The following is a 41379-nucleotide window of genomic DNA, read 5'->3' on the forward strand; positions in this document are numbered from 1 at the left end:
GGCACCATCCCGGTCTCCGGGTCCTCCTACTCGTATGCGTACGCAACGCTGGGGGAGCTGATCGCCTGGGTCTGCGGCTGGTGCCTGATCCTTGACTCCGGCCTTCGGCCTTCAGTAGCGGGGACAGGATTTGAACCTGCGACCTCTGGGTTATGAGCCCAGCGAGCTACCGAGCTGCTCCACCCCGCGTCGATGAATGCAACGTTACGTCACCACCCACGGCAGAAGCAAATCCCCCCACTCGAGCCCCTCGGCCACCGCTGGACCGCCCGGCCCCGTGCCCCGTGCCCGGGGCACGGGGCGGGCGCCGCGTCACGCACTCCCGGCCGGTTCCGTGGCCGCGCTCAGGCGGACAGTTCCTCACGCAACGCGTCCCTCAGCCGCGCCGCCCGCTCCGCCACCGCCGCCGGCCCCAGCGACACGGCCCGGTCGGCCCACCGCTGCCCCTCGTCCAGCTCTCCACGCCGCGCGTAGACGAGGGCCAGCCGGAGCGCCGCCCGTCCGTGCCCGGCGCCGGCGGCCCGGGTCCACCACATCGCCGCCTCCGGCTCGCTTCCCTCGCGGGCCAGCAGCAACCCGAGGTTGAACATCCCGTTCCGGGACCCCGCCTCGGCGGCGGCCCGGTACCACCGCGCCGCCTCGACGACGTCGCCCCGCGCGGCGGCGAGCATCCCCACCCGCACCTGCGCCCGCCGGTGACCCTGGGAGGCCGCCCGCTCGTACCACTCCTCGCACTCGGTCTTCGCCGGCACGGCCGGCTCACCGAGCTCGTGCGCGGGCGCCGGGGGCCGCCGCGCGTCGAGGACGGTCGCCAGCCGGTAGGCCGCCTCCGCGCTTCCCCCGCCGGCCGCGCACCGCAGGTGCCGCTCCGCCGCCGGCTCGTCCCCTTCGCGCAGCCGGGCCATGCCCACCTGCAGTGCCGCCTCGGTGTGTCCGGCGGCCGCCGCCCGCTCGTACCACCGCAGCGCCTCGCCCTCCTCGCCCCGCCCGGCGTAGAGGATCCCCAGGTTGAACGCGGCGTCGACGCTGCCGGCCTCGGCGGCCTTGGAGAACCAGGGCTCCGCCCCGGTCGTGTCCCCGACCTGCAGCAGCAGGATCGCCAGGGCGTTCGCCGCCTCCCGGTGCCCGGCGTAGGCGGCACGCCGGTACCACTGCTCGGCCTGCGCGTTGCGCCCCTGCTCGGCGCAGAGCAGGCCGAGGTTGTAGGCGCCGTTGATGTCGCCCGCGTCCATCGCGGCCCGGTACCAGCGCTCGGCGGTCTGCGTCTCCCCGCGCTCGGCGTGCAGCGCGCCCAGCGCGTTCGCCGCGTTGCCGTCCCCGTCCTGTGCGGCCCTCAGCCACCACACGGCGGCGCTGTCGGTGTCGCCGGCGTCGCGCAGCAGGAACCCCAGCGCGCAGGCGGCCCGGGGCTCGCCGTCCTTGGCGGAGGTCAGGTACCAGCGCCCCGCCTCCTTGAGGTCGCCCCGCTTCTCCAGGATCGCCCCCAGGTGCAGCGCGGCCCTGCGGTGACCGCGCGCGGCGGCCTGCCGGTACCACTGCTCGGCCTCCTCGGCGCCGTCATCGGTCTCGCAGCCGCCGGCGGCCCGCCGGTCCAGCAGCCGGGCCAGCCGGTACGCCGCCTCCCGGTGCCCGCGCTCGGCGGCGACCCGCAGCCACTTCTCGGCCGCGCCGTCGCCGCGGTGCTCCAGCAGGTCGGCGAGCGCGTAGGCACCCAGCACATGACCCTGTTCGGCGGACTGGCGCAGCCAGTACCCGGCGGCCGGCTCGTCGCCCCGCTCACGGTGGTGCCGGCCGAGCGCGTGCGCGGCGGCGGCCGACCCGGCGACCGCGGCGATGCGCCACCAGCCGGCGGCCTCGTCGGCGTATCCGCGCTGGTGCAGCAGGACACCCAGGTTGTTGGCGGCGGCCCGGTCACCGGCCGCGGTGGCGGCACGCAGATGGGGTTCGGCTCCGTCGAGATCGCCGCGGCGCAGCAGCATGGACCCGAGGACGCTCATCGCCTCGACGTCACCGGCCTCCGCAGCGAGCCGCTGACGCACTTCCTCGGCCGCCTCGTCGGCAGCCTCACCGGCCTCGTCGCCGGTCTCGCCCACGGTCCGCTCCGGATCGGAAGCCCGCACAAATCGCCCTGTCTCGAACAGAGTTGCCTTGTCCCCCATAACGTCCATCGTCGCACCACCTGCAACCCGGGTACACCTGGTATACCGCAGCCAGTGAGGTCACTTCAGCGTTTTGTCGACATGCCCACAGAGAGACAAGTCAAACACATATCGCCCAACTCCCCACAGCGGCGCGGCGTCCGGAACGTCAAGGACATGCGTTCGCATACCACGAAGGCCCGGTTCGGATTCCCTCCGGAATCCGAACCGGGCCTTCGTCACCGCTCGCAGCGGCCGGGCACCGCGGGGGTCAGCCGCTGCGGGGAGCGCGGCCGCCCTGCGCACTCGTGCCGGCGGCCGGACTCGGACTTGAGCCGGTACCGCCCTTGCCGGCGCCCTGGCCCGCGGCCCCGTCGCCGTTCTTGCCGCCGCCCTGATCGGCCTGGGACTGCGCCGTCGCGGCCCGCTTCAGCGCCTCCTGAAGGTCCTTCTGCGCCTGGCCGTACGCCTGCCAGTCGCCCTTCTTCAGGGCGGCCTGACCGTCGTCGAACGCCTTCTGGGCGTCCTTCAGCGCCTGCTGGACCGTCGGGTTGCCCTGCGGCGGCGGGTTGCCGGCGCCCGTACCCGGTGGCTCCGTGACCGAACCCTCCGCGCCGAACACCTTGTTGAGGGCCTCGCCGAGGGTGTTCTCGAACGCGGTGTTGCCGCCGTACGTCACCAGCACCTTGCGCAGCAGCGGGTACTTGAGCCCGCCGCCGCGGACGTAGACCGGCTCGACGTAGAGCAGTCCTCCGTCGAGCGGGACGGTGAGCAGGTTGCCGTACTCGATGTCCGAGTCGCCGCCCTTCAGCAGCCTGATGGACTCCGCGATGGCCGGTTCGGAGTTGAACTGGCTCTGCACCCGCTTCGGGCCGTCGATCGTCTTCCCGGTCGGCAGCTTCAGGATGGTGAGCCGGCCGTAGTCGGCCGTCCCCGCCTCGGCGTTGACCGACATGAACGCGCTCAGGTTGTCGCGGCCGTTCGGTGTCATCGTCGTGGTCAGCGAGAAGGCCTGGGCCGACTCACCGGGCATCTTGATGCTGAGGTAGTACGGCGGCACCGCGTTGCCCGACTTGTTGGTCGGGTCGTCCGGAATCTGCCACACCTCGCTGCCGCTGAGGAACGTCTGCGCGTCCTGCACGTGGTACCGGGTCAGCAGCTCGCGCTGCACCTTGAACAGGTCCTGCGGGTAGCGCAGATGGGCCATCAGCGCCGGCGAGATGGCCTTCTTCGACTTCACCGTGCCGGGGAAGGCCTTCATCCAGGTCTTCAGCACCGGGTCCCCGGTGTCCCACTGGTAGAGCCTGACCTCGCCGGTGTAGGCGTCGACCGTGGCCTTCACCGAGTTACGGATGTAGTTGACCTGGTTCTGCTGGGCCACCACCCGCTGGTTGTTGGCTGCGGTGAGCGAGTCGGTCGTCGTGTCGCCCAGGGTGGTGCGTGAGGCGTACGGGTAGCCGTTCGTCGTCGTGTAGGCGTCGACGATCCACTGGATCCGCCCGTCGACCACCGCCGGGTAGGGGACGCCGTCGATGGTGAGCCAGGGGGCCACCGCCTCGACGCGGTCCTTGGGCGTGCGGTTGTACAGGATCCGGGAACCCTCGCCGATCGCTCCGGAGTAGAGGATCTGCGGCTCTCCGAACGCCACCGCGTACGCGGCGCGGTTGACCGGGTCGGAGAGGTCCACTCCGCTCCTGCCCCGGTAGCTGGTGGTCTTCTCACCACTGTCGTCGGAGTAGTCGATCTCCTTCTGCGGACCGCCGACGATCGAGTACTGCGTGGTCTTCTCGCCGTAGTAGACCCGCTGCTGGTAGTCGCCGAGCTCGCCCTTGGAGGGCAGGTCGTACTCGGTGAAGACCGGTCGGCCGGCGGAGTCGGCCTCGGTGCCCTTGGCCGCGACCACGCCGAAGCCGTGGGTGTAGCGGAAGTGGTCGTTGATCCAGTTGTGCTTGGGGATCCCGCTGAGGTTCAGCTCGCGCAGGCCGATCACCGTGTCCTGGACCTTGCCGTCCTTGGTCCGGTAGCGGTCGACGGCGAGGTTGGAGGGGAACCCGTAGTAGTTGCGCACCTGCTGGAGCTGCTGGAACGTCGGCGAGACGACGTTGGGGTCCATCAGCCGGACACTGCCCACGTTCGTGGCGTCGTCGCGCAGCCTGGTCAGGTCCTTGGTGGTGCTGGCGCCCGGGTAGTCGGCCACCTTGGTGTCGTCGATGCCGTAGGCCTCACGCGTCGCCGTGATGTTCTTCTCGACGTACGGGGCTTCCTTGGCCTGCTCGTTGGGCTGCACCTGGAACTTCTGGACGATCGCCGGGTACAGGCCGCCGATGAGGATCGCCGAGAGCACCATGAGGCCGAAGCCGATGACCGGCAGCTGCCAGGTGCGCCGCCACAGGGTGGCGAAGAACAGCAGGGCGCAGATGACGGCGATGCAGAACAGGATCGTCTTGGCCGGCAGGTAGGCGTTGGCGTCGACGTACCTCAGGCCGGTCCAGTTGCCGGTCGCCTTGAAGTCGCTGGACTTCACCGCCAGCCCGTAGCGGTCGAGCCAGTAGGCGACGGCCTTCAGGGCGACGAAGACACCGATCAGCACCGACAGGTGCCCCGTCGCCGCGGCCGTGGCGCGCGCTCCGGGGCTGGTCACGCGCAGCCCGCCGTACAGGTAGTGCGTGAGCGCCGCGGCGATGACGGACAGGATCGTGGCGGCGAAGCCGAAGCCGAGCAGGAAGCGGTACCACGGCAGCTCGAACGCGTAGAAGGCCACGTCGAGGTGGAACTGCGGGTCCTTGTGGTGGAAGGGCACGCCGTTGACCCACATCAGCCAGGTCCGCCACTGGCTCGACGCCGAGGCGCCGGCGACCAGCCCCACCAGCGCGGTGATCCCGAGGAGCAGCCACTTCTTGTAGGGCGAGATGCCCATCCGGTAGCGGTCGAGGTTCTGCTGCTCCGCCGACATGGCGCTCAGCGGAGGCCGCAGCCGGTGCGCCAGCCAGATGTTGACGCCCACCGCGGCCGCCATCAGCAGACCGAAGACGAAGAAGAGCCCGATCTTGGTCCACAGCGTGGTGGTGAAGACGGACGAGTACCGCACCGACCGGTACCACAGCCAGTCCGTCCAGAAGCCCGCGAACATGGTGAACGCCATGCCGAGGACGGCCAGGACGCCCAGTGTCATCAGCAGGCTCCGGACCGTCCGGGACGGGCGGCCCGCTCTCATCCGCGGCCCCGTCGGGCCTCCGCCGCGGTCCGGCATCTGGAAAGCCAAGGTGCGCACCTCGAAGTTCGCTGTTGATCCGTCAGGCCCTCGGGTTCGCGGACCCTCCGTGCGCCCCCCTGTTCGTGGGCCCACACCTATGCAACTTACTCACCGTTTACTCGGTTCCCGATTCCGGGCGGGAACGAGGCAGGATTGTGACCATGTCCAACACTCCCATGGCAGCGAACCCGCTCACCCGGGCCGTACTCGAGATCGACGAGTACGCCTCCGGCCTCGGCTGGGACCAGCCCGCTCGCCTTTTCGCCCTCGTAGACACCGCGCGGCTGCGGGTCCAGGAACCCGCTCTCGCGCAACAGCTCGGCCTGGGCGACGCACCGGAGACCACCGGTCTCACCCCGATCGAGCAGGACGAGATCCCGGCGGAGCGGCCGCTCGACGAGTTCCTCGGCACGATCGCCTGGCCCGACGCCGTGGTCGGCTGCGCGCTGACCGTCGAGCGGCTGATGCTGCCGCCGTCGGCCGAGGCGCAGGTCCCGCAGGGGCTGGACGACCGCAGACTGGCCCAGTGGGTGGCGGAACACCCCGAGCGGCAGGAGGTCCGTATGACGGTGGCGGTCCTGCGGGACGGCGCGCGCGAGTCGGCCCTGCGGCTGCGCGAGAAGGACTCCGCGACGGAGGTCCTCACCGGCCCGGACCTGGTGCCGGGACTGGCGGAGGCCCTGGCGGCGACGTTCGAGGACTGAGCCCGGCGGCCGGTGTGCACGTCCGGGGGCGCTCCCGGCGGGGGGCGCCCCCGGTGCGGTCAGCACGCCGGCGCGCCCGTCGGCCGGTGCGGCGGGGACGCGCCCACGACCGTCACCGCGCCGAACGGCCGTGTCCGCACCCGTCACCGCGCCGCGGGGACGTGCCCGCGCCCGTCACCGGGTGCCGTGGCCGTCAGCCCTTCGCCGTGCAGGTGGGCAGGTCGGCGGTCTTCCCGGAGCGGATGTCCGCCAGCGCGCCGAGGGCGTCGTGGATGGTGCCCACCTTGACGAGCCGGAGACCCGCCGGGGTGTCCTCGGCGGCGGCCGCGCAGTTCTCGGCGGGCGTCAGGAAGTACTGGGCGCCCTTGTCGCGCGCGCCGACGGTCTTCATCTCGATGCCACCGATCGGGCCGACCTTGCCCTGGTCGTCGATGGTGCCGGTGCCGGCCACGAACTTCCCGCCGGTCAGACTGCCCGGGGTGAGCTTGTCGTAGATGCCGAGCGCGAACATCAGGCCCGCGCTCGGGCCGCCGACGTCGGCGAGCTTGATGTCGATGGTGAACGGGAACGTGTGGTCCGTCCCGGCGGAGATCCCGACGATGGCCCGCTTCTGCCCGCTGTCGCGGGACTGGGCCGTCGTGATGGTGACGTCCTTCCTGGCCGTCGCCGTCCGGTGGGCCTTCTCCGCGGCGGCCTGGTCCTTGGCGGGGACGATGGTGAAGACGACGTCCTGGCCGGGCTTGCGCCTGGTCACCAGCCTGGCGACGTCTCCGGGCTGCTTCACCGCCGTCCCGTCGACGGCCTTGACGACGTCACCGGCGTGCAGCCTGCCCTCGGCCGGCGTGTTCTTGATCACCGTGGAGACGATCACCCAGGACCGCACCGGGATGCCGAGCTCCTTCAGGGCCGCGACCTTGGCGCTCTCCTGGGACTGGCTGAACTCCTCGGCGTTCTCCTGGGTCGACTGCTCCTCCGTCTTGCCGTCGGGGTAGAGCGTGTCGTGCGGGACGACCTTGCTGTCGTGCGCCAGCCACCCGTAGACGGCCTCGACCAGGTTCATCCGGTAGTCGGCGCTGGTGACCCGGACCGTGGTCATGTTGAGGTGCCCGGTCGTGGGGTAGGTCCCGCGTCCGGAGATCTGCAGCACCGGTTCGCCGTCGTGCTCGCTGAGCGTGTTGACCGTCGGTCCGGGGGACATCTCCGCGTACGGCACGGGGAGGAACACCCCCGCGCACAGGAGTGCGATCAGCATCAGGGTCGAGGCGAGCATCGTCGCGGTGCGGCGTGGCATGAGTCGACAGTACGGGACGTGCCTGTCGGAACACCGTCAGGGCCGCGGCGTCAGGTGCCGGAGTGCGAGCGCTCCATGGCCTCGCAGAAGCGGGCGTAGCCGTCCAGTTCGGGGCCGTCGCCGCGCGCCCTGCGGGTGCGGTTCGCCCAGCTGCCCCACAGACCGGCACCTATCGCGGCGATAAGCGGAATCAGCAACCAGGCAAGCGCGGCCATGCCGACCTCCCGACCCCAAAGCAACTACCCCACTGGCTGATCAGCAGATTAACCATCCGCAGTGACAACGCTCACGCCGGGGGTGCGGTTACGCAACCCGAGGTGCCGCGCCCGGATCGGGGGAACGGGCCGGGCCCGGGGTCAGCAGGCGCCGACCCATTCCTCCGTGCCGTCGGAGAACCTCTGGTGCTTCCAGATGGGCACCTCGTGCTTGATGTCGTCGATCAGCCGGCGGCAGGCCTCGAAGGCCTCGCCCCGGTGCGGGCAGGACACCGCCACGACGACGGCGAGGTCCCCGACCCGGAGGTCCCCCACCCGGTGCAGCGCCGCCAGGGCCCGCACGGGGAAGTCCGCGACCACCTTCTCGGCGATGCGCCGCATCTCGGCCTCGGCGCTCGGATGGCACGAGTAGCCGAGCTCGTCGACTTCGGCACCGCCGTCGTGGTTCCGCACGGTGCCGACGAAGAGCGCGGTGCCACCGGCGGCGTCGTCACCGACGGCCCGGAAGACCTCGTCGAGGGACAGGGGCGTCTCCCGGATCCCGATCAGCTTGACGGGGTCCGGCGCGGCCTGCTCGCCCGGGTGGTCGTTGGTGGATGCCATGCCCCCATCGTGCCGCACGCCGCCGACAGCGTGGAACAGCCGGCCCGTCCCTCAGATGCGGCGCCGCGCCTTGCGTGCGCGCCGCACCACCGCGGCGGCGCCCAGGAGGGCCACCGTCGCCCCCGCGGCCCCGGCCGCCGTGGCGTCCTTGCGGCCGAGGCGCCGCCCGGCGACGGTGTGCCTGCCGGACACCTCCTCCAGCAGCTCGGCGAGGACCTCCTCGTTGGTCCACCGCGGACGCCAGCCCGCGTCGTGCAGCCGGCTCCCGCTCACCACCCAGGGGTACATCGTGTACGCCAGGTCCCCGGCCGGAGACGGCGTGAGCCCGATGCGGTGCAGCCGCGCCGCCGCCCCGAGGGCGACCGCCGAGGGCAGCTCCATGCGGCGGATGCCGCTGAGCTCCTCGACCTCCTCCTGCTCCAGCCACCCGTCGCAGCCGACCGCGAGCTCGCCGTCGACCTTCTCCAGCACGGCGTACTCCAGCGCGCTGCACAGGTCCTCCACGTGGCAGAACTGCCACGCCGGCCGCGACCCGGCCACGACCAGCAGCCGGGGCGACTCGAAGTACCGCGTCAGAGCCGTGTCGGTGCCGCCGACCAGCAGCGCCGGCCGGACCACCGTGACGTTCAGCCCGGGATGGGCCCGGGGGGCGCGCCGCGCCAGCCGTTCGACCTCCAGCAGGTCCCCGACACCCGTCGCCTCGGCGGTCGCCCTCAGCTCCGCGTCCTCCGCCAGCGGGAGCTCGTTGTCCGGCAGCGCCCCGTACACCATGGTCGAGGTGCACAGCACCACGCGGTGCACCCCGGCCGCCGCGGCGGCGGTCAGCACGGTCTGCGTCCCCCGGACGTTGTAGGCCGTCCGCGCGGCGGGGTCGGTCTCCAGATCCAGGTCGAGCGCCAGGTGGACCACCACGTCCGCGCCGCGCAGCCGGTCCGCGATCGCCGGGTCGCGCACGTCGAGGATGTGCCACTGCGCGGCGGCGCACTCCCCGCGCCGCTCGTCGATGGCGACGACCTGCCTGATCAAGTCCGACGCGGCCAGCCTCTCGGTGAGCAGCGCGCCCACTCCGGCCGCGGCACCGGTGACCGCGACGACGGGCCCGCGCACGGCGGGAGTACTTGTGTGGTTTCGCGCTGCGCGAACCTGCGGATCTGGGGAACTCACCGGGCGTCTCCAGCGGTTGTCTTCGGTACGAGCGCGAGTGAGGCGTACGTACCAGGTGGCATCCATCCTGCCGCAGGCGATCGGTCGGCGGAGCACCGAGGCCCTGACCGTCCGTGGTGTCTACGCTGGGTGGTGTTGTCGGGCAGCCGCGCCGCCGGAGAGAACCGGTGGCCTTACCAGCCGAGGAACCCCGTGAGTGACACCCCATTCGGATTCGGCCTTCCGCCGGAGGAGCCGGAGAACGGCGACGAAGGCAAGGAGAAGGACCAGCAGAGCGGCGGTGGGCAGGGACCGGCCAACCCGTTCGGCTTCGGGCTGCCCGGTGCCGGAGGCCTTGGCGGGCCCGGCGCCGACAATCCGCTCGCAGCCATGTTCGGGTCGCTGAACCCCACCGACCTGGGCGCCGCGTTCCAGCAGCTCGGGCAGATGCTCTCCTACGAGGGCGGCCCGGTGAACTGGGACATGGCCAAGCAGATCGCCCGCCAGACCGTCTCCCAGGGCACCCCGGACGGGACGAAGGACGCCAGCGTCGGTCCCGCAGAGCGCACCGCCGTCCAGGAGGCCGTCCGGCTGGCCGACCTGTGGCTGGACGACGTCACGCCCCTGCCGTCCGGCTCCGCCGCCGCGGTGGCGTGGAGCCGCGCGGAGTGGGTCGAGGCGACCCTGCCCGCGTGGCAGGAGCTCGTCGACCCGGTCGCCGAGCGCGTCGGCATGGCGATGGGCGACGTGCTGCCGGAGGAGATGCAGGCCATGGCCGGTCCGCTGATCGGCATGATGCGCTCCATGGGCGGCGCCATGTTCGGCACGCAGATCGGGCAGGCCGTCGGCGTGCTGGCGGGCGAGGTGGTCGGCTCGACCGACATCGGCCTGCCGCTGGGCCCGGCCGGCAAGGCCGCGCTGCTCCCGGCGAACGTCGAGGCGTTCGGCAGGGATCTCGGGGTGCCGCAGGAGGAGGTGCGGCTCTACCTCGCCCTGCGGGAGGCCGCCCACCAGCGCCTGTTCGCGCACGTCCCGTGGCTGCGCTCGCATCTGTTCGGCGCGGTCGACGGCTACGCCCGAGGGATCAAGGTCGACACGGCGAAGCTGGAGGACGTGGTCGGCCAGTTCGACCCGCAGAACCCGGAGCAGCTGCAGGACGCCCTTCAGCAGGGCATGTTCCAGCCGGAGGACACGCCGGAGCAGAAGGCCGCCCTGGCCCGCCTGGAGACCGCTCTGGCTCTCGTCGAGGGCTGGGTGGACGCGGTGGTGCACGCGGCCGCCAAGCCGCGCCTGTCGTCGGCCGACGCGCTGCGGGAGACCCTGCGCCGCCGCCGTGCCTCGGGCGGCCCGGCCGAGCAGACGTTCGCGACGCTGATCGGCCTGGAGCTGCGTCCGCGCCGGCTGCGTGACGCCTCCCGCCTGTGGGCCTCGCTCACGGACGCGCGCGGGATCGACGGGCGCGACGCCCTCTGGTCGCACCCGGACATGCTGCCGACGGCCACCGACCTGGACGACCCCGACGGCTTCGTGCACCGTGAGCACCTGGACTTCTCCGAGCTGGACAGGATGCTCGGCGAGGCGGCCGACGGCTCCGCCAAGCCGGACCTGCGGAAGAAGGACGACGGCGAGACCGGGGGCGACGGCGCCGAGTGAGCCTCCACGACGACGCGGTCCTCGTCCTGAAGGGGTATGAGGACCAGCAGGAGCTGCGCCAGGACTATCTGGAGCACCTGGAGAGCCATCCGGACGGTCTGTGGAAGTCCTGTGCGGCGGGTCACATCACGGCGAGCGCCATGGTGGTCGACCCGGAGCGCGGCCGGGTGCTGCTGACTCTGCACAGGAAGATCCGCATGTGGCTGCAGATGGGCGGCCACTGCGAGCCGGTCGACGCCACGCTGGCGGCGGCGGCCCTGCGGGAGGCGACCGAGGAGTCGGGCATCACGGGACTGTCCCTGCTGCCCGGCGGCCCGGTGCGCCTGGACCGCCATCACACGCCGTGCGCCTGGCACCTGGACGTGCAGTACGCGGCGCTGGCGCCGCGCGGAGCCGTCGAGGCGATCAGCGACGAGTCGCTGGACCTGCGCTGGTACCGGTACGAGGAGGTGGCCGGCGTGGCGGACGAGTCCGTCGTCCGGCTGCTGGAGGCCACCCGGGCACGGCTCTGACCCCCTGCCGGGGGGAGAGGCGACCGCGCTCGCCTCTCCCCCCTCGGCACGTTCGTTCGTTCTTCGGGGCGCCGCCGCGGGCGGTCAGCTCCAGACGTTCCCCTGGTTGTTCCCCCGTGCGCCCTGCTGCCCCATGCCGAACTGCGCGGCGAGGCCCTGCCCGATCTGCGCGTGCTGCGGCGGCAGCAGCTCGCTGGGCTGGACGAGCGCGAACCCGCTGCCCATGAAGCTGAGTTCCCAGCCCTCCCCGGTGCTGCCGCGGCGCCGCCACACCCCGGAGGCGTGCGTCTGCGCCTGCATCTGCACGCGCAGCCCGGTGGACCAGGCGACGATGGCGTCCGCGTCGCAGTTGACGTACCGGTCGGGCGTCACCTGCATCATCAGCGGCGCGCCCGAGGTCATCAGGGCGACCTTGCCGCGGCCGGTGATGTTGAGCTGGTACTTCCCCGAGCCGGAGATGCCGTACAGGCTGTCGACGGCGATGACCTCGTGGTGCAGGGAGGAGTCCATCGCGAGGACGTAACTGCTGTCGACCGTCAGGCCGTCCGGCTCGACGTCCATGACGTGGACGTGCTGGGCGAGGTTGGCGAGGTAGACCGTGCCCTGCCCGTGGCAGCGCATGAGGTCCAGGCCCTCACCGGTGTGCGCGCGGGCGCGTGCCTGGCCGTGGCTGCGGTACTCGGCGTCGAACTCGACGAGGCCCTGGTAGGCGACCATGGTGCCCTTGCGGGCGAGGACGTCGTCGTGGCCGTCCAGGACGACGCGCAGCATCTGCTCGTTCTGCAGGCTCCAGCGGTCCTGGGTCTGGATGTCGTTGAAGGCGAAAAGCGGGCTCTGCATGGTGGTGTGGCTCCCCCTCAGCCCCGGATCCGGAGGCGGTCGGTGCTGTCCTCGCTGGGCTGGACGACGACGATCCCCTGGCCGGAGAAGGCCATCTGGTACGCCTCGCCGCTGCCCCGGCCGATCAGCGACTGCGCCTTGAAGCTGCGCTTGCCCTTCACCTTGAGGTTCGGCGACCAGGCGACGAGCGCGTCGGGGTCGACATAGGTCTCGTCCTCGCCGCCGCCGCAGTCGACGACGATCGGCTTGCCCCGGGAGGTCAGCGCGACCCAGCCCTGCCCGGAGATCTTGGTGTTCCACAGGCCCTGCCCGGCGAACTTCGCGAGTCCCTTCACCCGCTCGACGCCCCACTGCAGGCTCGCGTCGAAGGCGAGCAGGTTGGTGGCGTTGACGGAGATCGCGTCTCCGGCCAGGTTGATGACGACGACGTCGGCGCCGTAGTCGGCGAGGTAGAGCAGGCCGTCGCCGGAGCACTTCATCAGGGGCGCGCCCTCGCCGGTGATCCAGTCACGCGCCACCTGGCGCACGGCCGGCGGGTTGGGCTCGTACTGGATGAAGCCCTCGTAGGCGACCATCGACCCCACGCGGGCGAGCAGGTCGTCGCCGGTCTGCATGGCCACCTTCAGCATGTGGCTGCCGTGGTTCTCCATGCGGGCGGTGACGGGTGCGGGGGCGTGGCCCGCGAGCGGCTGGTTCATGTCGGGCTCCCTCAGACCTCGTACGGCTGGACGACGACGAAATGGCCGGGCGCGGCCCGGAACTGGAGGTTCACGCCCTCCCCGGTGTGGCCCGGGTAGGCGTTGCGGCGCATGCGCACCTGGCTGGAGACGATGACCTGCGCGGCGGCGGACCAGGCGACGACGGCGTTGGAGTCGACGAACGTCGTCGGTGTCACGGGCAGCACCACGGGGGCTCCGTGCGTCTTGACGACGATCGTCCCCGTCCCCTGGAACTGCATGGTGAACAGGGCGCCTCCGGGGATGCCGTGTCCCTCGATCCGGCGGACCTCGTACTGGAGGCTCTCGTCGAAGGCGAGGACGTTGTCCGCGGACACGCAGATCGCGTCCCCCTGGAGCTCGACCGGGTGCAGGTGGGCGGAGTCCTCCGCGAAGAACACCTGTCCCTGGCCCGTGCAGCGCATCAGCTGCATCTCCTGGCCGGTGGCGTTGCCCACCACCCGGCCGGCGAACCCGGCGCCCTTGTAGCTGAAGTCGACCTTGCCCTGGTAGAGCACCATGCTGCCCTGGCGGGCCAGCACGGGCCGGCCGTCCGTGCCGAGGTCGGCGCGCACGAGTTTGCCGTTCTGCGGCGTCCAGCGCCGACCGGTGGGCGTCTCCTTGAAGTGCTGCAGCGCCGCGGCCACACCGGCGCCCTGGGGTGCGCCCTGCGGGGCGCCGTACGGCGCGGGATGGCCCGGGACCTGGCCGAACGGCGGCTGCCCGTGGCCCGGGAGCGCGGTGGGCCCGCCGTAGCCGGGCGGCGGAGTGGGCTGCCCGTAGCCGGGCGCCCCTGCCGGAGCCGGCGGCGCCGGGGGCTGGGCGTAGCCCGGCGGCGGGGGCGGGGTCTGGCCGTAGGGCGGCGGCGGGGGCGGGCCGGGGTGTCCGGGGGCCGGGGGCGGGACGGTGCCGCCCGGCGGGGTCATGGGCGCCACGATGGTCGGCGCGGCGTGGACCGGCTGCGCGGGCGCCGGGGGCGGAGGCGCGCCGGCCCCGGCGGGCGGCGCGAAGGTGTGCGCGGTGGGCTGGGGAGCGGGGGCCGGTACGGGGGCCGGCGGTCCGGACGGCACGCCGAACGCGGGCGGGGCGGCGTTCCGGGCGGGCGGGGCGAACTCAGGGGTGCCTTCGGGCTGCGGGTCCTGCCGCGGGGCGGGGCTCTCCTCCTCCAGCACCTCGCCGCCGAAGTGCTTCAGCAGTGCCTCGAGACCGCCGTCGAAGCCCTGCCCGACGGCGGCGAACCGCCAGACGTCCTTCAGGTAGAAGTCGCCCAGCATGACGGCCCGCTCGGTGGAGAACTCCGAGCCGCTGAACGAGTAGCGGGCCACCTCCTCGCCGCCGGCCACGACGCGCAGGTACCCGGGGCCGATCTGCGACATCTGCCCGGCGCCGTCGAGGGTCGCCGTGAACGACAGCTTCTGGATCTGCGCGGGGACGCGGTCCAGCGTGACCCGGAAGGACTCCGTGTCGCCCGCCTGCGGGCCCAACTGCTGGATGGCCTCCTCCGGGGACTTCGGCTGGTTGAAGAAGACGAAGTACCGGTCGTCCGAGAGCCGCTCCTCGGCGTCGAGACCAAAGCAGCTGATGTCGAAGGTCAGTCCGGGACCGGAGATCTGCACGCCTACGTACAGATCCGTGCCCGCGGTGAGGTCACTGATCCTGGCCTTGTGGCCGCGTTGGAATTCTCTGGGCATGCGCAACGACCGTCCCCCATCCCGAGTGCGAGTGCGTCGCGCCAGGCTAACGGCAAATTCCGACACCGGATGAAGTCGGTACAGACCCGGTACACACCGCCGGTCCGGCCGTGCCGAGGGCGCCGCCGGGACGCACGGTCACTCGTCGCGCCCGCCCGGCGGATGCGGCAGCCGCCCCGCGGCGGCCACGCCCTCGAGGTAGCCCCGGGCACGCTCGGTGCGCGGGTAGGCTTCCAGGAGACGCCAGAAGTCGGGGCCGTGGCCGGGCACGAGCAGGTGCGCCAGCTCGTGCAGGAGGACGTAGTCGACGACGTAATCGGGCATCCCCTGCAGGCGATGCGAGAGGCGGATGCTGCCCTCGGCCGGGGTGCACGACCCCCAGCGGGTGTTCTGGTTGGTGACCCAGCGGACCGAGGCGGGCCTGGCCCGGCCGTCGAAGTACTGGGCCGACAGCCGCTCGGCGCGCTCGGTCAGACCGGCGTCGCCCAGCGTCCGCCTGCTCTCCTGGGCGGCCAGCTTGTCGAGCATGACGCTCACCCAGCGCTGCTCCTCCGCCTTGGACATCCGGGCGGGGATGAGCACGACGGTGCGGTCGCCCTCGCGGTACGCGGAGACCGTCCTGCGGCGGCGGGTGCTCCTGCGCACCTCGATCGCGCTGGTCGCGGCGGAGCCGGGCGGCGGACTGGTCGTGCCGCGACGGGGCGTTCCGGCGCGGTGCAGTGGGTCGGCGGACACGCCCCGACGTTACCCGCTGCACCGGGCGGAAGTCCCGGCTCCGGGTGGGTTCCGTGCCGTTCCCCCACCTGGCGTCCGATTCGTAGGACGAACATCCCCCACCTGTGGACAACTTCCGGCACCGGCCGGCCGGACCGTGCATCCTGGCAGTCGCCGGCGGAGCGTGGACCGCTCCCCCGGCACGGGACGTGGCATACGCGACCGACTCATCCATCGGGGCTACGGGGGCCTGACATGCATCCGATCGTGAAACCCGCGCTCAGGCGCGGCTGGCGCGACCTCAACACCGTCCAGTTCGGGATGACCCCGGCGCACGCCATGACGCTGGGCCCGATGGACACGGCGACGGGCAGCTTCCTGGACCTGCTGAACGGCACCCGCGGGCTTCCCCTGCTCCGCGAGGAAGGCCACCGCATGGACCTGCCCGAGGGCCATGTCGACGCTCTCGTGGAACGGCTGGCCGGCGCCGGCCTCCTCGACGACGCGCGGGGAGGCGGGGCGGCTGCCGACACCCTGCGCGCAAGGGGCGAGGTGATGGACCGGCTGCGCCCCGACCTCGCCACGCTGTCCCTCACGGCACGCGCACCGGGCGAGGCGATCGGCAGACTGGCCGCCCGCGGGGGCCTGCGCGTGCAGGTCAGGGGCGCGGGCCGGGTGGGCGCGACGGTGGCCGCCGTTCTCTCCGGTGCCGGCGTCGGCGAGGTCGACGTGCGCGACGTCGGCTGCGTCGAGCCGTGGGACGTCGCGCCGGGTGGGCTCGTCCCGGACAGCGTGGGCGAGCGCCGGGACGAGGCCGCGCGCCGTGCCGTGCGCCGGGTGGCACCGGCCCGCCCGCGGCGTCACGCACCCCGGGCCGGCCGAGAGGGGGAGGAGGCGGGGTTCTCCCTGGTGGTCCTCGCCTCGCGGGACGACGTCGCCGTGCACGCCCCCGACCCGTCGGCCACGGAGGACCTGGTGGCGTCGGGCACACCTCACCTGCACGCCGGTGTGGTGGAGGGCACCGGAGTGGTGGGTCCCCTGGTCCTGCCCGGGGAGACGGGCTGCGCCGGCTGCCTCCACCGGCACCGCGCGGACCGGGACGCGGCCTGGCCGCGCCTGGTGGCCCAGTGGCGCTCCGGCAGGCCGCGCCCCGTACCGCCCTGCGACCTGGCCCTCGCCACGACCGTCGCCGGACTGGCGGCCGGACACGCGCTCGCCTTCCTCGACGGGGAATCGCCGTCCAGCGCGGGGGCCCGCTGGGAGACGTCCGTGCCCGGAATGAACTGGCGTGCCAGGCCGTTGTGGCCTCACCCCGGGTGTCCGTGCGGATCGGCCGCGAAAGCTGAGAGGGAACACACCTCAAAAGAGGGCGCCCCACACGAGACAATGGCCGGGCAACGGCCGTCGCCGGAGCCACGCCGTCGGACAGGGACGGCACGGCTTGCTGGTAATTGGAGGGCGCATGTCTGATCTTCCGCGGAAGGCGGTCACCCGTACCGCCAAGCTCGCCGCGCTCCCGCTGGGGTTCGCCGGGCGGGCGACCTGGGGACTCGGCAAACGCATCGTCGGCGAGTCCGCGGAGATCGTCGGCCGCGAACTGCAGCAGCGCACGGCCGAGCAGCTGTTCAAGGTCCTCGGTGAGCTCAAGGGCGGGGCGATGAAGTTCGGGCAGGCCCTGTCCGTCTTCGAGTCGGCGCTGCCGGAGGAGGTGGCCGGCCCCTACCGGGCCGCGCTGACCAAGCTCCAGGAGGCGGCGCCGCCGATGCCGACGCGCACCGTGCACGCCGTCCTCGAGGAACGCGTCGGAGCGGACTGGCGGGAGCTGTTCGAGGAGTTCGAGGACAAGCCGTCCGCGGCTGCCTCGATCGGCCAGGTGCACCGGGCGGTCTGGCACGACGGCCGCGAGGTCGCCGTGAAGGTGCAGTACCCGGGCGCCGGCGAGGCCCTGCTGTCCGACCTGAACCAGCTGAGCCGCTTCGCCCGCCTGCTGGGCCCGCTGATCCCCGGCATGGATGTCAAGCCCCTGATCACCGAGCTCAAGGACCGGGTGTCGGAGGAACTGGACTACAGCCTGGAGGCGCAGGCCCAGCAACTGCACGCGGAGGAGTTCGCCGGGGACCCGGACGTCGTCGTGCCGGCCGTGGTCCACCAGAGCGAGCAGGTCCTGGTCACCGAGTGGATCGACGGCATCCCGCTGTCGGAGGTGATCGCGGACGGCACCCCGCAGCAGCGGGACCGCGCCGGCCAGCTCCTGGCCCGTTTCCTGTTCTCCGGCCCGGCCCGCACCGGCCTCCTGCACGCCGACCCGCACCCGGGCAACTTCCGCCTCCTGCCCGGGGGACCCGGCGGTGCGGACGACTGGCGCCTGGGCGTGCTGGACTTCGGCACGGTCGACCGCCTGCCCGGCGGGCTGCCGGAGCCCATCGGCCAGTCACTGCGCAGGACGCTGGACGGCGAGGCCGAGGCCGTCTACGACATGCTGCGGGCGGAGGGGTTCGTGAAGGAGTCGGTCGTGCTCGACCCCGGCGCCGTGCTCGACTACCTGCTGCCGATCATCGAGCCCGCCCGGGCGGAGGAGTTCACCTTCACGCGCGGCTGGATGCGCAGCCAGGCGGCACGCATCGCCGACCCCCGGTCCCCCGCCTACCAGCTGGCCAGGCACCTGAACCTGCCGCCCGCGTACCTGCTCATCCACCGGGTGACGCTCAGCACGATCGGCGTCCTGTGCCAGCTGGGGTCGACCGTGCGGCTGCGGCAGGAGCTGGAGGACTGGCTGCCCGGCTTCGTCGCGGACGCGGACGAGCAGTCCGCCGCCGGGGCGTGAGCGGGCCCTACCACCAGGCCGAGTCGAGGCGGCCCTCGATGGACCTGAGGTTGTCGCGGGAGCAGCGGTCGCAGAAGTAGCGGCGCACGCCGTTCTCCACGGAACAGGTCCAGGTGACACGGGGCCCTTCCGACACGGTGCCGCAGCGTGCGCACGGCGTACGTGGGGGCGGGGCGGAGCCGCCGTGCTCGTCGCCTCCGGGAAGACTCGTCACCCGGTGACGATAACTCCGCGGCGGCCGGCCGGGCCGCGACGCACCGCGGGGGCCGGTCCGTTCGGCCGGACCGGCCCCCGTGTGAGGAACTGCTTGCCTTCCCGATCGGGCGGCCACCGCGCGGCGGTGCGCCCGGTTACTGCATCACCGCGATGGCGAGGGCCCGGCGGGCGCGCATCGAGGCACGCTCGGCACGGCGTTGCATCCGGCGGGCGACCGCCAGACGCACGGCCGGGCGTTCCCGCTCGGCCTCCTGCAGCCGGGCTTCCATATGCGCACGGGCCAGGGCTTCTGGAATGAGTTGCATCTCTCGGGTCCTGTTCTGACGCGACTCGTTCGCGCCGGTGGTGGTGACGTCTTCGGTCGCGGAGCCCGCGGGCTCGCTGGCGGACGGCTTCATCGGGGCCTGCTTCTGGGGGTCGTGCGTGAGGGGACGGTCGATCGTTCCTGTGGTGTTCATGCCGTGACCGGGTTCTTCCGCGGGCGGCCGCGCGGCCGCTTCCGGGCGACGACGACACCTTGGACGAACAGCTCGCCACCCCAGACGCCCCAGGGCTCACGCCGCTCCTTCGCGCCGGCGAGGCAGGCCTCCATCAGCGGGCAGGTGCGGCAGAGGGACTTGGCGTACTCGACGTCGGCCGGCGACTCGGCGAAGAAGACCTCCGGGTCGTAGGACCGGCACGGGACGGGTACACCGAGGTTCTCGATGGCGTCGTCGAGCGCGGTGAGCGCGGTGAGCGGGATCAAGGTGGAGTCCTCCGTGAGGCCGGGCGGGGGGATCGTTTCGGAAGGCGGTACGGACGGGGCGTGCGCTTCGAGTTGCACGGGTCGTCTTCCTCGTCTGGTCGGTCCGGCCGGTTGGCCGGGTGTCGGCTTGGTACCGGGTTCTTTTCTTGTCCCGAGGCCCCTTCGCGCCGTCGTCCCCGTTCGGGGAAAACAGAAGGGCCGCGGATCCCGGGTGGGGTTCCGCGGCCCTGAAGGCGCCGGCCTGATCGGCGATCAGGCTGGATCACTCCAGGGTTCTGGCCCACGGATGGCCCACATGAGGTGGTGCTGCGTCGTCTGCTTCCGGTTTGCGGCACCGGTCGCCGCAAAGGCATAGGCCTGCGCCTGTGCCTCTACTGCTTCCAGTGCCTCGGTCGGTCGCTCGTCGCGCTCGCGGACGGGAAGGCCCGCGGGAGACACGGAGGACGCCGGACGCACGGCACGAATGCCGGACAGACCGGTGCCCTGGAACGAGGCGCCGAGCATGCACAGGGAGACGGCCGGGCGATCGGTCATTTTGGCGGTGCTGAAGAAGCTGCTCTTGATGCTGATCATGGGGCTCGCCTCCTCTCGGCGTCTCACGGACCGGTGGTGAACCGGTCGTTCGGATGTGCAAGTACAGCACGGAATCAGGGCCTCAGGAAGGCCGCTGTCCCCGTGACCAAGAACCTATGGGGATTGCCGGGGCGTGCGCAAACTATTTTTTCGACGAGTTGGCGTCAGCCTTCGTCCTCTTCCTGTCCCGGGTCCCGGCCCGCGCAGATGGCGAGAACATCGGCTCCGTGGCGCCTGAGCTTGCGCATGCCCACCCCCGGGATGCTCGCCAGTTCCCGCTCGTCGTCGGGGGTGGCCTCGGCGATCGCCATCAGCGTCTTGTCGGTGAAGACGCAGAAGGCGGGCTGTCCGCTGCGCTGGGCCTGCACCGCCCGCCATGCGCGCAGCCGCTCGTAGAGGCCCTCGTCCATCTCGGAGGGACAGTCCTCGCAGCGCATCAGTTTCATGTCACCCGCGTCGGTGAGCGTGCGGCCGCAGACCCGGCAGCGCGCCGGGGTGCGCCGGCTGCGGCGCACCACCTGAGCCGTCCCTCCCGCCGCCGCCGGGAGGCCCCGCTCGATCCCTCCGGTGCCCCCGGGGCCGGTACGGCCGACCGTGGCGGTGGAACCCGGCCGCAGCCCGTCCAGGAAGCGGCTGGGGCGGCGGCTCGCACGGCCGCCCGGTGATCGGGCCAGCGCCCAGGACAGGTGGAGCCGTTCGCGCGCGCGGGTGACACCGACGTAGAGGAGGCGGCGCTCCTCCTCGATCTGCTCGTCGGTTCTGGCATAGGTGATCGGCATCATGCCCTCGGCGACACCGACCAGGAAGACCACGTCCCACTCCAGTCCCTTGGCGGAGTGGAGGGAGGCGAGGGTGACGCCCTGGACGGTCGGGGCGTGCTGGGCGTTCGCCCGCTCGTCCAGCTCGGCCACGAGGTCGCCGAGCGTGGCGCCGGGCCGGGCGGCGGCGAAGTCCTGTGCGAGGTTGACCAGGGCGGCGAGCGACTCCCAGCGCTCCCTGACGGCTCCCGATCCGGCCGGGGGCTGCGGCGTCCAGCCCTCGCCGGACAGCACGGCGCGCACCTGGGAGGGCAGGTCGACGACGTCGTCGAGCAGGGAGTCGTTGCCGCCGAAGCGGGCGGCGCCGCGCAGGGCGATGCCGGCCTTGCGGACTTCCGGACGGTCGAAGAATCGCTCGGCGCCGCGCAGCTGGTACGGCACGCCGGCGTCCGCGAGGGCCTGCTCGTAGGTCTCGGACTGGGAGTTGGTGCGGAACAGCACCGCGATCTCACTCGCGGGCACCCCGGAGGCGATGAGGTCACGGATGCGGCGGGCGGCGCCCTCGGCCTCGGCGGGCTCGTCCGTGTACTCGGTGTAGACGGGCTCGGGTCCGGAGGGCCGCTGCGAGACGAGTTCCAGCCGGTGGTCGGCGGCGCGGCCGCGGGCCTGGGCGAGCAGCCCGTTGGCGAGGTGGACGACCTGGGGGGTGGAGCGGTAGTCACGGACCAGCCTGATCACGGTGGCACCCGGGTGGCGGGTGCGGAAGTCGAGCAGGTGGTCGGGCGTGGCTCCGGTGAACGAGTAGATCGTCTGGCTGGCGTCACCGACGACGCACAGGCTGTCGCGGCCCCCGAGCCACAGTTCCAGCAGCCGCTGCTGGAGCGGGCTGACGTCCTGGTACTCGTCGACGACGAAGTGCTGGTACTGGGCGCGGACCTGCTCGGCGATGTCCTGGCGGTCCTGCAGGACGGCGACCGTCAGCAGCAGGACGTCCTCGAAGTCGATGACCCCGCGCTCGCGCTTGAGGTCTTCGTAGGCGGAGTAGAGGTGGGAGATCTCCGCCGGATCGCGCGGGGTCTCCCGGCCCGCCTTCGCGGCGGCGGGCGGATAGTCGGCGGGGACGGTCTGGGTGACCTTGCACCACTCGATCTCGGCGGTCACGTCCCGCAGCTCGCCACGGTCCAGCCGGACGCGGCAGGCGGCGGCCGCGTCCGCGACGAGCTGGATCTTGCGGTCGACGAGCCGGGGCATGCTGCCGCCGACCGCTTTCGGCCAGAAGTACTGCAGTTGCCGCAGGGCGGCCGAGTGGAACGTGCGGGCCTGGACGCCGTGCGCGCCGAGCTGCCGGAGCCTGCCGCGCATCTCGCCGGCGGCGCGGTTGGTGAAGGTGACGGCCAGCACGCTGGAGGGCTGGAGGATCCCGGCTCGCACTCCGTAGGCGATGCGATGGGTGATCGCCCGGGTCTTGCCCGTGCCCGCGCCCGCCAGGACGCACACCGGACCGCGCAGGGCGGTGGCGACCTCGCGCTGCTCGGGGTCGAGCCCGTCGAGCACCGCGTCGGCCGAGTCCGGTACGTGCGGGAAGAGCGTGGAGTGCGTTGCTGCTGTCACACAGCCATGCTGCCAGGTCGCCCGGGACGGGTGAGCGGCTTGTCCACAGGCGGGCCCGGGCGGTCGTACCAATACGGCTGGTGGCGGCGGGGAAGGGGTAACGGCACGGACGGCGTAGGGGCCGCCGGATGCGGCGAGGGTCACGCCGGACCGCATACCCCCCGCGGGAATGCGGTCCCCGTCCCGTATGTTCGCACCGTTACGACAGACATCGCCGAGCGTTGACGAGGAGCGCGAGAGACATGCCGGGCACTGTGACGATGTACAGCACCACGTGGTGCGGCTACTGCCGCCGGCTGAAGAGCCAGCTGGACCGCGAGGGCATCGCGTACGACGAGATCAACATCGAGCAGGACCCGGACTCCGCGGCGTTCGTCGAGAAGGCGAACGGCGGCAACCAGACGGTGCCGACGGTCCGGGTGATCGCCGCCCAGGGAGGCGCCGAGGTCGTCATGACGAACCCGAGCCTCGCCCAGGTGAAGCAGGCGCTCGGCGCCTGACCCCCGCCCCCGCACGCAACCCCCGACGGCCCCGCGGCCGATCGGGGGTTGCGTGCGTCCCGGGGTCGCACGGTGTCCCCGGGTCACACGCTCCGCGTCGGCAGTGGCTTGCCGTACCAGAGTTCGATCAGGCGGGCCGCGATCGAGATGCCGTACGGCGGCAGCACCTCACCGGAGTCGAACGCGGCGGCCAGGTCGTCCCGGGAGAACCAGCGGGCCTCGTGGATCTCGTCACCGTCGACGTCGATGTCGGTGGTGGTGGCGTGCGCCATGAAACCGAGCATGAGGCTGGAGGGGAACGGCCAGGGCTGGCTGGCGACGTACTCGACCTGGCCGACGGCGACGCCGACCTCCTCGTGGACCTCCCGGCGCACCGCCTGCTCGATGGACTCCCCCGGTTCGACGAAGCCGGCGAGCGTGGAGAATCGGCCCTCCGGCCAGTGGACCTGGCGGCCGAGGAGAATGCGGTCCTCGTCGTCGGTGACCGCCATGATCACGGCCGGGTCGGTGCGCGGGTAGTGCTCCGCGCCGCAGGCCGGGCAGCGCCGGATGTGGCCGGCCGCCGCGATCACGGTGCGCTCGCCGCAGCGGGAGCAGAAGCGGTGCAGGCGCTGCCAGTTCTCCAGCGCCACCGCGTGCACCATCAGGCCGGCGTCCCGGGGCGACAGCAGCAGGCCGGCCTCGCGCAGCCCCGCCGGACGGGCGGACTGGTCCATGCGGCCGGGCAGCGAGTCCTTCTGCAGGGCGAAGTAGCTCACGCCGTCCGCGTCCGTGCCCAGGAAGTAGCGGTGCGCCTCGGTCAGGGGGGCTTCGAAGGACGGCGTCATGACGAGTTCGGTGCGCCCGTCGGGCGTCTCGTCGAGGAGGACCTGACCGCCGGAGACCACGAAGCAGCGGGTCGTGGGGTGGCTCCACGCCGCGGCGAGCCAGGCCTCGTCGAGCCGGTGGTGGGCGGCGCGGTCGATGCCGCTCGGCGCGGTCAGCGAGACGGGTAGATCGGCGTTGTGGTCGGTCCAGGTGGTCACGAGTGCTTCCAACTCCCCCGGTGCAGCGGTGGTTTCGGCGGCGGTTCAGTGGGACGTACGGCGGGAGGCGACCACGTCCGGCGGGGTCCGGCGGTACGGGACGGCCTGTCCAGTGTGCCTCCCGCGGCACACCGGTCCGGACGGTGCCCGCACGTCACGGCGCATGGCGGCAGTGCTCCGCGAGGTCGCCCCACAGATAGGCGCTGGCCTCGGCGCCCTTGAGGAGGAGGGCGAGCTCCACCTTCTCGTCGGGGGCGTGCCAGCCGTCGGACGGGACGGAGATGCCCAGGAAGAGCACGGGGGCACCGAGGACTTCCTGCAGGTCGGCGGCGGGTCCGGAGCCGCCCTCGCGCGTGAAGCGGACCGGCTGCTCGAAGGCGCGGCCCATGGCGCGGACCACGGACTGCAGGGCCGGGTGGTCCAGCGGCGTCAGGCACGGGCGCGTCGCCGAGCCGAACACGATGTCGTGCCGGATGCCGGCGGGCAGCTGTTCGGCGGCCCAGGCGCGGACGGCCTTCTCGATGTGCTCCGGGTCCTGGCCGGCGACCAGGCGGAACGACAGCTTCACCATCGCGGTGGAGGGGACGACCGTCTTGCTGCCGGGACCCTGGTAGCCGCCGCCGATGCCGTTGACCTCGGCGGTGGGGCGGGCCCAGACGCGTTCCAGGGTGGTGTACCCGTTCTCGCCGTGGGTGGCGTGCGACCTGGCGGCGCGCAGCCACTGCTGTTCGTCGAAGGGCAGCTCGGCGAAGAGCTCGCGTTCGCGGTCGGTGAGTTCCACCACACCGTCGTAGAAGCCGGGGACCGCCACGCGCGCGTTCTCGTCGTGCAGGGCGGCGACGAGCCGGGCGGCGGCGGTCGCCGGGTTGGGCACGGCGCCGCCGAAGGAGCCGGAGTGGATGTCCTGGTCGGGGCCGTGCAGCCGGATCTCGCACTCGGCGAGGCCGCGCATCCCGGTGCACACCGTGGGGGTGTCCTCGGACCACATGCCGGTGTCGGAGACGATCACCGCGTCGGCGGCCAGGCGCTCCGCCCGGCTCTCGACGAGGGCGCGGAAGTGCGGTGAGCCGGATTCCTCCTCGCCTTCGATCAGCAGCTTCAGGTGCACGGCCGGGCAGGTGCGGCCGGTGGCGGCGAGGTGCGCGCGGACGCCGAGTGTGTGCAGGAACACCTGGCCCTTGTCGTCGGCCGCCCCCCGCGCGTACAGGCGCCCGTCGCGGACCACCGGCTCGAACGGCTCGGTGTGCCAGCCGTCCTCCCGGGCGGCGGGCTGCACGTCGTGGTGGCCGTAGACCAGGACCGTGGGGGCGTGCGGGTCGTCGGAGGGCCACTCGGCGAAGACCGCCGGGGCGCCCGGCGTCTGCCAGACCTCGGCGGTCGGGAAGCCGGTCTCCTTCAGTTCGGCCGCGAGCCAGTCGGCGCTGCGCCGTACGTCGTGCCCGTGGTCGGGCTGCGCCGACACCGAGGGGATGCGCAGCCACTCGGAGAGGTCGTCGAGGAAGGCGGCACGGTGCTGCTCGATGTACGCGCGGACGGCGCTGTCCGGGGTCTGGCTCATACTCCCGAGCCTATCGGCCCGTGCCGGTGCCCTCGTCGGGCGGTATGTCACACCACGGGGCACTTGACGGCTCCCCCAGGAGCAGCCGCTCCAGCGCGGCCCGGTCCGGAAGGCGCTGCGGCCGTACGACCTCGCCGGTGCGGACGTAGAGGAAGCCCGCCGTGACGCGCTCCAGGGGCACACCCTGCTGCTCGGCCCAGGCCAGCCGGTACACGGCGAGCTGGAGCGGGTCGGCGCTGCCGCCGCGCCCGGTCTTCCAGTCGACGATCTCGTACGTCACCCCGTCGCCTTCGCCCTCCTTGTAGACGGCGTCGATGCGGCCCCGGACCACGCGGCCGGCGAGGGCGAGCTGGAAGGAGGCCTCGACGCGGTGGGGGGTGCGGTGGGCGTACGGGGTGCGCTCGAAGGCGTCCTTGAGAGCTTCGAGGTCGCGCTCGTCGGCGATCTCCGCATCGCTGCCGGGCAGTTCCTCCGGCTCCAGCAGGGGCAGGGTCAGCTCGTCGAAGCGTGACTCGATCCAGGCGTGGAAGCGGGTGCCCCGGCGCGCGGCGGGCTGCGGGGGGCGCGGCATGGGGCGCGCGAGTTCCCTGGCGAACCCGTCCGGATCGGCGGCCAGGCGCAGCAGCTGCGTGGCGGTCAGCGTCACCGGCAGGGGCACGTCGGTGACGCCCTGCCGTGCGCGCCGGAGCTCCCCGGTGAGCGCTTCGAGGTCGCGGTCCCAGGAGGCCACGGTGCGGGCCTCCTCCGGGGTGAGCGGTGCGGGATCCGGTTCCACTGGGTGCGGGTGGGGGCGTGCGGGCGGCACGGCGGTGTGGTCGTCCGGGGCCGTCGCCTGGTGCGGGACCCTCGGGCGGCCGCCCGTCCGGGCGTCGCCCCGGCCGGTGGGGTGCTCCCGGGCCGGGCCGTCCCCGACAGGGGTGCCCGTGCCCGTGGTGCCGGCGTCCGCCGTGCCGTCGCGAGCGGGGGCGCCCTGCGCGGCGCCGCGTCCCTGGAAGTCCTCGGGAGCCTCCGCGCCGTACGGTTCGGCGGCGGCGTCGAAGGGGGCGTCCTGGCCACCGGCGAAGGGGTCGGCGTCGAGGAGATCGCCTTCGAACGGGTCCGCGTCGAAGGGGTCGGCGTCGAGCGGGTCGCCGTCGAAGGGGTCGGCGGCGAACGGGTCGTCCGGGTGGGGATCGCCCGCGAAGGGGCCGGTCGCGTCGTGGGGCGGTGCGTCGTCCTCCGGCGGCGGGGGCCAGTCGGGGTCGCCGTGGTCGGCCGGGTCGTGCGCGGCCGCCGGGTGGCCGTCCGTGGAACCGGCCAGGTCCTCCAGGTGGGCGAGGACCGTCGCGGCGGCCGCGCGACGGCGGGCGAGGGCGGCGTCGTCCAGGGGCAGGGGCCAGAGCCGGTCGGCGGCCTCCTGGTGCAGGGCCGGGTTCTCCTCGCCCTCCTCCGGCGCGTCCGCCCAGACCTCGATCTCGCCGTTCCCGGCCGCGCAGTGGTCGTACAGGACCGCGAGGAAGGCGGACGGGCCGCGGGGCTTCTTCTGGGTGGGGCCCCACCAGTGGCCGGAGCCGAGGAGCAGGGAGCGGGGGCGGGTGAACGTGACGTAGCCGAGCCGCAGCTCCTCCGTGTGCTGGTGCTCCTTCATGGCCTCGTGGAAGGACTTCATACCGCGGGCGTCCCATTCGGCGACGTCGGGCAGGGTGTCCGCGTCGCCGCGCAGGGCGTGCGGCAGGACCTTGCCCTGGGCGGTCCACTTCTCCCGGCCCTGGCCGCTGGGGAAGGTCCCGGTGACCAGGCCGGGGACCACGACGACGTCCCACTCCAGGCCCTTGGACTTGTGGGCGGTGAGCACCTTGACGGTGTTCTCGCCGCCCGGCAGCGCGTTGTCCAGGCCCTTCTCGTACTGGGCGGCGGTGCGCAGGAAGCCGAGGAAGGCCAGCAGCGTCGCCTCGCCGTCGTTGGCGGCGAAGGAGGCGGCCACGTCGAGGAAGTTCGACAGGGTCTCGCGGCGGCGGGCCGCCAGGGCGTGCGGCGACGCCGACAGCTCGACCTCCAGTCCGGTGACGGCGAGCACGCGGTGCAGGACGTCCATCAGCGGGTCCGCCAGTGAGCGGCGCAGGTCGCGCAGTTCGGCGGCCAGCCGGGCGAACCGCACGCGCGCGTCCGCGGAGAACGGCAGCCCGTCGTCGCCCCCGCCGTCCAGCGGCGTCTCCAGGAAGGTGTCGAGTGCGTCGGCGAGCGAGATCACCTCCGCCGGGTCGGTGCCCTCGACGGCCTGGGCGAGCCGCCGGTCGGCGTCGTCGCCGGCGTCCGGGCGCGCGCGGGCGACGATCAGTCTCGCCCGCCGGCCCAGGAGGGCGAGGTCGCGGGGGCCGATGCGCCAGCGCGGGCCGGTCAGCAGGCGGACCAGGGAGGCGTTGGCGCCGGGGTCCTGCAGGACCTCGCAGACGGCGACGAGGTCGGCGACCTCGGGCAGGTGCAGCAGCCCGGACAGCCCGACCACCTCGACGGGGACGTCACGGGCGACGAGCGCGCCCTGGATCTCGGCGAAGTCCGTGGCCGTGCGGCACAGCACGGCGATCTCGCCGGGCGCCTTCCCGGTCCGCACCAGGTGGGCGACGGAGTCGGCCAGCCAGGCGATCTCCTCGGCGTGGGTGCGCAGGAGCGCGCAGCGCACCGTGCCGTCGCGTTCGGCACCGGGGGCGGGACGCAGCGCCTCGACTCCCGCGTGCCGGGCGCGCAGCGGCTCGGCGAGGCCGTTGGCGAGGTCGAGGAGGCGGCCGCCGCTGCGGCGGTTCTCGCTCAGCGCCTGGCGGGTGGCGGGGCGGCCGTCGGCGTGCGCGAAGTGCTCGGGGAAGTCGTCGAGGTTGGCGACGGAGGCGCCGCGCCAGCCGTAGATGGCCTGGCAGGGGTCGCCGACGGCGGTCACCGGGTGGCCCGTGCCGCCGCCGAACAGGCCGGCCAGCAGGATGCGCTGCGCGACCGACGTGTCCTGGTACTCGTCCAGCAGGACCACGCGGAACTCCTCGCGCAGCACGCGGCCGACCTCGGGCAGCCGGGCGAGCCGCGCCGCGAGCGCGATCTGGTCGCCGAAGTCGAGCAGGTCACGCTCGCGTTTGGCGGCCCGGTAGCGGAGCACCAGCTCGGCCAGTTCCCGGCGGGCGGCGGCCGCCTCGGGGACCTTGCGCAGGTCGGCGTTGCTGAGCCTGGTGCCCTCCAGGGTGCCGAGCAGCCCGGCGTCCCAGGTGCGCAGGTCCTCCGGGCGCACGAGGTGCTCGGCGAGTTCGGCGTCGAGCGCGAGCAGGTCGCTGACCAGGTCCGGGAAGGAGCGGGTCAGCGCCGGGTAGGGTCCCGGGGCCTCGCGCAGCACGCGCGCGGCGAGCTGGTAGCGGGTGGCGTCGGCGAGCAGGCGGGCGGTGGGTTCGAGCCCGATGCGCAGACCGTGGTCGGTCAGGAGGCGGCCGGCGAAGGAGTGGTAGGTGGAGATCACCGGCTCGCCGGGCGGGTTGTCCGGGTCGATGGCCTCCGGATCGGTGACGCCCGCCCTGACCAGCGCCTTGCGGACGCGCTCGGCGAGTTCGCCGGCGGCCTTGTTGGTGAAGGTCAGGCCGAGGACCTGCTCGGGGGCGACCTGGCCGGTGCCGACCAGCCACACCACACGCGCCGCCATCACGGTCGTCTTGCCGGATCCGGCGCCGGCCACGATCACCTGCGGGGCGGGCGGCGCGGTGATGCACGCCGTCTGCTCCGGGGTGAACGGGATCCCGAGGAGCTCCTTGAGCTGCTCGGGATCGGTGATACGGGCTGGCACGTCCAAGAGGCTAGCCCCGGGCACTGACAGCGCGGCCCCCCGCGGGCCTCACGGCGGGAGGAAGCCCAGGTCGGGGCCTGTGGTGCGATGCGTCACCCCGGGGCCGGGCCCGCCCGCACCCCCGCCCGCTCCGCTCACTCCACCACGTGCCGCCCTTCCGGCCGCGCGCTGCAGGACGCCCGGAAGGAGCAGTGGGCGCAGTGCTGCCCGGCCGTCGGTGTGAACCGTTCGTCGAGCACCTTCCCGGCGGCGGTGGCCAGCAGCTCGCCGACCCACTCGCCCGACAGCGGCTCCTGCGCCTGCACCTTGGGCAGGACTTCCCCGCCGTCCCGTTTCGCGGCGCCCTGGCGCAGCTGGACCAGCTCGGCACCGCCCAGTCCGGGCCGGTCCCCGTCGAACAGCTCGTCGACGGCGCCCTCGCGGACGGCGAGCTGGTAGACGGCGAGCTGCGGGTGGCGGGCCACCTCGGCGGACGTGGGCGCCTGCTTGCCGGTCTTGAAGTCGACGACGTAGGCGCGGCCGTCGGCGTCGGCCTCCACCCGGTCCATGGAACCGCGGACGCGCACCTGGTACTCGCCCGCCGCCAGGGTGACGTCGAAGTCGTGCTCGCCGGCCACCGGGGTGCGGCCCGTGCGCTCCAGCACGTGCCACTTCAGGAAGCGCTCGAGGGCGACCCGGGCGCTCTCCTTCTCCTGCGCCGACTTCCACGGCGCGTCGAAGGCGAGCGCGTTCCAGACCGTCTCCAGGCGCTCCATGAGGACCGCGAGGTCGGCGGGGGTGCGTCCGGAGGCGACCTCGTCGGCGAGGACGTGCACCACGTTGCCGAAGCCCTGCGCGGCGCTCGCGGGGGCGTCGGCCTTCACCTCGCGGCCGAGGAACCACTGCAGGGAGCAGGTGTTCGCGAGCTGGTCGAGGGCGCTTCCGGACAGCACCACGGGCTGGTCGCGGTCGCGCAGCGGCACCTTGCTCTCGGTGGGCTCGACCAGGCCCCACCAACGGTAGGGGTGCGCGGCGGGCACCAGCGGACGGCCGTCGTCGTCGGCGAGCGCCGCGAGCCGGGCCAGCCGGTGGGCGGCGGCCTCCCGCAGGGTGTCCGACACGCGCGGGTCGACCGTCGTGGCGCGCAGTTCGGCCACCAGCGCCGCCACGGACAGGGGACGGCGCGGGCGGCCCGTGACGTCCCTGGGTTCGACGCCGAGTTCGGTGAGGAAGCGCGAGGGCTGGTCGCCGTCGTCCGCGGGCGCCTTCACCGCGGTGACGACGAGCCGTTCCCGCGCGCGGGTGGCGGCGACGTAGAACAGGCGGCGCTCCTCGGCCAGCAGCGCTCCGGGGGTGAGCGGCGCGGCGAGCCCGTCGTGGCCGATGCGGTCGGCCTCCAGCAGGGAGCCGCGGCGTCGCAGATCCGGCCACAGGCCCTCCTGGACGCCGGCCACGACCACCAGGCGCCACTCCAGGCCCTTGGCGCGGTGCGCGGTCATCAGGCGCACGGCGTCCGGGCGTATCGCACGCCGGGTGAGCGTGTCGGCTGCGATGTCCTCGGCCTCGACCTCCTCCAGGAAGTTCAGCGCGCCCCGGCCGCCGGTGCGTTCCTCGGCGCGGGCCGCGGTCGCGAACAGCGCGCACACGGCGTCCAGGTCGCGGTCCGCGTTGCGGCCGGCCGCGCCGCCGCGCCGGGCCGCCCGCTCCAGCCGGGCGGGCCACGGCGTGCCCTCCCACAGGTCCCACAGCGCCTCCTGCGCCGAGCCACCGCCCGCCAGGCGCTCCCTGGCCTTGCGGAGCAGCGCGCCGAGGCGCTGGGCGCCCCGCGCGTACACGGGGTCGTGCGCGACGAGCCGTTCCGGTTCGGCGAGCGCCCGCGCGAGCAGGTCGTCCGAGGGGGGCGGCAGCGGGTTGCCCGCGGCCCGCTCCTCGTCGCGCAGGGCGCGGCCGAGACGACGCAGGTCGGCGGCGTCCATACCCGCGAGGGGCGAGGCGAGCAGGGTGAGGGCCGTCTCGGTGTCGAGCCAGCAGGTGTCCTGCTCCGGCTCCCCGGACGTGTCCTGCGCCGGCCGGGCGTCCACCTGGCCGGGTGGATCCTGCTCCCCGGGGACGGCGCGCCGGTCCGCTCCGGGACGCCGCGCCGCCTCCGCCGCGGCGACGGCGCGCAGCGCCGTCAGCAGGGGCGCGACCGCCGGTTCGCGCCGCAGCGGCAGGTCGTCGCCGTCCACGTCCACCGGCACCCCCGCGGCCGTCAGGGCGCGCCGCACCGCCGGCAGGGTGCGGGCACCGGCTCGTACCAGGACGGCCATCTCCTGCCAGGGGACGCCGTCCTCCAGGTGGGCGCGGCGCAGGATGTCGGCGATGTTGTCCAGCTCCGTGCCCGGCGTCGGGTACGTGTGGACGTCGACGCGGCCGCCGTCCCGGGCGGGCGTGAGGTCGCGGTGGGCGCGCACCTTCTCGGCCGGCAGCCGGGTCAGCGGCATACGCCGGGTGAGCAGCCGGGTGGCTGCCAGGAGCGCGGAGCCGGAGCGGCGGGAGGTGCGCAGGACCTGCACGGGGGCGGGGCGGCCGTCCGCGCGGGGGAACGTCTGCGGGAACTCGAGGATGCCATTCACGTCCGCGCCCCGGAAGGCGTAGATCGACTGGTCGGGATCGCCGAAGGCGAGCAGGGTGCGGCCTCCGCCGGCCAGGGCGTGCAGCAGGCGCACCTGGGCCGGGTCGGTGTCCTGGTACTCGTCGACGTAGACCGCGTCGTACCGGGCGGCGAGCGCCTCGGCGGCGCCGGGGCGGTGGGCGAGCAGCACGGCGCGGTGGACGAGTTCCGCGTAGTCGAGCACGCCCTGCAGGTCGAGGACGTCGAGGTACTCGGCCAGGAAGGCCGCCGCGGCCTGCCAGTCGGGGCGGCCGATGCGCCGGGCGAAGGCCTCCAGGGAGCGCGGGTCCAGCCCCAGCTCACGGCTGCGGGCGAGGACCGCGCGGACCTCGTCGGCGAACCCGCGGGTGGTCAGGCAGGCGCGCAGCTCGTCCGGCCAGCGCACGTGTGCGAGGCCCAGCCCCTCCAGGTCGAGCTGGCCGGCCAGCAGCTCCCGTACGGTCACGTCCTGCTCGGGGCCGGACAGCAGCCGCATCGGCTCCACGAACAGGTCGCTGTCCTGGTGGGCGCGGACCAGGGCGTAGCAGAACGAGTGGAAGGTGGTGGCCCGGGGGGCGCGGGCCGCCCCGACGCGCAGGGCCATGCGGTCGCGCAGTTCGACGGCAGCCTTGCGGCTGAACGTCAGCACGAGGATGCGCTCGGGGTCGCCGCCGCGCTCCGTGCGCGCGGCCACGGACTCGACGAGGGTGGTGGTCTTGCCCGTGCCCGGGCCGGCCAGGACGAGCAGCGGGCCGGTCCCGTGGTCAACCACGGCGCGCTGTGCGGCGTCCAGACGGGGGGGACCCGGCCGGGCCGGCGGAGTACGCACCAGCCGGTAGGTGCCACGGTTCCCCTGGCGCACCCGGGGGTGCGTCAGGTGCCTGGTGGAGGAAGAGGAGCTCACGTGGTTCGCCGGTCCTGGTGGGTGTGCTGGGGTGTCGCTCGGGGTGCGCGGCGATACCGCGCGAGCGGACGGCCGCGGGTGGCCGGGGGTGACCGCGGGGTGAGGGGGACACGCGCAGCAGACGCTACGCCCGGGCCCGGTACGGAAGCAGGACTTCCTCTCCTTCGCTCCCGGCTCTGCCGTCACGTGTGTCCCTCGACGCACGAACGTACGGCATGCGCCGGGCGTGCCCCGATTCGCCCGTACGGGGCGAGGACTCCCCGGCGGCCGCTCCCATGGCGGAAGCTGTCAGGTGTGACCTGCCGCACGTACGCCGCCGTCCCACCGGGCCCGCCTCATGTCGATGCGCGGCACATGGCCGTCGGCCGTTCTGCCCGCCTCCCTCAGAGGCGTGCCCTCCGCGCGGTAGTGGCCGAGCGCGCGCAGTTCGTGCCCCGGGAGCAGTACCCCGTCGGCGCGCACCACGCGCCACCAGGGGACGGCGCCGCCGTACAGGGACATGACCCGGCCGACCTGGCGGGGGCCGCCTTCCTCGAGCCATTCGGCGACGTCCCCGTACGTCATGACGCGCCCCGGCGGAACCAGCTCGGCGACCTCCAGGACCCGCTCGGCGTACGCGGGCAGCGCGTCCGCGGGCTCGCCGCGCACGTCGTGCGGACGCTCCGGGCGGCCCTCGTCCGGAAGGCTTTCGTGACTCATCCGTCCCATCCTGCCCCACCCCACCGACAACGCGGCGCCCTCGGAACCGTGCGCGGCCCTCGCCCGGCGGCGGCACTTCGGGCAGACTGTGCGCTTCCCCGCATGTGCACCCTGATGCCCGCGTGTGCCGGAGGGGCATGCCACCATCGTGCGGGCGGTGACCGGTGATACGAGACCAAGAAGAGATCATGAAGCAGCAGGGAGTGCACCCCGACGACGCGGAGGGCACCTCTGGGGTCTCGTCGCGCCCCGCCACCGACGGCGGGGCCGGCCCGGACGGCGGTGAGGTGCCCACCGGGGCGGACACGCGGACCGGTCGCGGCGACGGCGGCGAGGCGGGCGGAAAGCGCGCCGAGGGCGCCGCCGGCACCGACCGGAAGCCCGCCGACGAGGCGGACGTCACGCACATCGACGAGGTGGAAGGCGACGAACCGCTGCTCCCGGCGCGCGTGCACCGCCCCTCCGACCTCATGCGGCTGCTGGTCGCCGTCTTCGCCGTCGCCGTGCTGCTGGCGATCGCCGCGTTCGCGCACGGCACCACCTCCGGTCTCGAACAGGACATCAACAAGGGCACCGGGCAGGCACCCGACCTGCTCATCAAGATCGCCGGGCTGGCGTCCAGCATCGCGATCCTGCTGGTCCCGGTGGCCTTCGCGATCGAACGCCTGATCAAACGGGACGGGCTGCGCATCGCCGACGGCGTGCTCGCGGCCGTCCTCGCGCACGGGGTGACCCTCGCCACAGACCTGTGGGTCGCCAAGGCCGCCCCGGACTCGATCCAGGAGGCGCTGACCCAGCCCTCCCCCGGTGACGTCCACGCCCTGACCGACCCGGTGCACGGCTATCTCGCCCCGGTCATCGCGTACATGACGGCCGTCGGCATGTCCCGAAGACCGCGCTGGCGCGCGGTGCTGTACATCGTGCTGGCGCTGGACGCCTTCTCGATGCTCGTCACCGGCTACACGACACCGTTCTCGATCGTCCTGACGCTGCTGATCGGCTGGTCGGTCGCCTACGGCACGCTCTACGCGGTCGGCTCGCCCAACGTCCGTCCCACGGGGCGCACCCTGATGGCGGGCCTGCGCACTGTCGGGTTCCGCCCCGTGAGCGCCTCCCGCGAGGACACGGCGGAGACGGCGGACATCGGTGACCGCGGACGGCGCTACTTCGTCACGCTGGAGGACGGTCCGCCCCTGGACGTCACGGTCGTCGACCGGGAACAGCAGGCGCAGGGCTTCTTCTACCGGCTGTGGCGCAACATCACGCTGCGCGGGTTCGCCACCCGCAGCAGTCTGCAGTCGCTGCGCCAGGCCCTGGAGCAGGAGGCGCTGCTCGCCTACGCGGCCATCGCGGCCGGCGCCAACGCGCCCAAGCTGATCGCGACCTCCGAGCTCGGCCCCGACGCCGTGATGCTCGTCTACGAGCACACCGGCGGCCGCACCCTGGACTCGCTGGCGGACGAGGAGATCACCGACGAGCTGCTCCGCCGCACCTGGCACCAGGTGCAGGCGCTCCAGTCGCGGCGCATCGCGCACCGCAGGCTGGCCGGTGACGCCATCCGGGTGGACGGTTCGGCCCGGGTGATCCTCACCGATCTGCGCGGTGGCGAGATCGCGGCGGGTGACCTGCTGCTGCGCATGGACGTCGCCCAGCTGGTGACGACGCTGGGGCTGCGGGTGGGCGCCGAGCGTGCGGTGGCCTCGGCGGTCGGTGTGCTCGGGCCCGACGCCGTCGCCGACTGCCTGCCGATGCTGCAGCCCATCGCGCTGACGCGCTCCACGCGCGCGACGCTGCGCAGGCTGGGCCGGGAGCGGGCGAACCGGGAGCGGGAGGCGGTGCTGGAGGCGTCCCGTCAGGCCAAGCAGGCCCGGCTGGAGGCGGCCACCGCGGAGGCCGGGCCCGTCGTCCTCGAAAAGCCCGACAAGAAGGCGGTGCGCGCGGAGGCGCGGGCGGAGAAGCGGGCCATCGACGAGGCGCTGGAGGAGGCCCGCGAGGAGGACCTGCTCACCCAGATCCGCCACCAGGTCCTCCTGATCCGGCCGCAGGCGCCGGTCGAGCCGGCCCGGCTGGAGCGGATCCGGCCCCGCACGCTGATCAGTTTCATCGCGGGCGCCATCGGCGCGTACTACCTGCTGACGCAGCTCACCCACATCCAGTTCGGCACCCTGTTCGTCAACGCGCAGTGGGGCTGGCTCGCGGCTGCGGTGCTGTTCTCCGCGCTGAGCTACGTCGCGGCGGCGATGGCGCTGCTGGGGTTCGTGCCGGAGCGGGTGCCGTTCCCGCGCACCGTGGCGGCGCAGGTGGCCGGGTCGTTCGTGAAGATCGTGGCGCCGGCCGCCGTCGGCGGCGTGGCGCTGAACACCCGCTTCCTCCAGCGCGCGGGCGTACGTCCCGGGCTCGCGGTGGCGAGTGTGGGCGCGTCCCAGCTGTTCGGGCTCGGCTGCCACATCCTGATGCTGCTGTCCTTCGGCTATCTGACGGGCACCGAGAAGACGCCGTCGCTGTCGCCGTCCCGGACGGTCATCGCGGGTCTGCTGACGGTCGCCGTGCTCGTGCTCGTGGTCACCTCGGTGCCGTTCCTGCGGAAGTTCGTCGTGACCCGGGTGCGGTCACTCTTCGCGGGTGTCGTGCCGCGCATGCTGGACGTGCTGCAGCGGCCGCAGAAACTGGTCACCGGCATCGGCGGCATGCTCCTGCTGACCGCCTGCTTCGTGATGTGCCTGGACGCGTCGATCCGGGCGTTCGGCGACGACTCGACCTCGATCAGCATCGCCGGCGTCGCCGTCGTCTTCCTCGCCGGCAACGCACTCGGTTCCGCCGCGCCGACGCCGGGCGGTGTCGGCGCGGTCGAGGCGACCCTCACGGTCGGTCTGATCGCCGTGGGGCTGCCCAAGGAGGTGGCCGCTCCCGCGGTGCTGATGTTCCGGCTGCTGACCCTGTGGCTGCCCGTGCTCCCGGGCTGGCTCGCCTTCAACCACCTCACCCGCAAGGGCGCCCTGTAGGCGCCGCAAAGGCCGCACCTGTGCCCCGGACGGGCGTGCGCCCGCGCGGGGTGCCGCCTACCGCGTGAGGATGGGGGCATGCAGAACGCTCGCGGGCTGCGCGCCGCCGCCCTGACCGCCTCCACCGTCCTGCTGTCCTCCCTGCTGGCGGGCTGCGGCGCCGCCGGCGCCGACGTCCTGACCGACCAGAAGCTGAACTGGACGGACTGCCCGGCCCCGTCCGAGTCGGAGGGCGGCGGTACCTCTCCGTCACCGCTGCCGAACGGCGGCAAGTGGCAGTGCGCCACGATGCGGGCACCCCTGGACTGGGCGAAACCCAAGGGCGACACGATCGGGATCGCCCTGATCAGGGCGACGGCGAGCGGCCCCGGCGCGCGCATCGGCTCGCTGGTGTTCAACTTCGGCGGCCCGGGCGGCTCCGGTGTGACCACGCTGCCCGCCTTCGCCGGGGACTACGCGGCGCTGCGCACGCGCTACGACCTGGTGAGCTTCGACCCTCGCGGCGTCGGCCGCAGCGCGCCCGTCGAGTGCGAGAGCGACGCCCAGCTCGACCGGTACTTCCAGCAGGACTCGACGCCCGACGACGCCGCCGAGCGCACCCAGTACCTGAACAATACCAAGCGGTTCAACGCCGAGTGCGAGAAGAACTCCGGGAAGGTCCTGGGGCATGTGCGCACCACCGACGCGGCCCGAGACATGGACCTCATGCGCCAGGTCCTCGGCGACGCCAAACTGCACTACTTCGGCATCTCCTACGGCACCGAGCTGGGCGGCGTGTACGCCCACCTGTACCCGCGCCACGTGGGGCGGGCCGTGTTCGACGGGGTCGTCGACCCCACGCAGAACTCCGAGCAGGGGTCGCTCGGCCAGGCCAAGGGCTTCCAGCTCGCGCTCGACAACTTCGCGCGGAACTGCACCTCCCAGGTCTCCCAGTGTCCGGTCGGCGACACCCCGCAGGACGTGAAGAATCGTATCGCCAAGCTGCTCGGCGACCTCGATCGCCAGCCGATCCCGGGCGTTCCGCCCCGCCGGCTGACCCAGACCGCGGCGACCAACGGCATCGCGCAGTCCCTGTACTCCAAGGACTTCTGGGAGTACCTCACCGCAGGTCTGGAACAGGCCTACGCGGGCGACGGCAGGATACTGATGCTGCTGTCCGACGCGATGAACGGCCGCAGCGAGAACGGCGAGTACAGCAACCTCGCCGCCGCGAACGTCGCCATCAACTGCTCCGACGACAAGCCCCGGTACTCCCCCGCCTACGTGGAGCGGAAGCTGCCCGCGTTCCGCGCCGCCTCTCCGCTGTTCGGCGACTTCCTGGCCTGGGGCATGCTCAGCTGCACCGACTGGGCCGTGCGCGGCGCGGCCGACCATCCCGACGTGAGCGCGCCCGGCTCGGCACCGATCCTGGTCGTGGGCAACACCGGCGACCCGGCCACGCCCTACCAGGGCGCCAGGAAGATGGCGAACGCGCTGGGCAAGGGCGTCGGCGTCGAACTCACGTACAAGGGCCAGGGGCACGGCGCCTACGACAGCAAGAACAAGTGCGTGCAGAGCGCGGTGAACGGCTACCTGCTGGACGGGCGGCTCCCGGCGGCGGGCACGGTCTGTTCCTGACCCGGTTCACCACCCGTGAGATCGCTCCCGGTCACGGCCGAGAAGTCGCCGGATCAGCACGTATGCGGCCACACCGGTCAGGGCCATCCCCATGACGACCAGAATCGCGCCGACGGCGATCAGAAACGTCCCGACGAGGATCACGAGCGTCCCGATGACGAGGAGAAAGATCGCGAGGACGGTCACAGTGGTCTCCTGTCCTCCCTCCCACTCCGCCTCCTTCCCCGCTCGCGCTCAAACACTCCGCTCCACGACGACCCGCGGGGCCGGTCGACACCGGCCCGCGATCAAGGACGCACGGACGACGGCCGTTTGCTGCCCGCCGGACTGCTGCGCGAGATGCTGACCCCGACACCGGGCTCCTCCCCCGACTGGCTGGACCCGGCCGACACCGTCATCAAGGACATCACGGCGGAGTTCTGCCCCCGCTGAGCCACGTCCGTCGGGCGCCGGCCGGGAGGAGGGACGACGCCTGCGAACACGCCGACACCGGGACCGTCCGAGGCCACCCGATGCCGGCCGACGACGACAGAAGCCCACGGCATCCCGACAAGGTCGGATGCCGTGGGCTTCTCAGGCCCGCCGGTCGGCGGGAGGGGTGATCAGTAGACGGGCGAGTCAGGCGATGTAAGGCGTGGCCTGCTGGTTCCCCGCATGGTCACCCCTCCTAGGCCGTCGTGGGGCCGTCATCGGTGTCCGGGCCGTCCGCGAAGGCTCGGTCCACAGCCTCGCGGGTCCGCTTCTCGCTGCTCGGCATCAGGTGCGTGTACGTCCGGAGCGTGAAGCCGGGATCGTGGTGCCCCAGGTACTCGGACAGGGCCTTGATGCTCTCGCCCGCGTCCAGGAGGACGGAGGCGTAGAAGTGCCTCAGCGCGTGCATTCCGCTCGCCCGACCGAAAGGGACGCCCGCCGCATCGAGAGCCGGGCGCCAGGCCCCGCGGTTGAAATCGTTGCGGTTGATCGGGCGGCCCTGGTCCCTGTGAAAGATCAGTGATGCAGTCACTGGTGCTCCATCGACAGCGCGCCAAGGCAGCGTCACGGAGGCCGGCGGATGCAGGCTGATGTGCTCCTCGATCGACCGAGCCACGCTCTCGGGTAGCGGGACCGTCCGCTCCTTGGCTCCTTTGGGCGGCGCGAACACCGGCCGGTTGCGGATGAGCTTGACCTGCCGCACGACGTGAATCACGCCCTCGATCAAATCGACGTCGTTCACCGCCAGGCCCAGGACCTCACCCTGGCGCAGACCGCACCCACCAGCTAGATCCACCATGGCCCGATACCGCTCTGGCAGTGCCGAGCGGATCGCGAGAACGCGCTCGCGCGGCCAGGGAACGATCCGCCGAACGTCGAGCTTGGGCACGCGGACGGACGACGACCGGCAGGGGTTCTCGGGGATCAGGCGGTCGTCGACGGCCGCCGTCAGCATGGTGGAGAGGTTCGCGAAGATCACCCGCTGAAGGGCGGGTGCCACTCCCCCGTCGTGCAGCTTCCGCAACCACTCACGGATGTGCGTTGGCCGAAGCGAGCCCAGGGTGCGGCTGCCCAGGTATGGCAGAACGTGCAGGCGGATGCGCTGCTCGGTGCCCACGAAAGTGCCGGGATCCATGGTGAGCGATGCCAACCACCGATCGGCGTGCTGTCGGACGGTGAGGCGTCCGGCCTGCGGGTCGATGTACTGCCCGCGCGCCATGTCCGCCTCAATCTGCGTAAGCCACTGCTCAGCGAGCCGCTTCTGCCGGTCGGGAAAGCTCCTGGACTTCTCGGTGCCGTCGGGGCCGATGTAGCGGGCCCGGTAGCGCAGGCCGGTGCCATAGCGGTCGGTCTTGACCTTGCAGGTCTTGCCGTCCGGGCCGGTCTCGGTCCGGTACCAGCGGTCCTGGATGTGCCCGGCCATCAGGCGGCCTCCCCGATCTGGGAGTCGACCCAGGCCCGCACGTCGGTCGGGTCGAAGCGGAGGTGCCGGCCGACGCGGAAGCCGCGGGGGCCGGTGCGCTTGCGGCGCCACTGGTAGACCGTCTCGACGCTGGGCAGCTCGAACATCTCGACCAGGTCCTCAGGGGTGAGGAAGCGGTTCGGCAGCTCTGAGGCCATGGTCAGCACCCCCTTTCGTCGGCGAGTTGGTCGCGTAGGGCTTCGCGGGCGGTTTCGCGGTTGAGCTGGAGGTCGCGGGCGGTGGTGGCGGCGAGGACGGATTCGCCGGGGGTGTGGCCGTGGCCGGCGTACTGCCAGTCGGCCAGGACCAGGACGGTGTCCGGCTCGGCGTCCTCGAGGCCGAGGGCGGCGTGTTCCTGGGCGGCGCGGTAGTCGGCACGTGCCTGGCGCAGCGCGCCGAGGGTGGTCGAGTAGCGGCGGGACTTGGAGGAGAAGTGGCCGCAGAAGCCGAGCATGTGCGCCCAGGCCCACAGGCGGCGGTCCGGATAGAGCGGGTCGAGCGTCTTGCAGGCTTCGATGAGGCGGCGGGTGTGGTCGGGGACGCCGTGGCGGTCGAGCTCGGCGAGCTCCCCGATGCGGCGGTCGAGGGTGCCGGTGTTCTCGGCCGCCTTGGTGGCGTACTTGGCTACGTAGGAGGCGACGGCCTGTTCGGTGATCTCCGAGCCGTCCCCGAACGCCTTCACGGGCCGGACGTCGAGCTGGGTGCCCCAGCGGAAGGTCCGCGCCGGTTGACCGTCGGCGGCCGGGACGGAGACCGAGGTGTAGGAGTGCGCGGCAGCTGCGCGGATCGCGTCAGCGAGCAGGCCGGCGGTGGCCCAGGACGGCGGCGGGGTGTCCGGGCCGTCGGGTCCGTCGAGGCGGATCACGGCGTGGAAGTGCACCGCGCCGCGCTTCTGGAACTCGGCCACCTTGCCGTAGGAGACGCGGCAGTGGTCGGCGAGTTCCCGGCGGGAAAGGCCGGCGCGGGCGGCGATCTCGCGGCGCAGGCGGGTGGTGAAGCGCTGCCAGAGCTGTCCGGCGTGGTTGTTGAACAACACCGCGCCCGCGAGGCATCGTGGCCTTGGTCTTCCGCTGCAAGCCTTCCGGCGGCACCGAACGCACGTCGAGTGAGTCGACGGCCGTCGACTGGCTCACGCCCGCCGAAGTGAGCGAGCGCATGTCCGAGGTCTACGCGGTCCGACTCCTGGATGCCTTGGACGGCAACAGTCCCCATGTACGGAGCCACGACGGCAAGCGGCTCATCCCAGCGGGATAGGACTTTCCCTACTTCATCAAGCACCCGTCGTCGCTTCGCTCCTCCGGGCGGGCGCGGGCGGCCGGCGGCGCCCGCGCTCATGTCTCCGCCCCGCTCGGCACCGCCGGCCGCCCGCTCCCGCCTAAGAGGCAGGCACACAGTGCATGAGGTCAGAACACGTCGTGGCTGGGGCGGTCGGCTCCACGGCTTTAGAGGTCGTTCTCTTTCCGAACCTCGTGTGTGACTTTTGCTGGTCGGACATGAGATCGCGGCTGTCGCGGGAGTCTCGGTTCGTTGCTGGCTG

At 72.9% G+C, this 41379-nt stretch carries 31 protein-coding genes, 1 tRNA gene and 2 pseudogenes; 9 read left to right on the forward strand and 25 right to left on the reverse strand.

Annotation, left to right across the window (positions count from 1 at the left end; all coding sequences use genetic code 11):
• Positions 1 to 115: 115 nt before the first annotated feature.
• From ACWDNY_RS22210 to ACWDNY_RS22220, 3 genes are all read right to left on the reverse strand, one after another.
• Positions 116 to 189: transfer RNA gene (locus ACWDNY_RS22210), tRNA-Met, on the reverse strand.
• Positions 190 to 344: 155 nt separating this feature from the next.
• Positions 345 to 2168 (reverse strand): tetratricopeptide repeat protein, encoded by a 1824-nt coding sequence (locus ACWDNY_RS22215; RefSeq protein ID WP_451647530.1) that lies wholly within the window; start codon positions 2166 to 2168, stop codon positions 345 to 347.
• Positions 2169 to 2409: 241 nt separating this feature from the next.
• Complete coding sequence (locus ACWDNY_RS22220) at positions 2410 to 5388, reverse strand: UPF0182 family membrane protein (RefSeq protein ID WP_451647559.1); 2979 nt, start codon at positions 5386 to 5388, stop codon at positions 2410 to 2412.
• A gap of 158 nt (positions 5389 to 5546) precedes the next feature.
• On the opposite strand from ACWDNY_RS22220, the gene ACWDNY_RS22225 reads away from it, so the two are divergent.
• Positions 5547 to 6095 carry a PPA1309 family protein gene (locus ACWDNY_RS22225; RefSeq protein ID WP_451647531.1) on the forward strand — a complete coding sequence of 183 codons (549 nt, stop codon included), beginning with the start codon at positions 5547 to 5549 and terminating at the stop codon, positions 6093 to 6095.
• A gap of 193 nt (positions 6096 to 6288) precedes the next feature.
• On the opposite strand, the gene ACWDNY_RS22230 is transcribed toward ACWDNY_RS22225, so the two are convergent.
• The 4 genes from ACWDNY_RS22230 to ACWDNY_RS22245 all read right to left on the reverse strand — a co-directional run bounded on the left by ACWDNY_RS22230 (position 6289) and on the right by ACWDNY_RS22245 (position 9368).
• Positions 6289 to 7386 carry a YlbL family protein gene (locus ACWDNY_RS22230; RefSeq protein WP_451647532.1) on the reverse strand — a complete coding sequence of 366 codons (1098 nt, stop codon included), beginning with the start codon at positions 7384 to 7386 and terminating at the stop codon, positions 6289 to 6291.
• Positions 7387 to 7436: 50 nt separating this feature from the next.
• Entirely contained in the window at positions 7437 to 7601 is a 165-nt protein-coding gene (locus tag ACWDNY_RS22235; protein WP_451647533.1) for a hypothetical protein, read from the reverse strand.
• Between the two features lie 141 nt (positions 7602 to 7742).
• Positions 7743 to 8204: a molybdenum cofactor biosynthesis protein MoaE gene (locus tag ACWDNY_RS22240; RefSeq protein WP_451647534.1), complete on the reverse strand. Its 462-nt coding sequence runs from the start codon at positions 8202 to 8204 to the stop codon at positions 7743 to 7745.
• Between the two features lie 51 nt (positions 8205 to 8255).
• On the reverse strand, positions 8256 to 9368 hold the full coding sequence (locus tag ACWDNY_RS22245) for an SDR family oxidoreductase (RefSeq protein ID WP_451647536.1): 1113 nt from the start codon (positions 9366 to 9368) through the stop codon (positions 8256 to 8258).
• A gap of 192 nt (positions 9369 to 9560) precedes the next feature.
• On the opposite strand from ACWDNY_RS22245, the gene ACWDNY_RS22250 reads away from it, so the two are divergent.
• Both ACWDNY_RS22250 and ACWDNY_RS22255 read left to right on the forward strand, forming a co-directional pair.
• Entirely contained in the window at positions 9561 to 11000 is a 1440-nt protein-coding gene (locus ACWDNY_RS22250) for a zinc-dependent metalloprotease (RefSeq protein WP_451647537.1), read from the forward strand.
• The gene (locus tag ACWDNY_RS22255; protein ID WP_451647538.1) at positions 10997 to 11512 is read left to right on the forward strand and encodes an NUDIX hydrolase; all 516 of its coding nucleotides are present in this window, start codon (positions 10997 to 10999) and stop codon (positions 11510 to 11512) included. The genes ACWDNY_RS22250 and ACWDNY_RS22255 overlap by 4 nt, the downstream gene beginning before the upstream one ends.
• A gap of 84 nt (positions 11513 to 11596) precedes the next feature.
• Here ACWDNY_RS22255 and ACWDNY_RS22260 read toward each other — a convergent pair whose 3' ends face one another.
• The 4 genes from ACWDNY_RS22260 to ACWDNY_RS22275 all read right to left on the reverse strand — a co-directional run bounded on the left by ACWDNY_RS22260 (position 11597) and on the right by ACWDNY_RS22275 (position 15494).
• Entirely contained in the window at positions 11597 to 12352 is a 756-nt protein-coding gene (locus ACWDNY_RS22260; protein ID WP_451647539.1) for an AIM24 family protein, read from the reverse strand.
• Between the two features lie 17 nt (positions 12353 to 12369).
• Positions 12370 to 13050 (reverse strand): AIM24 family protein, encoded by a 681-nt coding sequence (locus tag ACWDNY_RS22265; protein ID WP_451647540.1) that lies wholly within the window; start codon positions 13048 to 13050, stop codon positions 12370 to 12372.
• Positions 13051 to 13061: 11 nt separating this feature from the next.
• Positions 13062 to 14759: a TerD family protein gene (locus tag ACWDNY_RS22270; protein WP_451647541.1), complete on the reverse strand. Its 1698-nt coding sequence runs from the start codon at positions 14757 to 14759 to the stop codon at positions 13062 to 13064.
• Between the two features lie 138 nt (positions 14760 to 14897).
• Positions 14898 to 15494, reverse strand: coding sequence for a M48 metallopeptidase family protein (locus ACWDNY_RS22275; protein WP_451647542.1), 597 nt, complete (start codon positions 15492 to 15494; stop codon positions 14898 to 14900).
• A gap of 234 nt (positions 15495 to 15728) precedes the next feature.
• Here ACWDNY_RS22275 and ACWDNY_RS22280 point away from each other — a divergent pair, with 234 nt between their 5' ends.
• Entirely contained in the window at positions 15729 to 16943 is a 1215-nt protein-coding gene (locus tag ACWDNY_RS22280; protein ID WP_451647543.1) for a TOMM precursor leader peptide-binding protein, read from the forward strand.
• A complete protein-coding gene (locus ACWDNY_RS22285) occupies positions 16936 to 18297 on the forward strand; it encodes an ABC1 kinase family protein (RefSeq protein ID WP_451647544.1) in 1362 nt (453 codons plus the stop codon). Before ACWDNY_RS22280 ends, ACWDNY_RS22285 begins: the two co-directional genes overlap by 8 nt.
• Positions 18298 to 18304: 7 nt before the next feature.
• Here ACWDNY_RS22285 and ACWDNY_RS22290 read toward each other — a convergent pair whose 3' ends face one another.
• The 5 genes from ACWDNY_RS22290 to ACWDNY_RS22310 form a co-directional block, all read right to left on the reverse strand.
• Positions 18305 to 18433 carry a hypothetical protein gene (locus ACWDNY_RS22290; protein ID WP_451647545.1) on the reverse strand — a complete coding sequence of 43 codons (129 nt, stop codon included), beginning with the start codon at positions 18431 to 18433 and terminating at the stop codon, positions 18305 to 18307.
• Positions 18434 to 18647: 214 nt separating this feature from the next.
• On the reverse strand, positions 18648 to 18971 hold the full coding sequence (locus ACWDNY_RS22295) for a hypothetical protein (RefSeq protein WP_451647546.1): 324 nt from the start codon (positions 18969 to 18971) through the stop codon (positions 18648 to 18650).
• Positions 18968 to 19336, reverse strand: a complete 369-nt coding sequence (locus ACWDNY_RS22300) for a WhiB family transcriptional regulator (RefSeq protein ID WP_020119791.1) — start codon at positions 19334 to 19336, stop codon at positions 18968 to 18970. The genes ACWDNY_RS22295 and ACWDNY_RS22300 overlap by 4 nt, the downstream gene beginning before the upstream one ends.
• Before the next feature lie 174 nt (positions 19337 to 19510).
• Positions 19511 to 19831 (reverse strand): hypothetical protein, encoded by a 321-nt coding sequence (locus ACWDNY_RS22305; protein ID WP_451647547.1) that lies wholly within the window; start codon positions 19829 to 19831, stop codon positions 19511 to 19513.
• Between the two features lie 164 nt (positions 19832 to 19995).
• Positions 19996 to 22200, reverse strand: coding sequence for an ATP-dependent DNA helicase UvrD2 (locus ACWDNY_RS22310; RefSeq protein ID WP_451647548.1), 2205 nt, complete (start codon positions 22198 to 22200; stop codon positions 19996 to 19998).
• A gap of 242 nt (positions 22201 to 22442) precedes the next feature.
• Between ACWDNY_RS22310 and ACWDNY_RS22315 the strand changes: the two genes are divergently transcribed.
• Positions 22443 to 22700, forward strand: a complete 258-nt coding sequence (locus ACWDNY_RS22315; protein ID WP_451647549.1) for a mycoredoxin — start codon at positions 22443 to 22445, stop codon at positions 22698 to 22700.
• Between the two features lie 83 nt (positions 22701 to 22783).
• On the opposite strand, the gene nudC is transcribed toward ACWDNY_RS22315, so the two are convergent.
• From nudC to ACWDNY_RS22340, 5 genes are all read right to left on the reverse strand, one after another.
• A complete protein-coding gene (gene nudC / locus ACWDNY_RS22320) occupies positions 22784 to 23725 on the reverse strand; it encodes an NAD(+) diphosphatase (protein ID WP_451647550.1) in 942 nt (313 codons plus the stop codon).
• Positions 23726 to 23879: 154 nt separating this feature from the next.
• A complete protein-coding gene (locus tag ACWDNY_RS22325; protein WP_451647551.1) occupies positions 23880 to 25283 on the reverse strand; it encodes a dipeptidase in 1404 nt (467 codons plus the stop codon).
• 10 nt (positions 25284 to 25293) lie between these two features.
• Positions 25294 to 29076 (reverse strand): UvrD-helicase domain-containing protein, encoded by a 3783-nt coding sequence (locus ACWDNY_RS22330; protein ID WP_451647552.1) that lies wholly within the window; start codon positions 29074 to 29076, stop codon positions 25294 to 25296.
• Positions 29077 to 29210: 134 nt separating this feature from the next.
• Entirely contained in the window at positions 29211 to 32591 is a 3381-nt protein-coding gene (locus ACWDNY_RS22335) for an ATP-dependent helicase (RefSeq protein WP_451647553.1), read from the reverse strand.
• Positions 32592 to 32879: 288 nt separating this feature from the next.
• Positions 32880 to 33290, reverse strand: coding sequence for an MGMT family protein (locus ACWDNY_RS22340; protein ID WP_451647554.1), 411 nt, complete (start codon positions 33288 to 33290; stop codon positions 32880 to 32882).
• Between the two features lie 188 nt (positions 33291 to 33478).
• On the opposite strand from ACWDNY_RS22340, the gene ACWDNY_RS22345 reads away from it, so the two are divergent.
• The gene (locus ACWDNY_RS22345) at positions 33479 to 36292 is read left to right on the forward strand and encodes a lysylphosphatidylglycerol synthase domain-containing protein (RefSeq protein WP_451647555.1); all 2814 of its coding nucleotides are present in this window, start codon (positions 33479 to 33481) and stop codon (positions 36290 to 36292) included.
• Between the two features lie 78 nt (positions 36293 to 36370).
• Positions 36371 to 37909, forward strand: coding sequence for an alpha/beta hydrolase (locus ACWDNY_RS22350; protein WP_451647556.1), 1539 nt, complete (start codon positions 36371 to 36373; stop codon positions 37907 to 37909).
• 6 nt (positions 37910 to 37915) lie between these two features.
• Here ACWDNY_RS22350 and ACWDNY_RS22355 read toward each other — a convergent pair whose 3' ends face one another.
• From ACWDNY_RS22355 to repSA, 4 genes and pseudogenes are all read right to left on the reverse strand, one after another.
• Entirely contained in the window at positions 37916 to 38095 is a 180-nt protein-coding gene (locus tag ACWDNY_RS22355; protein WP_451647557.1) for a hypothetical protein, read from the reverse strand.
• Between the two features lie 481 nt (positions 38096 to 38576).
• Positions 38577 to 39803, reverse strand: a complete 1227-nt coding sequence (locus ACWDNY_RS22360) for a tyrosine-type recombinase/integrase (protein ID WP_451647558.1) — start codon at positions 39801 to 39803, stop codon at positions 38577 to 38579.
• A complete protein-coding gene (locus ACWDNY_RS22365) occupies positions 39803 to 40000 on the reverse strand; it encodes a helix-turn-helix transcriptional regulator (protein ID WP_031017537.1) in 198 nt (65 codons plus the stop codon). Before ACWDNY_RS22365 ends, ACWDNY_RS22360 begins: the two co-directional genes overlap by 1 nt.
• 2 nt (positions 40001 to 40002) lie before the next feature.
• A pseudogene (repSA, locus tag ACWDNY_RS22370) lies at positions 40003 to 40887 on the reverse strand (replication initiator protein RepSA); the annotation flags it as partial.
• Here repSA and ACWDNY_RS22375 point away from each other — a divergent pair.
• Positions 40887 to 41096, forward strand: a pseudogene (locus ACWDNY_RS22375) (NUDIX hydrolase); the annotation flags it as partial. The pseudogenes repSA and ACWDNY_RS22375 sit on opposite strands and share 1 nt — an antisense overlap.
• Between the last annotated feature and the right edge of the window lie 283 nt (positions 41097 to 41379).

The organism is Streptomyces sp. NPDC003697 (genome assembly GCF_053587115.1).

What these genes read in the sequence shown, in the direction of transcription:
- ACWDNY_RS22285 (WP_451647544.1), top strand. Translation starts at nt 16,936, where the DNA reads ATGTCTGATCTTCCGCGGAAGGCGGTCACCCGTACCGCCAAGCTCGCC.
- ACWDNY_RS22220 (WP_451647559.1), bottom strand. Translation starts at nt 5,388, where the DNA reads ATGCCGGACCGCGGCGGAGGCCCGACGGGGCCGCGGATGAGAGCGGGC.
- ACWDNY_RS22230 (WP_451647532.1), bottom strand. Translation starts at nt 7,386, where the DNA reads ATGCCACGCCGCACCGCGACGATGCTCGCCTCGACCCTGATGCTGATC.
- ACWDNY_RS22315 (WP_451647549.1), top strand. Translation starts at nt 22,443, where the DNA reads ATGCCGGGCACTGTGACGATGTACAGCACCACGTGGTGCGGCTACTGC.
- ACWDNY_RS22235 (WP_451647533.1), bottom strand. Translation starts at nt 7,601, where the DNA reads ATGGCCGCGCTTGCCTGGTTGCTGATTCCGCTTATCGCCGCGATAGGT.
- ACWDNY_RS22305 (WP_451647547.1), bottom strand. Translation starts at nt 19,831, where the DNA reads ATGATCAGCATCAAGAGCAGCTTCTTCAGCACCGCCAAAATGACCGAT.
- ACWDNY_RS22280 (WP_451647543.1), top strand. Translation starts at nt 15,729, where the DNA reads ATGCATCCGATCGTGAAACCCGCGCTCAGGCGCGGCTGGCGCGACCTC.
- ACWDNY_RS22265 (WP_451647540.1), bottom strand. Translation starts at nt 13,050, where the DNA reads ATGAACCAGCCGCTCGCGGGCCACGCCCCCGCACCCGTCACCGCCCGC.
- ACWDNY_RS22240 (WP_451647534.1), bottom strand. Translation starts at nt 8,204, where the DNA reads ATGGCATCCACCAACGACCACCCGGGCGAGCAGGCCGCGCCGGACCCC.
- ACWDNY_RS22215 (WP_451647530.1), bottom strand. Translation starts at nt 2,168, where the DNA reads ATGGACGTTATGGGGGACAAGGCAACTCTGTTCGAGACAGGGCGATTT.
- ACWDNY_RS22295 (WP_451647546.1), bottom strand. Translation starts at nt 18,971, where the DNA reads ATGAACACCACAGGAACGATCGACCGTCCCCTCACGCACGACCCCCAG.
- ACWDNY_RS22340 (WP_451647554.1), bottom strand. Translation starts at nt 33,290, where the DNA reads ATGAGTCACGAAAGCCTTCCGGACGAGGGCCGCCCGGAGCGTCCGCAC.
- ACWDNY_RS22360 (WP_451647558.1), bottom strand. Translation starts at nt 39,803, where the DNA reads ATGGCCGGGCACATCCAGGACCGCTGGTACCGGACCGAGACCGGCCCG.
- ACWDNY_RS22350 (WP_451647556.1), top strand. Translation starts at nt 36,371, where the DNA reads ATGCAGAACGCTCGCGGGCTGCGCGCCGCCGCCCTGACCGCCTCCACC.
- ACWDNY_RS22260 (WP_451647539.1), bottom strand. Translation starts at nt 12,352, where the DNA reads ATGCAGAGCCCGCTTTTCGCCTTCAACGACATCCAGACCCAGGACCGC.
- ACWDNY_RS22325 (WP_451647551.1), bottom strand. Translation starts at nt 25,283, where the DNA reads ATGAGCCAGACCCCGGACAGCGCCGTCCGCGCGTACATCGAGCAGCAC.
- ACWDNY_RS22270 (WP_451647541.1), bottom strand. Translation starts at nt 14,759, where the DNA reads ATGCCCAGAGAATTCCAACGCGGCCACAAGGCCAGGATCAGTGACCTC.
- ACWDNY_RS22365 (WP_031017537.1), bottom strand. Translation starts at nt 40,000, where the DNA reads ATGGCCTCAGAGCTGCCGAACCGCTTCCTCACCCCTGAGGACCTGGTC.
- ACWDNY_RS22345 (WP_451647555.1), top strand. Translation starts at nt 33,479, where the DNA reads ATGAAGCAGCAGGGAGTGCACCCCGACGACGCGGAGGGCACCTCTGGG.